The organism is Falsibacillus albus (genome assembly GCF_003668575.1).
Classification (GTDB): Bacteria; Bacillota; Bacilli; order Bacillales; family DSM-25281; genus Falsibacillus; species Falsibacillus albus.
Genome location: NZ_RCVZ01000003.1, coordinates 64,411 through 122,081, shown reverse-complemented (window position 1 = coordinate 122,081; position 57,671 = coordinate 64,411). Strand labels below are relative to the sequence as shown.

General features: G+C 42.3%; 58 protein-coding genes and 2 riboswitches (2 of these 60 only partly in view). Of the genes, 39 read left to right on the top strand and 19 right to left on the bottom strand.

The window, feature by feature from the left end; all coding sequences use genetic code 11:
- From D9X91_RS05695 to D9X91_RS05685, 3 genes are all read left to right on the top strand, one after another.
- Positions 1–1,080, top strand: the 3' portion of a protein-coding gene (locus D9X91_RS05695) for a SpoIIE family protein phosphatase (RefSeq protein ID WP_121679620.1). 807 nt of this gene lie to the left of the window's left edge; only the last 1,080 of its 1,887 coding nucleotides appear in the window; its start codon lies off the left edge, out of view; its stop codon occupies positions 1,078–1,080.
- Positions 1,081–1,100: 20 nt separating this feature from the next.
- Positions 1,101–2,399 (top strand): sensor histidine kinase, encoded by a 1,299-nt coding sequence (locus D9X91_RS05690; protein WP_121679619.1) that lies wholly within the window; start codon positions 1,101–1,103, stop codon positions 2,397–2,399.
- Between the two features lie 405 nt (positions 2,400–2,804).
- Positions 2,805–4,400, top strand: a complete 1,596-nt coding sequence (locus D9X91_RS05685) for an MDR family MFS transporter (protein ID WP_121679618.1) — start codon at positions 2,805–2,807, stop codon at positions 4,398–4,400.
- Between the two features lie 159 nt (positions 4,401–4,559).
- On the opposite strand, the gene D9X91_RS05680 is transcribed toward D9X91_RS05685, so the two are convergent.
- From D9X91_RS05680 to D9X91_RS05650, 7 genes are all read right to left on the bottom strand, one after another.
- Positions 4,560–5,318 carry a (S)-benzoin forming benzil reductase gene (locus D9X91_RS05680; protein ID WP_121679617.1) on the bottom strand — a complete coding sequence of 253 codons (759 nt, stop codon included), beginning with the start codon at positions 5,316–5,318 and terminating at the stop codon, positions 4,560–4,562.
- A gap of 101 nt (positions 5,319–5,419) precedes the next feature.
- Positions 5,420–6,175 (bottom strand): glucosamine-6-phosphate deaminase, encoded by a 756-nt coding sequence (nagB, locus tag D9X91_RS05675; protein WP_121679616.1) that lies wholly within the window; start codon positions 6,173–6,175, stop codon positions 5,420–5,422.
- Between the two features lie 2 nt (positions 6,176–6,177).
- On the bottom strand, positions 6,178–7,365 hold the full coding sequence (nagA, locus tag D9X91_RS05670) for an N-acetylglucosamine-6-phosphate deacetylase (protein WP_121679615.1): 1,188 nt from the start codon (positions 7,363–7,365) through the stop codon (positions 6,178–6,180).
- Between the two features lie 72 nt (positions 7,366–7,437).
- On the bottom strand, positions 7,438–7,725 hold the full coding sequence (locus D9X91_RS05665) for a hypothetical protein (protein WP_148709049.1): 288 nt from the start codon (positions 7,723–7,725) through the stop codon (positions 7,438–7,440).
- 84 nt (positions 7,726–7,809) lie between these two features.
- Positions 7,810–9,081, bottom strand: coding sequence for a PTS sugar transporter subunit IIC (locus D9X91_RS05660; RefSeq protein ID WP_121679613.1), 1,272 nt, complete (start codon positions 9,079–9,081; stop codon positions 7,810–7,812).
- Positions 9,082–9,111: 30 nt separating this feature from the next.
- Positions 9,112–9,417: a PTS sugar transporter subunit IIB gene (locus D9X91_RS05655; RefSeq protein WP_121679612.1), complete on the bottom strand. Its 306-nt coding sequence runs from the start codon at positions 9,415–9,417 to the stop codon at positions 9,112–9,114.
- 16 nt (positions 9,418–9,433) lie between these two features.
- Entirely contained in the window at positions 9,434–10,294 is an 861-nt protein-coding gene (locus D9X91_RS05650; protein WP_121679611.1) for a MurR/RpiR family transcriptional regulator, read from the bottom strand.
- 182 nt (positions 10,295–10,476) lie between these two features.
- Here D9X91_RS05650 and D9X91_RS05645 point away from each other — a divergent pair, with 182 nt between their 5' ends.
- From D9X91_RS05645 to D9X91_RS05620, 6 genes are all read left to right on the top strand, one after another.
- The gene (locus D9X91_RS05645) at positions 10,477–10,806 is read left to right on the top strand and encodes a PTS lactose/cellobiose transporter subunit IIA (protein WP_121679610.1); all 330 of its coding nucleotides are present in this window, start codon (positions 10,477–10,479) and stop codon (positions 10,804–10,806) included.
- A 63-nt stretch (positions 10,807–10,869) separates the two neighbouring features.
- Entirely contained in the window at positions 10,870–11,955 is a 1,086-nt protein-coding gene (locus D9X91_RS05640) for a DUF871 domain-containing protein (RefSeq protein ID WP_121679609.1), read from the top strand.
- A 15-nt stretch (positions 11,956–11,970) separates the two neighbouring features.
- The gene (locus D9X91_RS05635; RefSeq protein ID WP_121679608.1) at positions 11,971–12,900 is read left to right on the top strand and encodes an ROK family protein; all 930 of its coding nucleotides are present in this window, start codon (positions 11,971–11,973) and stop codon (positions 12,898–12,900) included.
- Positions 12,849–14,060, top strand: a complete 1,212-nt coding sequence (gene anmK / locus D9X91_RS05630; protein WP_233569708.1) for an anhydro-N-acetylmuramic acid kinase AnmK — start codon at positions 12,849–12,851, stop codon at positions 14,058–14,060. The genes D9X91_RS05635 and anmK overlap by 52 nt, the downstream gene beginning before the upstream one ends.
- On the top strand, positions 14,061–14,966 hold the full coding sequence (gene murQ, locus D9X91_RS05625) for an N-acetylmuramic acid 6-phosphate etherase (RefSeq protein ID WP_121679606.1): 906 nt from the start codon (positions 14,061–14,063) through the stop codon (positions 14,964–14,966).
- A 115-nt stretch (positions 14,967–15,081) separates the two neighbouring features.
- Entirely contained in the window at positions 15,082–15,843 is a 762-nt protein-coding gene (locus D9X91_RS05620; protein ID WP_233569707.1) for a class I SAM-dependent methyltransferase, read from the top strand.
- 20 nt (positions 15,844–15,863) lie between these two features.
- Here the strand turns inward: D9X91_RS05620 and D9X91_RS05615 are convergent, their stop codons facing one another.
- The 3 genes from D9X91_RS05615 to D9X91_RS05605 all read right to left on the bottom strand — a co-directional run bounded on the left by D9X91_RS05615 (position 15,864) and on the right by D9X91_RS05605 (position 17,426).
- The gene (locus D9X91_RS05615) at positions 15,864–16,520 is read right to left on the bottom strand and encodes an SdpI family protein (protein WP_158598246.1); all 657 of its coding nucleotides are present in this window, start codon (positions 16,518–16,520) and stop codon (positions 15,864–15,866) included.
- Complete coding sequence (locus D9X91_RS05610; RefSeq protein ID WP_121679604.1) at positions 16,504–16,791, bottom strand: autorepressor SdpR family transcription factor; 288 nt, start codon at positions 16,789–16,791, stop codon at positions 16,504–16,506. Before D9X91_RS05610 ends, D9X91_RS05615 begins: the two co-directional genes overlap by 17 nt.
- A gap of 320 nt (positions 16,792–17,111) precedes the next feature.
- Positions 17,112–17,426 (bottom strand): thioredoxin family protein, encoded by a 315-nt coding sequence (locus D9X91_RS05605; RefSeq protein WP_121679603.1) that lies wholly within the window; start codon positions 17,424–17,426, stop codon positions 17,112–17,114.
- Positions 17,427–17,566: 140 nt separating this feature from the next.
- Between D9X91_RS05605 and D9X91_RS05600 the strand changes: the two genes are divergently transcribed.
- From D9X91_RS05600 to rodA, 3 genes are all read left to right on the top strand, one after another.
- Complete coding sequence (locus tag D9X91_RS05600) at positions 17,567–18,616, top strand: oxidoreductase (RefSeq protein ID WP_121679602.1); 1,050 nt, start codon at positions 17,567–17,569, stop codon at positions 18,614–18,616.
- A 10-nt stretch (positions 18,617–18,626) separates the two neighbouring features.
- On the top strand, positions 18,627–19,181 hold the full coding sequence (locus D9X91_RS05595; protein WP_121679601.1) for a DUF5673 domain-containing protein: 555 nt from the start codon (positions 18,627–18,629) through the stop codon (positions 19,179–19,181).
- 152 nt (positions 19,182–19,333) lie between these two features.
- Positions 19,334–20,506, top strand: coding sequence for a rod shape-determining protein RodA (gene rodA / locus D9X91_RS05590; protein WP_121679600.1), 1,173 nt, complete (start codon positions 19,334–19,336; stop codon positions 20,504–20,506).
- Positions 20,507–20,699: 193 nt separating this feature from the next.
- Here rodA and D9X91_RS05585 read toward each other — a convergent pair whose 3' ends face one another.
- Genes D9X91_RS05585 through D9X91_RS05575 form a run of 3 tightly spaced genes read right to left on the bottom strand, consistent with a single transcriptional unit; the run spans position 20,700 to position 24,383 of the window.
- Entirely contained in the window at positions 20,700–21,767 is a 1,068-nt protein-coding gene (locus tag D9X91_RS05585; RefSeq protein WP_121679599.1) for a Ger(x)C family spore germination protein, read from the bottom strand.
- Positions 21,764–22,852, bottom strand: a complete 1,089-nt coding sequence (locus tag D9X91_RS05580; RefSeq protein ID WP_121679598.1) for a GerAB/ArcD/ProY family transporter — start codon at positions 22,850–22,852, stop codon at positions 21,764–21,766. The genes D9X91_RS05585 and D9X91_RS05580 overlap by 4 nt, the downstream gene beginning before the upstream one ends.
- Before the next feature lie 16 nt (positions 22,853–22,868).
- Positions 22,869–24,383 (bottom strand): spore germination protein, encoded by a 1,515-nt coding sequence (locus D9X91_RS05575; RefSeq protein WP_121679597.1) that lies wholly within the window; start codon positions 24,381–24,383, stop codon positions 22,869–22,871.
- A gap of 340 nt (positions 24,384–24,723) precedes the next feature.
- Between D9X91_RS05575 and D9X91_RS05570 the strand changes: the two genes are divergently transcribed.
- On the top strand, positions 24,724–24,978 hold the full coding sequence (locus D9X91_RS05570; protein WP_121679596.1) for a DUF2573 family protein: 255 nt from the start codon (positions 24,724–24,726) through the stop codon (positions 24,976–24,978).
- 89 nt (positions 24,979–25,067) lie between these two features.
- Here the strand turns inward: D9X91_RS05570 and D9X91_RS05565 are convergent, their stop codons facing one another.
- The 5 genes from D9X91_RS05565 to D9X91_RS05545 all read right to left on the bottom strand — a co-directional run bounded on the left by D9X91_RS05565 (position 25,068) and on the right by D9X91_RS05545 (position 29,961).
- Positions 25,068–26,399: a (Fe-S)-binding protein gene (locus tag D9X91_RS05565; RefSeq protein ID WP_121679595.1), complete on the bottom strand. Its 1,332-nt coding sequence runs from the start codon at positions 26,397–26,399 to the stop codon at positions 25,068–25,070.
- Positions 26,396–27,808, bottom strand: a complete 1,413-nt coding sequence (gene glcD, locus D9X91_RS05560) for a glycolate oxidase subunit GlcD (RefSeq protein WP_121679594.1) — start codon at positions 27,806–27,808, stop codon at positions 26,396–26,398. Before glcD ends, D9X91_RS05565 begins: the two co-directional genes overlap by 4 nt.
- A 328-nt stretch (positions 27,809–28,136) precedes the next feature.
- Positions 28,137–29,252, bottom strand: coding sequence for a CdaR family transcriptional regulator (locus D9X91_RS05555; protein ID WP_158598245.1), 1,116 nt, complete (start codon positions 29,250–29,252; stop codon positions 28,137–28,139).
- A gap of 103 nt (positions 29,253–29,355) precedes the next feature.
- The gene (locus D9X91_RS05550; protein WP_121679592.1) at positions 29,356–29,694 is read right to left on the bottom strand and encodes a spore coat protein; all 339 of its coding nucleotides are present in this window, start codon (positions 29,692–29,694) and stop codon (positions 29,356–29,358) included.
- A 12-nt stretch (positions 29,695–29,706) separates the two neighbouring features.
- A complete protein-coding gene (locus D9X91_RS05545; protein WP_121679591.1) occupies positions 29,707–29,961 on the bottom strand; it encodes a hypothetical protein in 255 nt (84 codons plus the stop codon).
- A gap of 281 nt (positions 29,962–30,242) precedes the next feature.
- Here D9X91_RS05545 and D9X91_RS05540 point away from each other — a divergent pair, with 281 nt between their 5' ends.
- Positions 30,243–31,160 (top strand): proline dehydrogenase family protein, encoded by a 918-nt coding sequence (locus tag D9X91_RS05540; protein ID WP_121679590.1) that lies wholly within the window; start codon positions 30,243–30,245, stop codon positions 31,158–31,160.
- 255 nt (positions 31,161–31,415) lie between these two features.
- Here D9X91_RS05540 and D9X91_RS05535 read toward each other — a convergent pair whose 3' ends face one another.
- Positions 31,416–31,550 carry a YuzL family protein gene (locus D9X91_RS05535; protein WP_121679589.1) on the bottom strand — a complete coding sequence of 45 codons (135 nt, stop codon included), beginning with the start codon at positions 31,548–31,550 and terminating at the stop codon, positions 31,416–31,418.
- A 220-nt stretch (positions 31,551–31,770) separates the two neighbouring features.
- On the opposite strand from D9X91_RS05535, the gene D9X91_RS05530 reads away from it, so the two are divergent.
- The 25 genes from D9X91_RS05530 (at position 31,771) to D9X91_RS05405 (ending at position 57,325) form a co-directional block, all read left to right on the top strand.
- On the top strand, positions 31,771–34,155 hold the full coding sequence (locus tag D9X91_RS05530; protein ID WP_267900800.1) for a 3-hydroxyacyl-CoA dehydrogenase/enoyl-CoA hydratase family protein: 2,385 nt from the start codon (positions 31,771–31,773) through the stop codon (positions 34,153–34,155).
- Positions 34,156–34,195: 40 nt separating this feature from the next.
- On the top strand, positions 34,196–35,374 hold the full coding sequence (locus tag D9X91_RS05525; RefSeq protein WP_121679587.1) for an acetyl-CoA C-acetyltransferase: 1,179 nt from the start codon (positions 34,196–34,198) through the stop codon (positions 35,372–35,374).
- A gap of 49 nt (positions 35,375–35,423) precedes the next feature.
- On the top strand, positions 35,424–37,208 hold the full coding sequence (locus D9X91_RS05520) for an acyl-CoA dehydrogenase family protein (protein ID WP_121679586.1): 1,785 nt from the start codon (positions 35,424–35,426) through the stop codon (positions 37,206–37,208).
- A gap of 489 nt (positions 37,209–37,697) precedes the next feature.
- The gene (locus tag D9X91_RS05515) at positions 37,698–38,477 is read left to right on the top strand and encodes an SDR family NAD(P)-dependent oxidoreductase (protein ID WP_121679585.1); all 780 of its coding nucleotides are present in this window, start codon (positions 37,698–37,700) and stop codon (positions 38,475–38,477) included.
- Between the two features lie 22 nt (positions 38,478–38,499).
- Positions 38,500–38,802 (top strand): ArsR/SmtB family transcription factor, encoded by a 303-nt coding sequence (locus tag D9X91_RS05510; RefSeq protein ID WP_121679584.1) that lies wholly within the window; start codon positions 38,500–38,502, stop codon positions 38,800–38,802.
- A gap of 423 nt (positions 38,803–39,225) precedes the next feature.
- The gene (locus tag D9X91_RS05500; RefSeq protein WP_121679582.1) at positions 39,226–39,582 is read left to right on the top strand and encodes an arsenate reductase family protein; all 357 of its coding nucleotides are present in this window, start codon (positions 39,226–39,228) and stop codon (positions 39,580–39,582) included.
- 76 nt (positions 39,583–39,658) lie between these two features.
- Positions 39,659–40,042 carry a glycine cleavage system protein GcvH gene (gene gcvH / locus D9X91_RS05495; RefSeq protein ID WP_121679581.1) on the top strand — a complete coding sequence of 128 codons (384 nt, stop codon included), beginning with the start codon at positions 39,659–39,661 and terminating at the stop codon, positions 40,040–40,042.
- A gap of 130 nt (positions 40,043–40,172) precedes the next feature.
- Complete coding sequence (locus D9X91_RS05490) at positions 40,173–40,418, top strand: YusG family protein (protein WP_121679580.1); 246 nt, start codon at positions 40,173–40,175, stop codon at positions 40,416–40,418.
- A 617-nt stretch (positions 40,419–41,035) separates the two neighbouring features.
- Positions 41,036–41,401 carry a toprim domain-containing protein gene (locus tag D9X91_RS05485; RefSeq protein ID WP_121679579.1) on the top strand — a complete coding sequence of 122 codons (366 nt, stop codon included), beginning with the start codon at positions 41,036–41,038 and terminating at the stop codon, positions 41,399–41,401.
- A gap of 6 nt (positions 41,402–41,407) precedes the next feature.
- Positions 41,408–41,719: a thioredoxin family protein gene (locus D9X91_RS05480; protein WP_121679578.1), complete on the top strand. Its 312-nt coding sequence runs from the start codon at positions 41,408–41,410 to the stop codon at positions 41,717–41,719.
- 203 nt (positions 41,720–41,922) lie between these two features.
- Positions 41,923–42,279, top strand: coding sequence for a hypothetical protein (locus D9X91_RS05475; RefSeq protein WP_121679577.1), 357 nt, complete (start codon positions 41,923–41,925; stop codon positions 42,277–42,279).
- Positions 42,280–42,410: 131 nt separating this feature from the next.
- Positions 42,411–42,525: riboswitch (SAM riboswitch) on the top strand.
- Positions 42,526–42,657: 132 nt separating this feature from the next.
- The gene (locus tag D9X91_RS05470; protein WP_121679576.1) at positions 42,658–43,686 is read left to right on the top strand and encodes a methionine ABC transporter ATP-binding protein; all 1,029 of its coding nucleotides are present in this window, start codon (positions 42,658–42,660) and stop codon (positions 43,684–43,686) included.
- Entirely contained in the window at positions 43,679–44,347 is a 669-nt protein-coding gene (locus D9X91_RS05465; RefSeq protein WP_121679575.1) for a methionine ABC transporter permease, read from the top strand. Before D9X91_RS05470 ends, D9X91_RS05465 begins: the two co-directional genes overlap by 8 nt.
- A gap of 35 nt (positions 44,348–44,382) precedes the next feature.
- On the top strand, positions 44,383–45,204 hold the full coding sequence (locus tag D9X91_RS05460) for a MetQ/NlpA family ABC transporter substrate-binding protein (RefSeq protein ID WP_121679574.1): 822 nt from the start codon (positions 44,383–44,385) through the stop codon (positions 45,202–45,204).
- Between the two features lie 307 nt (positions 45,205–45,511).
- Positions 45,512–45,877: a carboxymuconolactone decarboxylase family protein gene (locus tag D9X91_RS05455; protein WP_121679898.1), complete on the top strand. Its 366-nt coding sequence runs from the start codon at positions 45,512–45,514 to the stop codon at positions 45,875–45,877.
- Between the two features lie 796 nt (positions 45,878–46,673).
- Complete coding sequence (sufC, locus tag D9X91_RS05450) at positions 46,674–47,459, top strand: Fe-S cluster assembly ATPase SufC (protein WP_121679573.1); 786 nt, start codon at positions 46,674–46,676, stop codon at positions 47,457–47,459.
- Between the two features lie 17 nt (positions 47,460–47,476).
- Entirely contained in the window at positions 47,477–48,787 is a 1,311-nt protein-coding gene (gene sufD / locus D9X91_RS05445) for a Fe-S cluster assembly protein SufD (protein ID WP_121679572.1), read from the top strand.
- Positions 48,787–50,016 carry a cysteine desulfurase gene (locus tag D9X91_RS05440; protein WP_121679571.1) on the top strand — a complete coding sequence of 410 codons (1,230 nt, stop codon included), beginning with the start codon at positions 48,787–48,789 and terminating at the stop codon, positions 50,014–50,016. The genes sufD and D9X91_RS05440 overlap by 1 nt, the downstream gene beginning before the upstream one ends.
- A complete protein-coding gene (gene sufU / locus D9X91_RS05435) occupies positions 50,006–50,440 on the top strand; it encodes a Fe-S cluster assembly sulfur transfer protein SufU (protein WP_121679570.1) in 435 nt (144 codons plus the stop codon). The genes D9X91_RS05440 and sufU overlap by 11 nt, the downstream gene beginning before the upstream one ends.
- Before the next feature lie 50 nt (positions 50,441–50,490).
- Positions 50,491–51,888, top strand: coding sequence for a Fe-S cluster assembly protein SufB (gene sufB / locus D9X91_RS05430; protein ID WP_121679569.1), 1,398 nt, complete (start codon positions 50,491–50,493; stop codon positions 51,886–51,888).
- A gap of 592 nt (positions 51,889–52,480) precedes the next feature.
- On the top strand, positions 52,481–53,326 hold the full coding sequence (locus tag D9X91_RS05425; RefSeq protein WP_121679568.1) for a DUF72 domain-containing protein: 846 nt from the start codon (positions 52,481–52,483) through the stop codon (positions 53,324–53,326).
- Positions 53,327–53,345: 19 nt separating this feature from the next.
- Entirely contained in the window at positions 53,346–54,170 is an 825-nt protein-coding gene (locus tag D9X91_RS05420; protein ID WP_121679567.1) for a sulfite exporter TauE/SafE family protein, read from the top strand.
- Positions 54,171–54,193: 23 nt separating this feature from the next.
- The gene (locus D9X91_RS05415) at positions 54,194–55,552 is read left to right on the top strand and encodes a bifunctional metallophosphatase/5'-nucleotidase (RefSeq protein WP_121679566.1); all 1,359 of its coding nucleotides are present in this window, start codon (positions 54,194–54,196) and stop codon (positions 55,550–55,552) included.
- A gap of 55 nt (positions 55,553–55,607) precedes the next feature.
- On the top strand, positions 55,608–55,910 hold the full coding sequence (locus D9X91_RS05410) for a YunC family protein (RefSeq protein ID WP_121679897.1): 303 nt from the start codon (positions 55,608–55,610) through the stop codon (positions 55,908–55,910).
- 308 nt (positions 55,911–56,218) lie between these two features.
- Positions 56,219–57,325 (top strand): HD-GYP domain-containing protein, encoded by a 1,107-nt coding sequence (locus D9X91_RS05405; RefSeq protein ID WP_121679565.1) that lies wholly within the window; start codon positions 56,219–56,221, stop codon positions 57,323–57,325.
- A 322-nt stretch (positions 57,326–57,647) separates the two neighbouring features.
- Positions 57,648–57,671: riboswitch (Lysine riboswitch) on the top strand (it continues 180 nt past the right edge of the window).

Below are 57,671 nucleotides of genomic sequence, written 5' to 3'. Positions count from 1 at the left end.
TATAGTCGATTATTGAATTCAGTAGTCGAGGGCATCTTTGGCTTGGATAGCGACGGCAAGGTTATGTTCATCAATGAATCTGCATGCAGGATGCTGGGATTCAGGGAGGATGAACTGATCGGCAGGCAGATTTATCTTTATATTCATCATCAATCGACTAGTGGCATGAGTAGGTTCGGGACTTCAAGCAGGGATGGGGAAAATCGCTTTTTCATCGATGAACTATTTTGGAGAAAAGATGGAACTTGCTTCCCGGTAGAATTTTTCACAAGGCCTTTGTACGAAAAGGAAGAGATCATTGGAACGGTTGTGACATTCTTGGATGTAACGGAAAAGAGGAATTTTGAAGAGCTTTTGACGGAGCAGGTTCAGCTTGAATATGAATTGGAAATTGCCGCAACTGTCCAGGAAAATTTCCTTTCAGCGGTTAAACCTCTTTCAAAAAAATATAGTCTTGGCGTGCTGAGCACGCCATTCAAAAAACTTAGCGGGGATTTTTATAATTATATTGAAAAACAGGATGGATTGATGATTTCAATCGCGGATGTTTGTGGAAAGGGGGTACCGGCCGCCATTCAAATGACGATGATGAAATTTGCGATGGAGATGCATACAGAGCCTAATACCATTTTAGAAAAAATCAATCACTTTTTTGCTAAATATAATTCAGACTTAACCTTTATTACGATGTTCATCGGGTATTATGATGAAAAAACCTCCTTGTTCACTTATTCTTCTGCCGGCCATGAGCCTGGGTTGCTGTATAGAGCGAGGAGCCGAACATTTATGGAATTAACCACGAAAAACCCCTTGCTTGGGATTGATTCCGAAATCATCTATAAATGTAATTCTGTTCAATTGGAAGATGGGGATATTTTAATTTTATATACAGATGGAATCATTGAAAAACGGAAGAATGTAATAGATAGCAATGAAATATTGAGAGAATGCTTGATGGAGATCGACCTCTCCATGTCAGCACAGAATATCACTCATCAACTGTATCAATACATTGAAAAGTATCATAATGGTGATGCTGAGGATGATCAGACATTATTGGTTCTTAAAATAGAGGACTGAATGAACAGGAGGAATTATTTTTGCTGAAAGAAATGCTGTTGAACTTTTTTCTGATTTTGATTCCGCTATATTTCTACCCTTTTATCTTAAAAAGTGATAGCCTTCGAAAACGGCAAGTATTCCTGGGTATTATTTGCGGGTTGATATCCATTGTGTGCATGAAGTTCCCCATTGTAGCAGGTGAAGGATTCATTTGGGATTTCCGCTGGATTGCATTCTTGATATCAATATTATTTGGCGGGGCGATTGGCGGGGGATTTACAGGCATCATACTCGTATTGTTCAGGTTCAGCCTGGGGAGTTTGCTCAGCTCACTCAATGTTTTAATAGTGGCGATTGCTTTATTCGTATTTTTTCTACCCAAATATAAAAAATTTCAGTTTGAAATGTCCTCCAGGAAGCTTTTTTTAAGCATGATTTATTCAGCAGTGACTTTTGTATTTGTCATTTTAGCCATTGCCTTTCAATTTTGGTATGAAGGGAATCTGATCGTTTTTTCACAGGTCGGAGCTTTTGTTCTAACTTTGATGGGGTTGTCATATCTGGTTGCGATGTCGGCATTTTGCTTAATCACTGAAAATATGAATAGCTTTTACAAGCTAAGAGAAGCTTTTCATCAAGCGGAAAAATCAAACGTCCTTCACGAATTATCGGCATTAATGTCGTATGATATAAAAAATTCTTTGTCGAATATGAAAGAGAAGCTTTATGCTGGCCAAAAGGAAACGAACCCGAACGGAATACTTGATGATTTAGCTCATATTGAAGATGTTATTGACAAGTACAGTGAATATAGGCGGAGTCAATTGAATATGGAAGAAGAGCTGAATATTCATACAGAGATTAATGAAGTAATGAAATTGCTGCTGCCTTACTCCAAGACCAAAAGGGTGCAATTAAACTTTACGATTACGCCTGGCCTGATGATATATGGAGATCGATTAAAGTTTAAGCAAGCAATTTTGAATATTATCAAAAATGCAATAGACGTTACTCCCAGGGGAGGAGAAGTACTAATAAAGGCAGAAGATGCGAAAAAAGATGTGGTCATCCGGATAAAAGATAAAGGTCTCGGCTTATCTCAGGAGCAATTGAGAGAAATAAAATATTTTCTCAACCATTTGCATGGTAATACGGTTGGACGGGGGTTGCTGGTAACGCTGAAATTACTCGAAGCCATGGAGGGAAACATCCAATTCGACAGCGAAATCGGGAAAGGAACGGAAGTGACGGTGAAGCTTCGTAAACACGATAAAAACTCAGTCACGGAAAATGTAAAGTGGAAATTCAGGAAGGATGCCGCAGCCGGCTCAAAATAATGGCGAGTTAAGAAAAGGGATCTTGACGGATTCCTTTTTTTTATGCTTTTTACCCTTTAATCTTAGTAGATTTTCATAAGGATAATTTTTTATATGAGGTTGATGGGAGCGGAAGTAAGACTCCTGATTAATAACTAAAGTATCGTGAGCGGAAATCAACCTAACTCAAGTATTAATTATCAGCAACTAACTATACGAAAAGACGAGCCTTTTTTATAGAAAATATTAAATATAATCAAACTGAAAAATTCAAGTAAGCGAAATTAAAAAAACATATTGACCGATCAGTCATTGAGTAATATACTTACTCTTGTGGTTATTAAAGAAGGGTTTTTTGCGAGTTTTTGACCGTGTAATAATATGTACTGACTAGTCATTCAATATAAAGGGATTGGAGATAATAAAGTGGAAAATACACAACAAGGAATCAATAAGCGTCTCGTTATAGCCGGTTTGATCATCGGGATGTTCTTCAGCGCAATGGAGCAAACTATCGTTGGAACGGCAATGCCCACGATCATCGCAGATCTAAATGGATTCTCTATATTCGCCTGGGTAACAACTGCTTACTTAATTACTTCAACAACGGTTGTGCCGATTGTAGGGAAGCTATCGGATATATATGGAAGAAGAAAACTATATTTGATCGGGACTTTAATCTTCATTACAGGTTCTGTCCTCTGTGGATTTGCTCATTCAATGGAGCAATTGATCATATTCAGGGGGCTGCAAGGGATAGGCGGGGGAATGATTATGCCTTTATCCCAAACGATTATCGGAGATATCTTCACAGCAGAGCAGCGTGCCAAGTGGCAAGGCGTCTTCGGCGGGATATTTGGTCTTAGTTCAGTTATCGGGCCTTTCATCGGAGGAGTTTTGGTGGATAACATCAGCTGGCATTCAATTTTCTGGATCAATTTCCCGTTCGGCTTGCTGTCTGCCGTATTGATTGTTCTAGGATTGAGAAATGAATTGGTCGGCAATAGCGAAAAAGCGAATATTGATATTTGGGGCATCATTACTTTTATACCTGCATTGGTCCTTTTATTGTTGGGATTGACATTTGGCGGGGATAAGTTTGAATGGGCTTCAAGCACGAGTCTATTCATTTTTGGTGGTTCTGTGTTATTCGTCATTTTGTTCGGGTACGTGGAGTCGAAAGCGAAAGATCCAATTCTTGATTTGAGTTTATTTAAGAATCGTGTATTCGCGACTACAAATATATTAGGATTTTTGTTGGGATTGGGAATGTTCGGAGCCATCATGTTTGTTCCGATGTTCATGCAAGGTATTTTAGGTGTGACACCTACACAAGCAGGATCGACAATGACCCCGATGATGATTGCGTTGATTGCAGCAAGCATTATCGGAGGAAGACTGTTATTGAAATTCAGGTTCCGTACGGTCTTGACTGCAGGGATGATCATTGCTGCACTTGGGTTTTACTTGATGAGTACGATGGATGTTCATTCTCATGCTTCAACTGCTTATTTATATATGGTTGTCCTTGGACTGGGAATGGGGCTGGTCATGCCGACATTAATGATTGCGGTTCAAAATGAATTCCCTAAAACAAGGTTAGGGCAAGTGACTTCAGCATCCACTTTCTTTAGATCAATTGGTGGTACGATCGGAATTACAATCTTAAATGCAGTCATGAATCATTCATTGGATCTGAAGATGAATGACGCGATCAAAGCGGAAACCAATCCGATCATCCTTAAGACGCTCGAAGGCATCTCAAACAAACTTGACAGTATGTTCGGCATTTTGTTGAAGCCGGAGGTCCTGCCATTGCCTGATGCAATCAGAGGGAAGGTTATCGATGTCCTTGCCCTGGTATGGTCAGATTCATTCTCTCACGTGTTTATATGGGGTTTGAGCTTCATTGCCATTGGAATTGTCGTTGCTTTATCAGTTGGGGATGGCAAGATTCAGCGTGACCGTCAAAAACAGGCGCAAGATATTAATGCAAAACCTCTACAAGTGGAAACAAATTAATAGGTAAAAAGAGCTGTCCAAGTAGACAGCTCACAGTTTGCCAATAAAGAAGGAATCCAGAGAATTTTCTCAGGTTTCCTTTTTTTGTTGAATTGTAATCCATAGGTTGAGGGAGGGTGATTTCCGCGGAAGGATGCTCGCTTTCCGCCCACTATACGTTTATGAAAGAAGGTCGTTCACGTGATAGATTTCGCCGTTGGCCGCATGGCCATTCAGCAGCAGTTTAACAATCGCTTCAGCTACGACTTGCGGATCACGCAAGTTGCCTTCTTCTTTCAATTTTTGGAATCGTTCAATGTCCTGGAAAGCATCCTTCGAGGAAGAGCGGATTGTTTCCTGCATATTGGTATCCATAACGCCCGGGCTGTATCCAACGATCCGATTGTTAGTCCCGGCCGGATCCTGCTCAGATGCTGCTGTTTTGGTGAACATGTTCAAGCCGGCTTTTGTACTTCCGTATACGCTCCAGCCCTGATAGACTTTTTCTGCGGCACCAGATGTAATATTGACGATATCGAAAGGGATATTTGCTTGATTGGCTTTTTCCAGCATTAAATTTGTGATTAGTATTGGAGCAAGCAGGTTGACTTTCACACTCGCCGCAGCAGCGGACGCTTTCAGCTTGCCAACCGTTTCAATCGGCTCTACCAGACCGGCATTGTTGAATAAGAAAACTTTATCAACTTCGCTGGAGAAAACGATACTGCTGATTTTCCCAAAAACATGAATGATTTCATCCTCTGATGATAAATCGCAGGGGAAATGTTCATAAATTAATTTATTCTCCAATGCTCTCTCTTTTATATCCGTGCTTTCAGATCTGGCAACGGAGATGATTCCGATATCCTCTTTGAGCAATTCCTCGGCGATCTTTTTCCCCAATCCTCTTGAAGCACCTGTGATGATGGCAATGTTCATGATTGCAACCTCCTTGAATAAATGCTATTTTCATCTTAAACGACGAAGATTGGAATTGCTATTCTGATGCCCTCGGCACAAAAAAATAGGCCAATTCAGACCTATTTGCAGGAGAAATTCGAGTCATTGATGTTTAGGATGCTCATGGCATCCTCGTCAGCGATAATGGTTACATTGGGATGCTGTTGAAGGATAGAGGCTGGGAATGCTTCAGTTACGAATCCATTCACAAGCCGTTCAAGTGTTTTTGCTTTTGACTTGCCGGAAACAAGGAGCAATATTTGTTTGCTGTTCATGATGGTCTGTATCCCCATCGTGATGGCTTGGGAAGGTACATCTTCAATCGAAGAAAAAAACCTCGAATTGGCTTCACGTGTACTTTGAGCCAATTGAACAACATGCGTCTGGCTTGAAAATGAAGTATGGGGCTCATTGAATCCGATATGCCCATTATGGCCAATCCCGAGGAGCTGGAGGTCGATGCCGCTCAGCTTATGTATGAGCTGATCATATTCCAGGCACTCTTTATCAAGGTTATCCGTTTTCCCATTTGGGATGTGGGTATGGTTTGGGTGGATATCGATATATTGAAATAAATTCTTCCTCATAAATGAATGATAGCTATTCGGATGATCCGCCGAAATGCCGACATATTCATCCAAATTGACGGTGCGGATATGTTGATAGGTCGTTTGATTTTGTTTATGATCCAAAACGAGCTGTTCATAAACGCCTTTTGGTGTGCTTCCAGTCGCAAGCCCGAGGACAGCATTGGGTTTTTGCTTGATTAAATGGATGATTTTTTCTGCAGCAACCCTGCTTAAATGGCTGTAGTCCTTTGTTTGAATGATCTTCATGTTTACCAATCCCCCCGTCTATAAGCCAATTTGCCTTTGCAAATGGTCAACATTACATCCAACCCTTCGTTAAGCACAACGATATCTGCATCCTTACCGGGTGTAAGGCTGCCTTTTCGATCGAATACGTGTAATTGCTTTGCTGGGTTCACTGTCGCCATCTGGAGGATTTCCCTCAATGAAATATCCAGATATGCTGACATGTTTCTGATGGCATCTTTCATCTTTAAGATGCTACCTGCCAAAGTTCCGTCTTCAAGCAAGGCTTTTCCATGCTGGACGGTAACTTCTTGTCCCCCTAGATCATAGCGTCCATTCTTAAGGCATTTCGCCCGCATAGAATCCGTGATGAGCAGCATCTTTTCAGCTGTCTTCATCCGATAAACAAGCTCCATCATTTCTGGGTGGAGGTGTATCCCATCTGCAATCAGTTCAACCATCAATTCATTCAGCTTGAGAGCAGCTCCCGCAACGCCAAGTTCGCGATGGTGCAGCCCCTTCATGCCATTGAACAAATGGGTGACATGGGTCGCTCCCGCATCTGCGGCAAGCTTGACTTCTTCAAAGGTGGCATCAGAGTGGCCTACCGACGCGATGATGCCTTTTGAAGCTAAATGATCTACAAATTCAAGTCCGCCTTTAAGCTCAGGAGCGAGCGTAACGAGCTTGATTAATCGGTTTGCATGATTATTCCATTCCTCGAATAACTCAATATCGGGTTGTTGGATGTATTCTTTTGGTTGAGCACCAGCCCTGCATGAGTTGATGAAAGGGCCTTCCAGATGGATGCCGAGAATTTCAGCTTGTCCTGATGATTGTGTTTCCGTATATCCGGCAACATTCAAAAGAGCCTGCTTGATATTCTCATGGCTTTGTGTGATGGTCGTGGCTAAATAACTTGTTGTTCCTTCTTGTGGAAGGGAAGAGGAAATGGTTTGAAGGGCATCCGCGGTCCCATCCATTGTGTCTGCTCCCCCAGCTCCATGAATATGGACATCGATAAAGCCCGGGGTGATTTTAAACGAAGAGGGGAGGGTGATGATGGTATTGCCTGAATGGGTTGGACAACTGGCGATATCCCCCGCTTCAACAATCTTTTCACCTTGAATCATCACATAGCCATTTTGCAAAGTTTCATTTTCTAGAAAAATCGTGCATCCTTTTAGGATCGTTTTTGTGCTTGTATTCATGTTCTATCTCCTCTTCAATTGGTCTGGGATGTTTGGCTGCAGATTTATATGCTTATAGTGCTTTTACGTGAATCAGGCCATGAAAATGAGAAAGTAGCTGACGCCGCAGCTGACAAGAATGGAAAGAATCAACCTTTTGAATGCAGATTGGCGGCTTTTTGCCTTATCGTCAATGAACAAAAGAACCAGGCTCATTCCGACAGCAGCAGAAAACGAAGTCGCCCAATAGACGCTCCAATTTTTTTCGAGACCCAACATAAGCAGAGGTTTAACTAAAAATAAATTGCCTAATACGACGATTAACATAAAAATAAATACACCTTTAAAACTGATTCGAGGGAGTTTCATGGAATCATTCATTTTTTCACCCTTTTCTTTGAAAAGAAAGGGACTGTCCCGATACATCCATGACAGCCCCGATTCTTATTTTATTTGGAGCATTGTTTATGCAGCTTGGTCTTGACTGTGCTCTTCTTCCATCATTTTCCGATCATACATTTTGAAGAATGGGAAGTAGATAAAGAAGGAAATGGCTACGTTAACGACCACAAGTATCACGGCATTCCAATCTCCGCCGGTTGAAAGATAGGCACCGATCGGCGCTGGCAGCGTCCAAGGAGGCTGAACAAATGTTGGTGTAACGAACCCAACCGCTGTAGCGATATAAGCCAATGTACCGGTAATAAGCGGTGTGATGACAAACGGGATGATCAGGATCGGATTCAACACGATCGGAGCACCGAAGATAACCGGTTCATTGATATTGAACAAACCTGGAAGGAATGAAGCGCGTCCCAGCGTTTTCAAATATTTTGAACGAGAGAAGAAGATCATGCAAAGAACAAGCCCGAGTGTTGCGCCTGCTCCGCCGATCCAAATGAACCATTGATAGAACGTTTCAGGAGCAATGTGTGGAGCTACATGTCCTGCTGCAACTGCTTCTGCGTTGTCACCGATGTATCTTTCCCAAAGCGGTCTTGCGACAGTGCCGACGACAGAAACCCCATGAATACCAAATGCCCAGAAGAAAGTAATTAAGAAAACAGGCAGAAGGACACCGAAAATGCTGTCTCCAGCTTTAACAAATGGAGCTACAGCTTTATCCACAACAACATGAAGGTCGATTCCGAGTAAAACGGTAAAAGCAGAAACTAATAAAATAACAATTGCAACCGGAATTAACGCCTCAAATGAACGGGCAACCGATGGTGGAACCTGCTCTGGCATTTTGATGGTGATATTTTTGACCTTGCAGAAACGCATAATTTCTACTGCAACAATCGATATGATCATGGCAACGAACAATCCGTGGCCGCCCATATTGGCCATCGGAATAACCATCCCCAAGTCTTTTGTAGCCTGAGGCATAATTGTCAGCAAGAAAGCGGCTGCTGAAATTTGCGCACCGGACAATGGGTCCAGCTTATAGCTTTTCGCCAGATTGTATCCGACCCCAAAGGCTATATAGAGCGACATGATATACATTGTCATCCGGTATGGAATCAAGATTTCCCCGATATGCTTCGCGGCCCATTCTGATATTGCCCAATCTTTCGGCAGCGGCGGGAAAGCGACGATCAAGAAAAATGAACCAACAATAATGAACGGCAACGCTGAAATAACCCCGTCGCGAATGGCTTGCAAATGTCGCTGTTCAGACAAGCGCGCCATTGGACCGGAAAGATTTTTTTCTAACCATGCAACAAACTTCTGCATAATTTCTCCATCCCCTTTTTAAAAAATCGATTAGCCTTTAATTTCCTTGATCTTTTTCAGCAAGGCCGGACCACCAAGAGGTGTATAGGCTTGAGGAGGTATGGCATCACAAGGCACCCCAGCCTCGTCTGCCGCTTTTTTTACAGTATCAAAGCGATGGCGGATCTGCGGAGCGACCATACAAATGTCCCATCCATTTCCCATCTCCTCGGATACTTCCCCTGTCCCGATGGCGTGAACATCCATCTCCATGCCTTCCTTTTCAGCTTCTTTCTTTAATGCGTTTACTACGATGGCACTAGACATGCCGCCTGAACATACAAACAAGACTTTCATTCTATTCCCTCCAATATTACTGTTTCTGCATTCTCTGTACAGCTTGATGGGTATCGATGATTTTTTTGTAAACACGGCTGCCTCTTCTCGTACAGAGGGCGATGAATAGAATATCAATCACCGCTAGTTGAGCAATGCGTGCTGTCATTGTGCCAATGCGAATATTTTGCTCTTCATTGGAAATGGAAAGGAGGATATCGGCCATCCTTTTTGCAGGTGATTTTCCATGCTGTGTCAATAGAATGGTCGAAGTTCCTTTTTCCTTCGCGATGGAAAGCAGTTGTAAAATCTCCCTGGTCTTACCTGAAGTTGAAACCACAAACAAAATGTCCCTTTCAGTCATGTTCGCAGCCATCATCATCTGAACATGGATATCGTTGGATTGAAAGACGGAAAAGTCGATTCGAAGCAGCTTTTGAGTCAAATCGTTGGCGACCAATGAAGATCCTCCAGCCCCAAATACATAAATTCTCTCTGCCTCATGCATGGCACAGACGGCTTGATCCAACTGTTCAATGGATACGAGATTTTTCGTATTATTCAAGGCTTGTATGGTTTTGGCGGTCACTTTCGAAACCACTGTCACCAGGTCATCCTCAAATTGAAGGGGAGAGGCGGTTTCATCGTGTTGATTGCCTTCCAAACTGACTTCCTTTGCAATTTCGATTTTCAATCCTTTAAAACTATTGATTCCTATTCGTTTGCAAAAACGGATGATGGTTGCTTCACTGCTTTGGCACGCAGCAGCCAATTGTTTCGTTGTCATGGAGAGTACTTCTTCTGGATGCTCCAGGACGAAATTTGCCACGGATTGTTCTGCTGGGCTGTAATGATTCATTTGATTTTCAATGAGTTGCAGCATATAAAAACGTTCCATAATCACCTCCAAAATAATGATTGAATTGAAAGGGTTTTCGTTTTAATATGATTATATGATAGTCTGAAATAAAATTTCAATGTAAATTTGTATTTTCAAAAATTAAATTTCAGTTTAAGAGAATATATTGGTACAAAGCCGAATATAATTTAGTTTTGTCCCGAATCAGGAGGATGTCTTACATGGAAAATTCAATCAATGTCGAAACGGATATTTTTACGATCATCTCTCATGGTGGAAATGCCAAAAGCATTGCGTATGAAGCGTTGGAAGCGGGGCATCGAAACGAATTTGAAGAAGCTGATAAGCTGATGGAGGACGCCCATAAAGAACTAAATGAAGCGCATAAGACGCAAACAAAGCTTATCCAGGCTGAAATCAATGGCACACACTTTGAAAAGTCCCTGCTCATGATCCACGCACAGGACCACCTCATGACATCCATAAGCGAAATCAACTTGATCGAACAAATGATCAAACTGCTCAAAAAAATCGACACACTTCAAAAATAAAAAATGGCCCCCCCTTACAGGTGACAGGCACCAGAAAGGGGGGGCTGGGGAGGTTTTTGGTTTATGAAACGGCTGGGTATATCGATTTATCCGAATCATTCAACACCTGAAAGGGATATGGAGTACATTTCGCTTGCAAATCAGTATGGTTTTAAGCGAGTATTCACGTGTTTATTATCGGTGGATGGGGAAAAGGAAAAAGTCATTTCGAACTTTAAAAAAACGATTGCACATGCGAACGAACTTGGCATGGAAGTGATTGCCGATATCAGTCCGCGGGTATTCAAAGAACTGGAAATTTCCTATGATGATCTATCTTTTTTTGCAGATCTTGGTGCTGCGGGGATACGCCTTGATCTGGGATTCACCGGAAGCGAGGAGTCGATCATGACATACAATCCCCATCAATTGAAAATTGAACTGAATATGAGCAATGCAACGAAATATATTGATAATATCATGGCCTTTCAACCGAATAAATCTATGTTATTGGGCTGCCACAATTTTTACCCGCACCGATACGCCGGGCTATCATACCCGTTTTTCATCCAATGCAGTCAAAAATTCAAAGATCTGGGGATCAGGACTGCAGCCTTCGTTTCCTCCCATGACGCCTCGTTTGGTCCATGGCCAGTGGTCGAAGGGCTCCCGACATTGGAAATGCATCGTGAATTGCCGATAGATGTCCAAGCCAAGCATTTGTTTGCGACAGGTTTGGTCGATGATGTATTGATCGGGAATGCCTATGCGTCGGAAAGGGAGTTGGCCGCTTTAAGCAGCATCAATAAAGATAAAATTACGCTGTCGGTCGAATTGTACGAAAATACGACCAAGCTTGAGGAAACAATCATTTTTGAAGAGTTCCATTTTTACAGGGGGGATGTTTCGGACTATATGATCCGGTCAACCCAAAGCAGGGTCAAATATCGCGGAAGTGAATTCAAACCGTCCCATACACCGGATATTCGCCGGGGAGACATATTGATTGAAAATGATTTATATGGACAGTATGCAGGGGAGCTGCAAATCGCTTTGAAGGATATGAAGAACTCTGGAAAAACAAATGTCGTTGGCAGGATACGCGAAGAAGAGATTTTCTTGATCGATTATCTTGAGCCATGGGGCAAATTTGCTTTCCAGAAAGTTTGAACAGGGGGAGAAAAGATGGAGTTGGTCATCGGAGTTGATGCGGGAGGAACGAAAACCACTGCTCTCATTTTAAATCAGGACGAAGACATTTTATTCGAAGCCAAATCAGGAATCGGGAATCCAGCGGTTGATTTTCCCCAAGCCCTCCAAAATATCAAAAAGGTGTTAATAGATTGTCTCCAAAGCCGTTTCGGAGCGGAGTGCAAAGCTGTTGCAGCAGGCATAGCAGGAATTGAAGCAGGTAATTATAAAGATTTGATGTATACAGAATTAAGAAAAGAGTTCTCAATCCCAATCCTATTAATGAATGATGCCGAGCTGGCCCATTTCTCCTTATTAAAAGGGAGCGACGGTGTGGTCACCATTGCGGGAACGGGTTCGGTTTCATTTGGGAGAAATGGAAAAAAAGAAGGATACACAGGAGGATGGGGACATCTTCTTGGCGACGAGGGAAGCTCCTATCATATTGCGATGGAGGCGTGCAGACAAATTGCGATATGTGCAGACAAAGGAATCCCATTTACAGACTTGAGCGAATCCATCATGCGCGTGCTTCAGCTGAAGGAAGCCAATGATTTAAAAGGATTTGTCTACCAATCTACCAAAGATCAGATTGCGGCATTATCCACCCATATATATGAAATGGCGCTAAAAGGGAATGAACATGCCAACTCCCTTTTTCAACAAGCAGGAATACAATTAGCGCAGCAAACCTATTTCCTGCTGAAAAAACTGGATTTTCAGAGGGAAAAGGTGCTTGTCAGCATTAAAGGAAGTTTGCTTGAAAAAAATGAATTCGTTCAAGGAGAGTTTAAGAAGCAGCTTGAAATGCTTTACGAAGGGAGCAAATGGGCTCCATCAGAAAGCTCACCGGCTGCAGGGGCGATCTATGCATGGCAGATGGCAAAGGGGACGGACCGATGGAAAAGATCGTCGTTGGATTGATGTCAGGAACATCGGTCGATGGGATCGATGCCGCGATCGTCAAAATAAAAGGATACGGCATGGATTCCAAGGTGGACCTTCTTCACTTTTCTACGATGCCGTTTGAAGAAACATTGAAAAGAGAAATCCTGGATAGCATGGATATCGATCTATCAAATGCTGCCTCCATTTGCAGCTTGAATTTTAAATTAGGAAAGAAATTTGCCGATGCTGTTAGGCATGTATGCACAGAAGCAGGGGTGCCGCTTGATGTCATTGATTTGATCGGTTCGCATGGCCAGACAATCTATCACATTCCCAATGGAAGCGACCTGTATACTAAATCCACACTTCAGATTGGAGAGGCAGCAGTGATCGCTCATGAGACAAACACGATGGTGGTATCCGGCTTCAGGGCAATGGATATGGCAGCAGGCGGGGAGGGTGCTCCCTTAGTGCCATATACAGAATGCATCTTGTATAACGACCCCAAAAAGAATCGGGCCCTGCAGAACATTGGCGGTATTGGAAATGTCACCGTCCTGCCAAAAGGGATGAACCTGGGAAACGTGTTTGCTTTTGATACGGGACCCGGAAACATGGTCATGGATGAATTAAGTCTCCGTTTAAAAGGAAGCCCTTATGATCCAAATGGACAATGGGCAGCAGCTGGCATCGTTGATGAAGAAATGGTAGCGGAATGGCTCAGAATGGACTTTTTCTCAAAGGCTCCTCCCAAATCCACAGGAAGGGAGCTGTTTGGAAAAGGCTTCACCGATGCTTTTTTACGTGATCATGGCCACAAACCGGCTGAAGATCTAATCGCCACTGCCACCTATTTTACAGCCGCTTCCATCGCCAAGTCCTATCAATCGTTTATTTTTCCCAAGCTGAAGATCGATCAAGTCATCATCGGCGGCGGAGGGAGCTATAATTCAACATTGATGACGATGCTGAGGAAGCTGATGCCTGATGTCGATATTGGAACACAGGAAGATATCGGCTTTTCTTCTGAGGCAAAGGAAGCGATCGCCTTTGCCGTGTTGGCCAATGAGACCATCCATCAACAAGCTGTGAATGTCCCCCGGGTGACGGGGGCATCCTCATCGGTCATACTCGGGAATATCACACTGCCTCCAGGAGGGGACCATAAAAAAATACTACAGAAGGCAGGGAAATAAATGAACCTTCAAAATATATTAACGGAAAAACGAAATGATCATACATTCGATATCGATCAAGTATCTACCTTGGAAATGGTGAAGAAAATCAATGATGAAGATAAAACGGTGGCTTCAGCCATTGAATCCATTCTTCCTCAGGTTGCCAAGGTAATCGATTGGATCGTGGCAGGTATGAAGAAGGGGGGAAGACTGATATATATAGGGGCTGGAACAAGCGGGAGACTTGGGATCCTGGATGCTTCCGAATGTCCACCGACTTACGGGACATCACCAGATCAGGTAATTGCCATCATTGCCGGCGGCGATCAAGCGATCCAATATGCCCTCGAGGGGGCGGAAGATGACGAGGAAAAAGGCAGGGAAGACATCACCGCTAAAAAGGTGGGACCAAACGATGTAGTCATCGGCATCGCTGCCAGCGGCAGGACTCCCTATACGATTGCTGCGATGAAACAAGCGAAAGAACTCGGGGCTAAGGTCGCGGCCCTTGTGTGCACCCCACAGTCCGAGATGGAAGCCGTCGCTGATGAGGCCCTCGTTGCCGAAGTAGGTCCTGAGGTAGTGACCGGATCTACCCGAATGAAAGCTGGTACAGCACAAAAGCTTATCCTTAATATGCTTTCGACAGGTACGATGATTCAAATGGGCAAGGTTTACAGCAATTTAATGGTCGACGTCATGGCATCCAATGAAAAGCTGAAAGAGAGGGCAAAGCTGATTGTTGCTGAGGCAGCAGGTGTGACGTTAGAAGAAGCGGACGCCGCGATGAAGGAATTCAAATCGGCAAAGCCGGCGATCCTTTCTTTGGTAACTGGATTGAAAGGTCCTGAAGTTGCCGAAATGCTCCAAAAGCATAACGGACATTTACGGGCGGCCATTGAAGATACTTTGAAGCTTTCGTGACAACACATAAATCAATAGGTATGGATTAGCAGGATGCCATGGGCCATTCTGCTATTTTATTTTCATTCATTATGTTACAATTCAAAAAAAAATTGGATAAGGAAGGAGAAAGCCATTGAGTGTAGAGGAATTATTTGAATACTATGTGAAACAAGCCGAGAGCCCTTTCAGCGGCTGGGATTTTTCATTTCTCGCCGAAACGAACCGCATGGATACAGAACCACTTCCATGGAGCTACGGATCGATAGTGATGAAACAGAAACAGCTTGTTGACACCATGTTGGATATGGGAACGGGTGGAGGAGAATTTCTTTCCATGATCATGCCCCTGCCTGAAAATACATATGCAACGGAAGGATACCAACCGAATATTTCCATCGCGAAAGACCGATTGGAACCGATCGGTGTCGAAGTGAAGGAGGTAGGCGAAGATGATCTCTTGCCCTTTCAGGATGACCAATTTGAACTGGTCATTAACCGGCACGAATCATTTGACGCATCAGAGGTTAAACGAGTCCTTAAGGATGGAGGGACATTCGTTACTCAGCAGGTGGGCGGACTCGATTTACAGCGATTGAATATCGAGCTTGACGCACTTGATCAATTCGATTACTCCGATTGGAATTTGAAAACAGCCATTGACAAGCTTATCGAAGCGGGCTTTTCCATCACCACGTCAGATGAGGCTTACCCGGTCACGCGCCTCTATGATATAGGAGCCGTCATTTATTACTTGAAGGCGATCCCTTGGCAAATCAATGATTTCTCGATCGAAAAATATAGGGATTTTTTATTTAAACTTCATCAAGAGATTGAAAGTAAAGGCTTCTTTGATGTAAAAGCCCACCGTTTTTACATCATTGCCCAAAAAAAATGAGCAGTGGGATTTCCCGCTGCTCATATTCCTTTTTTAAAGAGGTAATACGAATAGCCATAAGTAAACAAGGCAAGAAGAAAAATAATCCCGAGCATCACTTTAAAGGCAATTTCGCCCGGCAAAAACCCGCAGATCATGAAAAGGACTCCGCATAACATGAATAATGGACCTGCCAATCGGTGGGTCTTTCGCCAATTCTCTTCGCTGGACAGTGTCCAAGGAGTCCGGATGCCGATGAAGAAATTGGACCGCAGCTGTCCCATGTAGTTTCCAAGACCGATAAAAACGGCTCCGACTCCGATGAGGACAATCAGCTTAATATCGATTGCATACCCAAGATTGAAATAGATGGTTGCCGTACCTATGCCTCCAAGAAGAACCGCTATGATGTATCTTGTCTTCAAAAAAGCTCGCATAAATTTACTGTAATTCTGTTTGCGTGGATCGATAAATCGGCTGAATTTCACAAGCAGCGAGACGCCGAGATTTGTAAGCACCAGGATCACAAGGAACATACTCTTTGATTGGTAGTTATCTGCCTCCCCACTTGGACCAAAGTGGATAGCCATTGAATCGGGAAGATCTTTATAGTAGATCAAAGCGATGAAAATCGGAATCAAGCAAATGAAGAAAATTATAGCATCATGCAAATCCCAGAATTTATTTTTTTTGTTCATGTCGAGTATCCCCCTTATCATCTAAAAAATCCATAAACCAGGACATGATTTCTTGTACGACAGTGGAATTCAGCGAATAGACGATGTGCTGTCCCTGCCTTTCGTCCAAGATCAATTCTGCTTGTTTCAAAGCGCTTAAGTGGTGAGATATGCTTGGCTTAGAGATGTTGAAATGCTCTGCAATCTCCCCTGCCGTTAAATCGCCCTTCTTCAAGAGCTGCAGGATTTTCCTTCTGGTCGGATCTGACAATGCTTTAAAAGAAGAATTCATATCCCTTTTCCTTTCTTTTAGACATTTAGATAAACATCTAAATATATTATATGTTTTTTTCCTTTAAATGGGAAGGGGGTGGAGGGGTTTTTTAAAAAAGTTTATGAAAAGACGTGGTTGATTTTTGCTGCAGGATGCTCGTTTTCTGAGGGGGGAGGTGATCCTTCAATCTCCATTTTAAGTAAAAAGAAGCGGAGAATGTCGGATTCACTCGAATAATCGATATATTGAAATTTTCGCAGATAAAAGGTCCGATTTCGCAGATAAAACCAACCCTTTAAGAAAACACCAAATAAAAAAGCTTCCTCAATGGGAAGCTTTTACACAGACTCCAAAAATTCTTTCACTTGCTCAGGGGATTTTGCATTTGCGCTGTGCAAATGAGCGATCTTCTTGCCATCTTGGAATATCAATAGGCTGGGAATCCCCATGACATCATATTTATCAGCCAGCTCAGGCATTTCATCCTTGTTTAATTCATACCATTTATAATTGTTATACTCATCGATGATTTCATCGATGAACATATCCATTCTTCTACAGTCAGGGCACCAGTCAGCGAAAAATTTCACGACGATCGGCTCCTGGTTTTCAATGAGCTCTTCGAATGTTTCGATATTTTTGATTCCTTGCATGTCTTATTTCCTCCTTTATCTATCCATCCTTATTTTATATGGTAGCCGGCAAATGAGCAATTTTTCAATTGTGAGTATCCATCCACACATAATATTATGATAGTATAGTCTTAGATAAAATTGAAGGCTTGGAGGAAACTATGAGTGCAATTAATACCGGGCTGATTGGATATGGATTCTCTGGATCGACTTTCCACGCCCCTTTTCTCAAAAATATGCCGCAGTTTCACTTGAAAAAGGTAATGTCCGCTAATGAGGAAAAAGTGAAATCGGATATTCCGGATACAACCGTAGTGGGGAAGCTGGAGGAGGTTTTGGATGATCATGATGTTGAATTGGTCATCATTACGACCCCCAATCATCTCCATTTTGATATGATAAAAAAATGTCTTGTGGCTGGGAAGCATGTAGTGGTTGAAAAGCCATTCGTCGTAACTTCCGCTGAGGGAATAGAGCTTTGCAACCTGGCAAAAGAAAAAGGAAGAATGCTTAGCATCTTCCATAATCGCAGATGGGATGCAGATTTTCTGACGATTCAATCCCTACTTGAGCATGAGGAGCTGGGGAACCTTTATTCTTATGAAGCACACTTCGATCGATTCCGCCCGCAAGTAAAGGATCGCTGGAAGGAAAACGCCATTGCCGGATCAGGTGTTTTATACGATTTGGGCTCGCATCTGATCGATCAAACCTTACAGCTTTTTGGCTTTCCTGACTGGGTGTCGGCTGATGTAGATGCACAAAGGGATCCGGAAAAAGCAGAGGACTATTTCCATATTGTCCTGGGATATGGGCAGATGAAGGTCATCCTTCATTCCTCTTCTATCGTTCCTGATCAAGGCCCAAGATTTCAACTGCACGGGGACAGAGGTTCCTTTGTCAAATTCGGTATGGATGGACAGGAGGATGCACTGAAGGCAGGCGGAAACCCGATTGCAGCTGATTGGGGAAAAGAGGACCCGGATTTGTACGGGAGGCTTTCCAAGATGAACAGCTCGGGCAAACTTGAAACGAGAACGCTCCCTTCGGAACAAGGAGATTATAAGCAATATTATCTTGGGGTTCATCGTTCGATCCGGGAAGGCGTGCGACCACCTGTGACAGCGGAAGAGGCATTGAACGTCATTCGACTGATCGAAGCGTGTAAAGCAAGTTCTGATAATAAACAGACAATCATATTTGAGGGATAGGCTTAAAGGGATGGATATAGGGAACTTCATACATATATCTTTTATCACTCTAGTCTGTGGAATCGTCATATTTGTTTATTTTGAACTGATCATCAATTTTCATCAAAGAGGTCGACTTGGGAAGGTTGAATATCCAAAAAATCAGCAATTCGATGAATACAGCCTTTTCATTCGATGGAAAACATCGGAGGATCGGCTTTATCGAACTGGAATCTATTTAGCATATGCTTGGATCATTTTTGTTTTATTTGCATGGAGCTACAATGTATTTGTAGAACCATTCTATGGTTTGACTGCCTTTTCGGCGCTCCCATATATCTTGTTTTTCAGCAATATCATTGAAATCAGGGAACGCGGCTTATTAATAAACGGATTACTCGTACCTTGGGAAGATATTGAACGGTATAAATGGGATCAAAGAAAAGAAAACGCATCTCTTGTGCTCATTTATAAGCAGCGAAAAATGGGCTTCAAGAGATTTCGTTCTGCACCGATGCCATATTTGCTCTCGACTAAATTAGAGAAAATCATGAATGAACAGGCTGGTTTGAAAAAAGATGCTTGATCCAGGAGGGGATCTGCTCAGCATTCCCTCTGATCAACCCGGCCGTGCTTTTCTGTGTGAAATTTTTCCCAAATCGATTTGTTCATTTGTTTCAATGCATTGTTTCAGTATAATAATATCATGTACTTTATTGATAAAGAGGAGACGAAGTGATGACTTCTCAGCAAAATTCAACAAGCAAAATTGATTATGGGCTTGTTCTTAGTTTGATGCTCATGTTCATTGTCAGCTGTATTTCCATTTATAGTGCTCAGCAAACAGGGCAGTACAGCGGGAATTTCTTACTAAAACAGGTCATGTGGTATGGTGTTGGGGTCGGTATCATCTCCATCGTCATTCAATTCGATTCAGATCAATTAAAAAAATTGTCCTGGTACTTCTATGGTGTGGGGCTATTTTTACTTCTTTTGCTGATTGTTGCACCAGAGAGCATCGCGCCAAGAATCAATGGGGCGAAAAGCTGGTTTCAATTACCGGGTGTAGGGTCGCTGCAGCCTTCGGAAATCGTGAAGGTGTTCTTGATACTGGCACTCTCCCGAGTGGTGGTCGACCATCATCAGAAGAATTTGATCAAAACATTGAAAAGTGATTTCTGGCTGCTGATTAAGCTTGGGATCGTGACGTTCATTCCATTGCTTCTTGTCATGAAACAGCCGGATTTAGGAACGTCCCTCGTCTTTATCGCCATTTTATTGGGGATTATCTTTGTTTCCGGGATCACTTGGAAGCTTCTCATACCCATTTTTGGCGGTTTTTCTATGATTGCTGCAGCAGTTCTTTCGTTGGTTATTTGGTATCCCGATATTTTGGAAAAGTATTTGCATGTACATAAGTATCAGCTCAGCAGGATTTATTCTTGGCTTGATCCTTATAACAACCAAAGCGGGACAGGATACCAATTGACCAGATCGCTGCTTGCGATCGGATCTGGTGAGACTGGGGGCAAAGGATTTGGCCATAGCGATGTGTATCTTCCGGAAAATCATACGGATTTTATTTTCAGCATCGTAGGGGAAGAGTTCGGATTTGTCGGTGGCAGTGTTTTGGTCAGCCTATTTTTTATGCTGATTTATCATATTACAAAGGCAGGTCTGGAGACAAAGAATGATTTTTATTCCTATATTTGCTCCGGCGTCATTGCGATGATCACCTTCCACGTATTCCAGAATATCGGCATGACCATCGGACTTCTCCCCATTACCGGGATTCCCCTGCCGTTCATCAGCTATGGAGGGAGCTCGATCATGGGAAATATGTTTGCAATAGGCTTGATTTTCTCGATCCGCTACCATTATAAAAAATATATGTTTTCTTCTGAAGCATGATAAGAAAAGGCTGTCCAGGAATGATGGAACAGCCTTTTTTTATATTTTTAATAGTCTCTTTTCATTATGTTTGATGCTATTATTCAAAGTTTGTGCAAAGTTGATTTCCGCTGCAGAATGCTCGCTTTCCGTCCAATCAATCCCATATGATGAATTTCTTTATGGAAAGGTGTTACAACATCAGCCTTTTCTATTATTCCACCGTACCGGATTCCGTGATGATGATTTCCGGCTTGACGGTGATTTTGATATTTGGATATTGCTGCCGCCATTTTTTAATGTCGAACGAACGGTCTGAATTAGACACTCTGAAACCGATTCCGATCGGATCGACTCCAAGTTCCTGAAATCTTTTGACCATGGCATCGCAATGTTGTTGGACATCGTGCTTAAATGCTTTTTCTATTTGTTTTATTTTTATTGGGTTCAAGCCTTGCCCTGTATATTCACGAATGATTCCCTTCACTTTTATGCTGATGACTGCCGACACCTCTCCATCGTGTCGGATGATTTTTATTTTATTTTTGGAGTCGATGCTCCTGATGGCTGCACGTTCCTTTTTTAACTGCACGACTCGTGTGCCTTCGCTGTATTTATCTACGAGCAGTTTAAAGAAGAACATATGGTCTGCATTGATTTTTTCGACATATTTATCTTGATCGAATACTGCAATCCCTGAAATCTCCATTTGGTTTGGTCCGATTTGCCTTAACAAAGGCAAAAAAGGTGATTTTCCATGCTGATAATAGTCAAACAAGAAATCGTGAAGATTGGTCGTCGGGACATCCCTCGATTTAATATTGTGATTGAGCAGGTTATAGATATACATTCCGTTTCCGCGATTTCCATAGTTGCCCTGAAGCAGTGATTGCGCTGTCCCGTCTTCAGTCACAGCCAGGAAGATCCTTGCACCGATGCTTGCATCGCGGTGAAGGGCATCCCCAAGCGGGACCAAGCCTTGACGTGCGAGGGTGTCCCCGAATAGTACGACTTGTAAACTCCCGGTGACAAGTGGTTCTGTAGATTGTTTTTCCAGATTGGCCAAAATGTCCCGGCTGGATTTCCCGATTGCTGACATGGTGACATTCTCAATCGTTTTATCCTTTTGATATGCCGGAAAAAGGGCTGTTCCTAAAATATTTTTGCCTTGTGCCTTATCGTAGCCTGCAGCCGTCTCAATATTTAAATCGTCGATAATTTCTTGTTCCACACATCCGGTTAAGATCATTAAACAAAGAGGTAGAATAATCCATTTTTTCATGACTTCTTTTTCACCTTCCTAACAAACAGCAATAATAGAAAAAGAAGGGGTACATATACAAAATTGAGGTAAAAGCCTACCTTTCCAAGGATATCGTTCAATGAATTGATTTGAAGCCTCGTTTCAAAGAGAGAAACCGCCACCAAGCAGACAACGGCCAAAATTAAGACGGAGGCACGTTGGGTGATAGGAAAGGTCCTTTTCATGATCCTGCTTGCACACCAAAGTGCAATGCATATGTTAGGCAGGATGATCAAACACCAATTGGCGATGCCGATGTATTCAAATCTTTCCACAAATGGGAGCTCAACAATTTTCCATAAGGATAGGGTAGCCCATATCGTTTTTTGCAGCTGCCCTTGACTAAAATAGCCAAATGTTATGATGGCTATATATGAGTAGGTCATCGTAGTCGCAAGAAGTCCAAGGTGTGCCCATTTTTTGGATTTTTGCGGTTCTTTGATGAAAGGGAAGTAAACCAAAAGGGTCTCATAGCCTAGATACGTAAGAGACATGCTATATGTACCGTTAAGGATGTCCATTATGGAACTATTGAAAACAGGCAATAAATTTCGGTAATCCGAGTGGGGAATGGCCATAAGGAATGGCAGCAACAAATAGCTGGGGAGAATCGTCCCGAAGAAAGATACCCCTGCGACGACCCTGAATCCCCCATTGACGATATAAAGTACAAGCAGTAAAAACAATAGACTGAACCAGAAATTAGATAGCGTAGGAAACATCCATACTTGGATGACTTCTAAGTAAGTCCTTAATACAGTGATGGATTGTAGACAAAAATAAATTGCAAAGAAAAGATTGAACACATTTCCAATCCACTTTCCAAAAACCATCTTTTGTGCGTTTAATAAATCCCCATCGCCTTTTTCGCAAATTTGATAAATAATAAACATAGCGATATGTGTGGCAATTCCGGCGATCAAAATACTCATCCATGCATCATAGCCCGCAATTTTGGCGATGATGCGCTGAAACCCTAAAACACCGACCCCAACCTGCATGGATGTCACCGTGAAGAAAACGATGTATTGAGAGATCTTTCTTGATTCAGGGATGGACTGCATGTGATAACCTCCGTTGCTACTCGTCTATATCAATCTTGCGGGTGGCGTCTTTCTTTTTGAATCTTACAGGTTTTTCAGTCCTTAAATATTCCGGACGAATTGCTTGTTTATTATAGGGGAGCCGTATCAGAGCGTCTTTTAAATCATTCCATCTTGGAGGATAAAGTGGTTCCAAAAATGGCCTTCCCAAAGATGTGAGCTGAAGCAGGTGCGTCATCAAAATCGAAAAACAAAACACAATGCCAAGCAGTCCCCAAAGCTGTGCAAATAACAAGAATGGGAAGCGCAGAATCCGGATGGTGTTGCCCATTTTGTAGACAGGCGTTGTGAAAGAAGCAAGTGCCGCCAGCGCTACGATAATAAGAAGGACATTACTTGTCAGTCCTGCTTCCACCGATGCGGTCCCAATCACGATACCGCCTACGATACCGATCGTCTGTCCGACCTTTGTAGGCAGCCTTGCCCCTGCTTCCCGGAGCAGTTCAATGGTTAATTCCAAAAACAGCGCTTCCAGAATGGGTGGAAGCGGGATTTGCTGTCTTGAGGTGATCAATGTTGCCATCAGATCCTTTGGAATCAGCTCATAGTGATAGGTGAGGCCGGCAACGTATATCGGTGTGATCAGGACAGAAAATGATACCGAAAAGACGCGAAGCAGGCGAAGGAATGAGGCAATATACCAATTTAAAAAATAATCCTCAAACGCATTGAAAAATTCGACTAGCGTTGTCGGTCCGATCAAAGCAAGCGGAGATCCATCGACTATGATGACAATTTTCCCTTCCGACAAGACCGCTGCTGTGCGATCCGGACGCTCCGTGTCGACAAGCTGCGGGAAGATCGAATGGGAATTGTCTGCTATTAATTGTTCAACGTAGGAACTGTCATTGATTTGATCAAAGTCGATAGCTTGAATTCTTTGTTTGACGGTATTGATATTTTCTTTATTGGTAATGCCGTCAATATAGAGGACCCCCACCTGTGTCCTGGACAGACTGCCGATGACAAACCGCTCTACAACGAGTTCTTTTATCGGGAGCCGCTTTCGGACAAGGTTGATATTTTGATCGATGGACTCGACGAATGCTTCCTTCGGGCCAATGACGCTGAATTCCACTTCAGGCTGTGTCACACTTCTTACAATTTCCTTTTGGGCGGCAATGAAGGCGAATTTCTTTTTTTCATTTTCCAGCTTCAAAAGGACATACCCGTTAAAGAGCTTTTGTTCAATTTGGGTGACATCATCGCTGATGGTCATATCTGCGATGGGAAGGATATCCTGAATTTGTTCGATATGAGTGAATGGCCGTTTTAATAAGTATGGAAGCACATCTTTTTGCAGGATGTCTTCATCGACAAGAGTGGATATGAATTCAAAGCAAAACTTCAAATTGGATTCTTTGTTCAAATAGTAAATCTTTTTGAAATCCTCGGATTTTGCAGCCTCATCCTGAAAGCTCTGGTAAGTTTGTTTAGGGCTTTGTTTCTGTTCGCTGCTGGATTTCTTTTTTTTATGGGAAAAAGGCCACATTCATCTCACCCCAATGTCGTCGGTTCTATACATAAGGTTATTGTTACCGTAATATGGAGATTTATGAATTTCTGTTTGCGAAATGATGTAGAGTATTGTTGATTTCCGCTTCAGGATGCTCGCTTTACGAGTGGCGGGCGGTGAGCTTCCTCTTCTTGTCCGCTCATCCCTTCGGAGTCTCTCACCTTCCGTTCCAATCACAACAAATAGTGAGTTTTTAAATAAAATCGTAAAAAAACGGCAATCTCTAAGAACGCAACCTTTATAAAGATAAAAAGGTAGACGGTACATAACCTGTCCGTTATGCTGATGTTAATCCAAAATGAAAGGCGGACTTACGATGAATGAAGAATTTGTCGAACAGTTTGAAGCGTTGATCGATAAATATACAGAACTTCTGACAGGTGATGCGACACCTGAATTGAATGAAAAAGTGAAAATATGGGCCTTGTACACGTATATTTCCAAAACAATGCCGGCATTGGCCAAGCATTGGAATGGGCTGTATCCGGAAGGCAAAGAAGAAATGAAAAATATTATTTTGGAAATTAAGAAGTTAAATGAAGAGCATCGGGCAAAGGAATCGAAGGAATAATGAAAACTCCTGTATGTCTCCAAGACATACAGGAGTTTTTTTGATCCAGCCGTTCCCTTTCGAATATTCAGAGGTTTGAATATTCAGAGTCATTCTTTGCCATCAACTGCCTGCAGCAGAAAATCAGCGATATGGACAGCTTGCATCTTGTGACTGAGTCCTTCACGTTCGATTCCGAGTTTCATTTGCAGCAGACATCCAGGGTTGGCTGTTACGATTGTTGCGGCGTTCGTTTGCTTGGCTGTTTTCATTTTATGATCCAAAATCTGCATCGACATCTCTGCTTCTACGATATTGTAAATTCCTGCTGATCCACAGCAGCGGTCGGCATCCTTCATTTCGATATAACGAATGCCGTTGATGGACTGAAGAAGGGTCCTTGGCTCATGTTTCGTATTCATGACATTTCGCAAATGGCATGAATCCTGGTATGTCACACTTTGAGGGGGAAGGCTGAGGTTTTGATCCTCATGAAAGTTCAATTCGACCAGTATGTTGGATAAATCCTTTAGCTTTGACTTAAAATGAACGGCCCGCTCACAGTAGTTGGGATCGTCCTTTAATAGATGGTCATAGTCGATCAAGAATGCACCGCAGCCCCCTGCATTCGTGATGATATAATCTGCATTGATGCCCTCAAAGGCTTCAATGTTGCGCTTGGCCATTTCCTTGGCTTGATTCTTTTCTCCGCTGTGGCCATGGAGCGCACCGCAGCACGCTTGTTTCTCAGGGATATGGATTTCACACCCGGCAATCTGCAGAAGCTTCAATGTAGCATTATTTGTCGTCATGAACATTGTATCCATTAAACATCCGCTGAAAAATGCCACTTTCGCTTTTCTCTGCCCCATTGCCTTGAGGTGGACAGGGCGATTTCCCATTTCTTTCATTTTAGGCACTGAAGGAAGGACCTTCTCCATGGAAGAGAGGTGGTCTGGTAGAAAGTTCATCAAACCGATTTTTCTAACGGCACTCTGCAGGCCGGATCGCTGATAAAGACCGAGAAGGTTCGTGACTGCCCTCATTCGATTCTGATAAGGGAACAATCCTTCAAAAGCCACCTTTCTCGTGATTCTTGCAGGCAAGGAATGTTTTTTGTTCTGATGTATAATATCCCTGGCATCCTCTAATAAATGGCCGTATTTTACACCTGAAGGACAGACTGGCTCACATGCACGGCAGCCAAGGCACAAATTCAAGGAATGCTCGACATCCTCATCCGGTTCGATGATTCCGTCCACGACAGCCTTCATGAGGGCGATTCTCCCCCTGGGTGAATGAGCTTCATTGTATCCTGACTCGATGTAGGTTGGGCAGGAAGGAAGGCAAAATCCACACCTCATACAATTAAGGAGTTCATCCTCGTTCATCCTTGTTTTGAATTGTTCTTGGATGTTTTTTTGTTCTTTCATGGTCGTCATTTAGAAATCACCACGCGTTTTCTCGAGTCCTTGGCAAATATCTTTCCTGGATTTAGAATGTTAAGCGGATCGAGGGCAGATTTAATTGCTTTCATTGCAGCAATCCCTTCTTTCCCAAGTTTCCATTCTAAGTAGGGGGCTTTCATCATTCCTACTCCATGTTCCCCCGTTATCGTTCCGCCAAGGTCGATGGCATGAGCGAAAATTTCTGCAAAAGCCAGCTCAACTCGTTCCATTTCTTCTGAATTGCGGGCATCCGTAGGAACTGTCGGATGGAGGTTTCCGTCACCGGCGTGTCCGAATGTACAAATATTTAATTGATGTTTGATTGCAATTTCATTGATGGCTTTGACCATATTGGCGATTTGAGAACGGGGAACGGTTGCATCCTCTAAAATAGTAGTGGGCTTCAAACGGGCAAGGGCGGATAAAGCAGACCTCCTTGCAGTACGCAATGCTTCTGCTTCCTCCTCAGACTTGGCTGCCTGCACCGAAACAGCGCGTTCTGCTAAACAAATTTTGGTTATATTTTCAATATCCCTTGCGACAATATCCGGGTGCCCATCCTGTTCAATCAGTAGGACAGCTTTCACGTCGGTAGGAAGTCCAATCTTAACGAAATCTTCGACGACCTTGAGGGTTGGCTGATCGAGAAACTCCAAAGTGGTTGGGATGATTTTATCAGCGATGATGCTGGAGACGGTTTTGGCTGCAGCATCCATGTCTTCATAAAGTGCGAGCAAGGTTTTCTTTGATTCCGGCATTGGGATCAATTTAAGCGTCACTTCCGTTATGATTGCAAGTGTGCCTTCCGAACCGACTAATAATCTAGTCAGGTCATACCCGGCAACATCCTTGGCCAGCTTTCCCCCGGTCCTGATAATATCTCCATTGGCAAGGACGGCTTCCAATCCGAGTACATAATCGCGCGTCACTCCGTATTTAAGCCCTCTCAGACCGCCGGAGTTTTCATTGACGTTCCCTCCGATCGTTGATATTTTCATCGAACTAGGGTCTGGGGGATAGAAAAGACCATGTTTTTCTACCTCATTAATCAGGTCAAGCGTAATGATTCCAGGCTGGACGGTCACCGTTAAATTCTCGTGGTCGAGCTCCAAAAGCCTGTTCATATGTTTGAACAGGAGAACGATCCCCCCTTCCGAAGGGCATGTTCCTGCACAAAGGTTTGTTCCCGATCCCCTTGGAACAATGGGAATCTGGTGTGCATTGCACACCTTCAGCAATTCCGCTACTTCCTTTGTGGTTCTTGGGGCTACGATGGCATCAGGCATGGATTGAAATTGAGGTGTTGCATCATAGGAATATACTAATCTGCCAGCTTTTGAATCATCGACATTTTCAACACCGACGATTGATTGAAATTCCTGTAATACTTTTGTAGAAATCATCTTGCTACCTCCGATCTGTTCTATTTAGATTCTTTTCTATAGGAATCCATTGATTCATAGTTAAATCAACAAACATGACAAAAGGCGAATTTATAAAAGATTGTTGTTTTTAAAAGGATATCTTGTAAATCATTCGCCCTTAGATGTTGATTGGAGCGGAAGGTGCGAGACTCCTGAGGGCTCACCGCCCGCCCCTCGGAAAGCGAGCATCCTTCCGCGGAAATCAACCTCATACGATCTTAGATTTATTATGAAAAGACCTGTTATTTATAAGTATAGAAAAGGAAGGATAGAAACTCTATGTATAATCAACTGAAAAAATGGCAATCTATTCGAATAATTTTGTTGAATCCTCCAAAAAGGAAAGCGCAATATAAAGAGCAACTAATCCTTTTGCCGTTTTAAGGCTATGACCGGTCATCTCTTCGATCCTTCGCAGGCGATAATGCAAGGTATTGATATGAATGTGAAGATAACTTGCTGTTTCATTAAAGGCCATGTTGCAGTGAAAAAATGCCTGAAGGGTGCTCAATAAATTATCATTGTCCAACAGGGGGGAAATCGTTCTTGCTAAGTATTGTTTTTGGATATCTTTATTTATTTCCTGTGTGATCATTTCAATTGTCAGGTCAGATTCAAATATGATCTCTTCCGTTGCAGCAGCAGATTTCAATGCCCGCTCGGCCTGCTGATAGGATATCCTGATTTTAACAGCATCTATAGACGAGCCCACTCCTATGGCAACGGAACATTGAAGCTCAGATTCCAACATTGATTTCAATGAGAGAAGATCATCCCTGACATCATGAAGGAGCCTCATTGCCGAAGCATCCATGATGTATAAGAGTCGATCGTTTCCCCATCTAATCAAATGACGGGATGGATGGAGGTGGTTCCAATTCGAAATGAAGGAGGAAGGAAACCTTGTGCCAAATGAGGCTATGGTGTGAATTAAGGCGATCCGAAAAGGAAGGGTAAGGTCGAAACCAAGTGCAGCCGCCCTTGACTTGAAGGATTCATCGATGGGCTCTTTTTCAAGCCAGTCGAAAACCAAAGCTTCCAGCGACCTGGCTGCGAGGTTCATTTCTTCAATATAATAGTTCTCCTGTATCAAAAGCTCGGTCATCTTTTTCACAATTTCCCCAAATGGTGAAACTGTCCTTGGGTCTCCAGTTATCCCGATTACGCCTATAACCTCTTCATGAAAGAAGACGGGCAGATTGATTCCGGGCTTCACTCCCGTCCATCTTTTGGTATCATTTGAAGCAATGATAGTAAGTGTTTTTTTGGTGCAAGTATGAAGTGCCCCTTCGTGAAAATCGCCGATCCTTTCTTGATCCGTACTAGCGATAATGATTCCGGTGGGATTAGCAACGATGATTTCTTCATTGAGCAGATTTCTCATTTCCATTACGATTTTATTTGCTAAATTCCTTGTCAGCACGTTTTTACCCCCATAACAAACATATGTATATAAATATTTTATAGGAATAAATAAGAAAAGCATACCTGTTGAAAAACGGTATGCTTAGTGTTTTCTTTCAATACTATTGAAGGTGCTGACCATATGGGAATTGAGTTGAATATCCCTGATGTTGCTGACTGGATTGCTTAAGCTTTTGCAGATCTGCACTTTCAAGCTTATACCACCCTTTTTGGAACATGGTGTTGAATAAGTCACGCTGAGCATTCTGCGTTTCCGTGAAGATGGCAAGCAAATCTTGATAAAATGCCTGATGACTCGCTTCATTCATTGCTGTGCAATACGAAGCGGTCATGTATTTTTCCATTGAAAGAACATCATTGATAAAATCCCTGTCATTCATTTGCGGTGTTTGCGGAACAGGGGTGGAAGTGTTTTGAATATTGGACGATTGCTGCTGCATTTTATCCCCTCCTTACATGGATTGATTGTTATTTTGAACATGCTGATTGAGGTGAGCAAGTATTTGATCGTAATGCCTCTGGTGCATCTGACCACATTGATCGATTTTCGCCTTTACATCCTGATCCTGACACTGGCTTGCTGCAAAATGGGCTTTTTTCATGGCCAAAAGATTCCAAGCAAGCATATCGTTAATATATAGGGTGTCTTTTGTGGTTAAAACCGCAGGAGGCTCCTGCATTTGGTTCCCTTGCTGCTGTTGATACATTGAACGACCTCCTTCATTTTTTGTTTCTTCATTATGATTCCAAGAATAAAAAAGAGTATTCGACAAAAACAGAGAAAAAGTTGTGCAATCGTTGACAAAAACTATATCCAAAGTTTTTCAAAGATGATAAAATAATGTTATTGAGTAAGATGAAATGGTTATTGTAATATAATTTTTTTATCTCAAAAGTAAGCGTTTTCATCGTTGCTTAAGGCTTTTATTATTTCTTATTTGTTTGGTGTGTCATTAATTAAGATTGATAGTTTAGGAGGAATCACATCATGGAACAACTCATGAGAAACTTTTTCTTGTTTTTATCTAAAAATAAGTTTTTAACTAAATTGGCAAAGCGTTATGGTTTGCGATTCGGTGCAGCAAGGTTTGTTGCAGGTGAAGCAATTAAGCAAGCAGTCGATGTGATAAAAGATTTGAATAATAAAGGCCTTGTCGTTACGATCGATTACTTGGGAGAATTTGTCGACAATGAACGGGAAGCGAATGAAATGGCTGATAATTGCATTGTTGCCATCAATGCAATTGGAAAAGAACATTTGAATTCACAGCTTTCTTTAAAGATGACTTCCATGGGCATGGATATCTCCGACGAAATCGTATTGAATAATATGAGAAGGATTTTGGAAGCGGCTACACAAAATAATGTCTTTGTCACGATTGACATGGAAGACTATTCCCGCTGCCAAAAAACACTTGAAATCTTTAAACAGCTGAAGTCCGAATTCGATAATATCGGTACGGTCATTCAAGCATATTTATACAGGACAGTGAAGGATATGGAGGAGCTTAATGCATACTCACCAAACCTCCGCCTTGTAAAAGGAGCTTACAAAGAGTCTCCGGAGGTAGCCTTCCCTGAGAAAAAAGACGTAGATGAAAATTATAAAAAAATCATTAAAATGCATCTTCTAAATGGGAATTATACCGCAGTGGCGACACATGATGATTCCATGATTGAATATACCAAACAGCTCGTAGAGGAGCATAACATCCCTAAAGATCAATTTGAATTCCAAATGCTTTATGGAATTCGTCCGGAGCGTCAGTTGGAGCTTGTGAACGAAGGCTATAAAATGCGCGTCTATGTTCCCTATGGCACGGATTGGTACGGTTATTTCATGCGCCGTCTGGCTGAACGTCCTGCTAATGTCGCGTTTGTTTTGAAAGGCGTCATCGCAAAGTAAAAACTGCAAGAAGGCTGAAAATGATTCAGCCTTCTTTTTTTTATTGAATTTTGACATGCCAGTTGTGGAGTTTAAATGGCAGAATAAATGGAGTTCAAGACTAAAATTATAGAAAAATTGCGGGAATCGTGTGATTGGAGCGGAAGGTACGAGCCCCCGCAGCGAAGCGAAGAGGCTCACCACCCGCGCCTCGGAAAGCGAGTGTCCTTCCACGGAAATCAACCTTCCACAACCCTTTGTACTAAGAACATTGAATTAAGGTTTTTTGAATTGGTTATTTTGGCTGTTCCGTTTTCCTCCGCCATCATCTTCGACTGTAGGTCCAGCGTTACCTTTTACACTTGCTGCACTGACAGCAGCTTTTGATGGATCTTTTTTATGCTTGGCCATTCCGGAATCACCTCCGGACATAGTTTGCCCTTAAAAAGATTTAAGTATGTTTGAAACGGCCAAAAAATATTTAGAAAATTTACCTTATTTTAAAGTTTAAATTATTGCGAGATTTCAGAAAATCTTATATAGTATAAGTATTATAACTCATTCGCGGGAAATTTTTTTGAGCATAAAATGAATGAGTGTTCATTCAAAATACACAAAGGGGGAAGTTGCCTTGACTCATCACATTAAAAAAGCGGCTGTTCTTGGATCTGGAGTAATGGGATCAGGAATTGCAGCACATTTAGCTAATATCGGGGTTCCTGCATTGCTTCTGGACATCGTCCCGACTGAATTGACAGAAGATGAAAAAGCGAAGGGATTGACCTTGGAGGATCCGCAAGTGAGAAACCGGTTCAGCCAAAGTGCGCTAAAAAAATTATTAAAACAAAAGCCGGCACCGCTGACTGTGAAAGATAATTTACAATTAATCACAGCTGGAAATATGGAAGATGATTTAGCTGCCCTATCCGATTGCGATTGGATCATTGAAGTGGTGGTTGAAAATTTGGATGTCAAGAAAAAAGTATTTGAAAAAGTCGAGAAATACCGTAAGCCTGGGAGCATTATCAGCTCCAATACGTCTGGTATTTCAGTGGAAGCGATGGCTGAAGGAAGATCTGAAGATTTTCAAAAGAACTTCTTGGGAACGCATTTCTTTAATCCACCTCGCTACTTAAAGCTTTTGGAAGTGATCCCAACTAAACATACTGATGATAAAGTTGTGAAGTTTATGAAGGAATATGGGGAGGATGTCCTCGGTAAAGGAGTCGTCCTTGCAAAGGACACACCGAATTTTATCGCGAATAGAATCGGTACTTACGGTCTCCTCGTAACTGTTCAGGAAATGCTTAAAGGCGGCTATAGTGTCGGTGAAGTGGATTCTGTCACAGGACCGTTGATCGGACGTCCGAAAAGTGCAACCTTCCGCACGCTGGATGTCGTTGGTCTGGATACATTTGTCCATGTTGCAAACAACGTATATGAACAAGTAGACGGAAAAGAAAAGGAAGTCTTTGATGTTCCTGCATTCATGAAGAAAATGCTGGACAAAGGCTGGCTTGGAAGCAAGTCAGGCCAAGGGTTCTATTTAAAACAAGGGAAAGAAATCCTGCAATTGAATCCAGAAACGCTTGAATATGAGGAAAGAAAAAAATTAAGAACGCCTGCACTGGAAATGAGCAAGCAGGAAAAAGGCGTAAAGGGAAAATTGAAAACGCTTGTATATTCACAGGATAAAGCGGGGCAATTGCTCTGGGATATTATCGCACCAGTTCTTACTTACTCTGCTGAATTGCTTGGAACCATCGCAGATGACATCGTTTCGATTGACCGTGCCATGAAATGGGGATTCGGTTGGGAGCTTGGGCCATTCGAAACATGGGATGCCATTGGTTTGGAAAAGTCGATCGGTAAAATGAAAGAACAGGGACTTGCAGTACCGAAATGGGTAGCGGAGATGGTGGAAAAAGGCATCACTTCTTTCTATAAGGATGAAGATGGTGTAGAATCCTTCTACCAAAATGGCGACTATCAAAATGTAGAAGTAAATCCAAAAGTGATCAATTTAAAACAATTGAAGAAACAAGGGAAATTAATCAAGAAAAACTCAGGTGCCAGTCTGGTGGATATCGGTGATGGGGTAGCGGTTCTTGAATTCCATTCGCCTAACAATGCAATCGGATTGGACATCATCCAAATGATTAATTTTGCTGTGGATGAAGTGGAGAAAAATTATAAAGGGCTTGTGATTGGGAATCAAGGCAAGAACTTCTGTGTCGGGGCAAATCTTGCAATGATCCTGATGGAAGCACAGGACGATAATGATTTTGAAATCGATATGGTTGTCCGCCATTTTCAACAGGCTATGCTGAAAGTGAAATACAGTTCCAAGCCGGTTGTAGCAGCGCCATTTGGCATGACGCTTGGCGGCGGTGCGGAAGTCTGCCTCCCTGCAGCACATGTTCAAGCATCCATGGAAACGTATATGGGGTTGGTTGAAGTCGGCGTTGGATTGATTCCAGGCGGTGGCGGCAATAAAGAACTCTACATCAAACATTTGAACAGCCTTCCAAATGGCATCGAATTCGACTTGCAAAAAGTAGCGAATAAAGTGTTTGAAACGATTGCCATGGCAAAGGTTTCAACTTCAGGAGACGAGGCGCGCAGCAATAACTTCCTAAACCATGCAGATGGAGTAAGCGTCAATGGCGATCATTTGATATACGATGCCAAGCAAGCGGTGCTTTCCTTGCATGAAAGGGGATATAAAGCGCCAATCCGCAAAAAAGTACCAGTCGTCGGTGAAAGCGGTTATGCAACATTGCTTCTTGGAGCTCAATCCATGCATTTATCCGGCTTCATCTCTGAACATGACTTGAAAATCGCGAAGAAATTGGCAAATGTGATCGCGGGCGGCAAAGTCCCGTATGGCACAGAAGTGGATGAACAATATTTATTGGATTTAGAAAGGGAAGCCTTCCTGAGCCTTGTTAGGGAACAAAAATCACAGCAAAGGATGCAGCACATGCTTGTAAAAGGAAAACCGCTTCGCAACTGACATATAGACGTTGAAAACAAATGGAAAGTGGGGGAACGACATGCGTGAAGCAGTAATTGTATCAGGAGCGAGAACACCAGTTGGAAAATCGAGAAAAGGAACACTTGCCGCTGTCCGGCCAGATGACCTGGGGGCATTGGTAGTAAAAGAAACGTTAAAACGTGCAGGAAACTATGATGGAAATATTGATGATTTAATTATCGGCTGTGCTATGCCAGAGGCAGAGCAAGGCTTGAATATGGCGAGGAATATAGGTGCATTGGCAGGACTGCCAGCCAATGTTCCGGCTATTACAATCAATCGCTATTGTTCTTCGGGGCTTCAATCGATTGCTTATGCAGCGGAACGCGTCATGCTGGGCCATTCAGATACGGTCATTGCAGGTGGAGCAGAATCCATGAGCCTCGTCCCGATGATGGGGCATGTTGTCAGGCCGAATGCTTCATTGGCAGAAACCGCTCCTGAATACTATATGAGCATGGGGCATACTGCAGAACAAGTAGCGGTTAAATATGGAGTCAGCCGCGAGGATCAAGATGCGTTCGCCGTTAGGAGCCATCAAAAGGCAGCCAAAGCAATTGCAGAAGGAAAGTTTGATGATGAAATCGTCCCGGTGGATGTAAATGTCCGCTCGATTGATTCATCAAATAAATTAAGAGAAAAGCAAATCAGATTCTCCAGAGATGAAGGAGTCAGGGAAAATACGACAAGTGAAATCCTTGCAAAACTTCGACCGGCATTTTCGGTGAAAGGATCGGTCACTGCCGGGAATTCTTCGCAGACAAGTGACGGAGCTGCTGCAGTAATGGTCATGGATAAAGAGAAAGCACTCTCCCTCGGCTTGGCTCCGATGGTGAAATTTAGATCCTTTGCGGTTGCAGGGGTAAGACCTGAAGTAATGGGGATCGGCCCGGTTGAAGCCATACCGAGAGCACTGAAGATTGCAGGATTAGAGCTTTCTGATATCGGCCTATTTGAACTAAACGAAGCATTTGCCTCCCAATCGATCCAGGTCATCCGAGAGCTGGGATTGAATGAGGAAATCGTGAATGTCAATGGTGGTGCCATTGCGCTTGGCCATCCGCTCGGATGCACGGGTGCAAAGCTGACATTGTCCTTGATCCACGAAATGAAGCGCCGTAATACTCAATTTGGAGTCGTCACGATGTGCATCGGCGGCGGTATGGGAGCAGCGGGAGTATTCGAATTGATTTCATGAAATTGATTTCAACTTTAAAATCTAATTTAAGAAAATAGGAGGCATTTATATGTCAAATCAAACGGATAAATTAGTTAAAGGCGGAAGTTTTTTAATTGAAGATGTTTCATATGAGCAAGTATTTACTCCTGAGGACTACACTGATGAACAAAAAATGATTGCCAAAACGACGGAAGATTTTGTGTTGAACGAGGTAGTTCCTGAAGTGGAACATCTTGAAAACCATGAATTCGACCGATCCGTTAAACTACTTAAGCAAGCGGGGGAACTTGGGTTATTGGGTGCCGATGTGCCTGAAGAATACGGCGGGTTGGCGCTCGATAAAGTAAGCTCTGCCTTAATTTCTGAAAAAATGTCCCGTGCAGGCGGTTTTTCAATCTCGCACGGCGCCCATGTTGGAATCGGCTCATTACCGATTGTTCTGTTCGGAAATGAATCACAGAAGCAAAAATACTTGCCTGAATTGGCAACAGGGGAAAAACTGGCAGCCTATGCATTGACAGAGCCAGGTTCAGGCTCTGATGCGCTCGGTGCAAAAACTACTGCAAAGCTGAATGCAGAAGGCACGCATTATATTTTGAACGGTGAAAAACAATGGATCACAAACTCTGCATTCGCTGATGTGTTTGTTGTCTATGCCAAAATCGATGGTGAACATTTCTCTGCATTTATCGTTGAGAGAGAGTATCCGGGCGTATCGACTGGTCCTGAAGAAAAGAAAATGGGGATAAAGAGCTCGTCGACTAGAACGCTGATTCTTGAGGATGCCGAGGTTCCGGTTGAAAATCTATTGGGAGAAGCCGGTAAAGGGCATGTCATTGCCTTTAATATCTTGAATATCGGACGCTATAAATTAGGCGTAGGTGCTGTTGGTGCCAGTAAGAGGGCATTTGAAGTAACGGTTCAATACACAAATCAACGTCAGCAATTCAAAACGGCAATCTCTTCATTTAATTTAACGAAAGAGAAATTGTCAACAATGGCATCAAAATTGTATGCTGCGGAAAGCTCTGTATACCGTACTGTTGGGCTATTCGAGGATCGCATGAGCCGATTAACGGATGAAGAAGTGAAAAATGGGGCTGAAGTAGCAAAATCCATTGCGGAGTATGCGATTGAGTGTTCATTGAATAAATTCTTCACTTCCGAAGTATTGGATTATATCGTGGATGAAGGTGTTCAGCTGCACGGTGGATATGGGTTCATGCAAGAATATGAGATTGAAAGAATGTACCGTGATTCACGCATCAATCGTATATTCGAAGGAACTAACGAAATTAACCGACTATTGGTGCCGGGAACTTATTTGCGAAAAGCGATGAAGGGTGAACTTCCTCTCTTGCAGAAAGCCCAGGCCCTTCAAGAGGAATTAATGATGATGATGCCAGAAGAAGTAGGCGATGAAGCGCTGGATCAAGAAAAATATTTAGTGAAAAATGCAAAGAAAATAGGGCTGATGATCGCCGGACTTGCTGCACAGAAATTTGGCAAAGCACTGGACAAAGAGCAGGAAGTACTTGTGAACATTGCAGATATCGTCTCAAATGCATACGCAATGGAATCAGTGGTGCTTCGAACTGAAAAAGCAATCGAGAAGAACGGGCTGGATAAGTCGAAGCAAAAATTGCTTTATACGCAAATCTTCTGCCAAGAAGCATTCAATGAGATTGAACAGCATGCTAAAGAAACACTCGTTGCTGTTGAGCATGGCGACAGTCTTCGCATGATGCTCTCTGCACTTCGCAAATTTACACGTCACACACCAATCAACATAATCGCTAAGAAGCGGGAAGCGTCCGAAAAATTAATTGATGTAGAAAAATATACTGTTTAAATAAAAGGCTGTTTTCTAAAAGATTATTGTTTTTAATGGTTTTATAAAAAAAATTCATCAGTTGGTGTTGATTGGAGCAGAATGTGTGAGACTCCGGAGAGATTAGCGGGTCAGATGAGACCCCTCCGGCGAAGCCGAGGAGGTATTTGGCGGATGTCGGCACATTCCTCGAAAATGCCAGGCATTCTTCTTGGTGCGATGTGCCGCCGCCGAAGTGTTCCTTGCCCTGTGCCAATATCGAAGGACCTCACTTCTTGTGAGGTCCTTCGGAAAGCGAGCATCCTGCAGCTGAAATCAACCTTGCACAAACTTTGATGAATAGCAACAAACTTTACAAAAAGAGTCGAGTAAAAAGAAGAAATGCCAGGTCCTTCCCAATGGAGAAGCCTGGTATTTTTTTATGTTGGCAGTAAGTTTGACTTATTAAAAAAACTGTAATATTATATGTTTAAACACTTAAACGTTTAAACTAATAAAGAGGTGATCAACGTGCAAAAAGAAACAGTGTTAATAACAGGAGCTTCAAATGGAATCGGTCTCGAGATGGCTGAGATCTTCTCACAAAAAGGTCATACAGTCGTATTGGCAGCAAGAAGCAAAGAAAAGATGGAAGAGATTAAGCACGACCTTGAAAAGAAATACAATAACACAATACTGGTTAAAGGTATGGACTTATCTGTACAAGGTGCGCCGCAGGATTTGTATGAGGAGCTAAAAAGGGAGAACATACAAATCGATATTTTAATCAACAATGCTGGATTTGGATTATTCGGTGATTTTACTGATACCGACCTTGATAAAGAATTGAACATGATACAATTAAATGTGTCAGCCCTTACAGCTATGTCAAAGCTATTTTCAAAAGACATGGTTCAGAGGGGCAAAGGGAAAATATTAAATGTGGCTTCCACAGCTGCATTTCAGCCAGGACCACTGATGGCGGTTTATTATGCAACAAAAGCATACGTTTTATCTTTTTCTGAAGCACTTGAAAATGAACTGAGCGGGACTGGCGTCCATGTATCAACGCTTTGTCCGGGACCAACCGAAACCGGCTTCAGTGATAAGGCAGAACTGGGCCAGTCAAAGTTATTCACAAGCGGGGTTATGGATGCAAAGAAAGTAGCTGCCCAAGCGGTAGATGGATTAATGAATAGTAAGTCCATCATTATTCCGGGCATAAAAAACAAGCTTCTCGCTGCAGGGATTCGCTTCCTGCCGCGGAAAACCGTAACAGCCACTGTAAGAAAAGTTCAAGAACGAAAATAAATCAACGGAAAGGAGAATGTGTATGGGCAAGGAAGCAATCGACACATTTAGAGCCTGTATCCCCCTATTTCAAACGTTAAGTGATCCTTATCGACAGGATATCATTTTATTATTGGCAGAAAAAGAGCCGTTGACCGTCAATGAAATTACAGAGCATCTCACCCTTTCACGTCCAGCTGTCTCTCATCATTTGAAAATCATGAGGGATCAAAAAATTGTAAGCATCGAGCAAAAGGGCACCCAGCGCCATTATTCATTGGAGCTGGAAGACGCCCTGGCACTGTTGAAGCAATTAGTCAGCACAGTTGAGGAAAATTGCTATTGATGATTGGATATGGTTTATGAAAGGCTGTTTTCTCAAAGATTGTTGTTTTTAACTGTTTTTCTTTAAGATAACTCATCATATGAAGTTGATTGGAGCGGAAGGTGCGAGACTCCTCGAAAATGCACACGCATTCTCTTCGTGCGGTGTTATTTCGTGGAAGTATATTCAATGTCCTGAGGGATCAGCGGGCCAGGTGAGACCCCGCAGCGAAGCGAGGAGGCTCACGGCACGCCCCTCGGAAAGCGAGCAACCTTTCGCGGAAATCAACCTTACACAACTTTTGAAAAATAGCAACAAACTTTACGAAAAGAGCGTTATGAAAAACATATTAAAAAGGGAATCGATCAATAGTTGTCGAAATAATTCATGTGGATTGTTTATTGTGAAAAAGTTTGGTAAACCTATGTTAAGGTGGTGATGATAATGGCTTTGACATTTTACTGGTATCCAAAATGCGGAACATGCCGAAAAGCAAAAAAATGGATGGAAGAGCATGGGCTTCAATTTGAGGAAGTACATATTGTTGAAAATCCTCCATCCAAGGACGAGCTGAAGAAAATATATGAAAATAGCGGGCTGGACATCAAGAAGTTCTTTAATACAAGCGGGCAGCGCTACCGCGAACTTGGTCTTAAAGATAAAATCGGCGGCACTTCAGAGGATGAACTGCTGGAATTGCTGTCTTCTGACGGTATGCTGATCAAACGTCCCATCGTGACGGATGGAAAAAATGTAACTGTAGGATTTAAAGAAGATGATTTTGAAAAAAAATGGTCTTAAAAAAGGGCATGTTTTGTTGCAAATGTAATCGCATTTATGCGAATATAAAATGGAGAAAAGCTATGGAGGGATACATATGAGCACACCGAAAGAATTGCGTTATTCTGAAGAACATGAATGGGTAAAAGATGAAGGCGGAAATTTGCGCGTCGGCATTACTCACTTCGCTCAATCTGAATTAGGCGACATCGTTTTCGTTGAGCTTCCTGAAGTCGGCGATGAAGTGAAAGCGGACGAGCCATTCGGAAGCGTGGAATCTGTAAAGACGGTTTCAGAGTTATATGCACCAGTCAGCGGAAAAGTTCTGGAAGTAAACGAAGAGTTGAGCGACAGCCCAGAATTTGTTAATGAGTCCCCTTATGAAAAAGCTTGGATGATTGTGATTGAGCCTGCTGATTCAAGCGAATTGGATAGCTTGATGTCTGCAGAGCAATATGAAGAAATGATTAACGAAGCGTAAATGAAACATAGCTGACGACCGTTCATTAGCCGTTTTTATTGGTGAAAAATGGGTCAGCTTTTTTGTTTTTCTTTTATTTTTTCGGGCAACCTAAACATATTCTCGCAATAGAAAGGCAGGAGAGCCCGAAATGGCATTAAATCCAAAGAAAATGGATGTAACGGAAAGAGTAGTAGGAAAACTTAAACATAACCAAATCGAGTTATACCTCGATGGACAGTCTATAGGAACGATGTCATTGCCGGAGGGAATTGAACTGAATTTGGCAATGGAACCGAATTTTGAAGCGATTGAAAATAAGATTTACCAACATTATACGGCAACAGAAGGAGATCAAGCCAGATACACAGACTGTGATGAAGGCGGATGGTGTTAGGCGGCCGGAGTTTCTGCCTAAATTTCATATAACGTGAAAGACGGTGATATCCTTCACTGTCTTTTTTTTGTTTTTGTTATTATCTTTTGGCTCTTTTCTCAAAATAGGGAGAAAGGAGCTGGAGTCTATAATTCGACGAACAAAATAGCCATTTTTACGCTATGCTCTATTCGTAAAGTTTGTTGCTATTCATTAAAGGTTATATCCGCCTTGCCTCTCCTCGCTTCGCTGCTAGGGCTCACCTGTCTAGATCCAGGACTTAGGAGGGCTCGCGAGGTCCATAAGCCAATTTTGTCAAGAAGGCAAAGGACGCCTTTGTGTCAGAATCGTCTTTTGCTTGTCGCCCCTGTGCAAAGCCCTGCAGCTTTTCCAACTGGCCCGTTGTTCTCTCCGGAGTCTCGCACTTGCCGTTCAAAATCATATGATGAGTTATTTTAAAGAAAAACTGTTAAAAATAACAATCTTTAAGAAAAGAGCCTTACGTTAAAATTCGTATAAGGATTATAACAACAATTTTTACGAAAGCAGCCTTTCTTTTTGACAATCCTTGCCGAAAAAGGGGAAAATAACATCAAGGAATATCTCTTTTATTACATCTCCCATAGAAAGAAAAGGTGATGAATATGGCGTCCAAATTAGAAAAAGTCATTATTGTCGAGGGCAAAACCGACAAAAGCAAAGTGAAGTCTATTTTAAACGAAGATATTCGAATCATTTGTACAAACGGGACGATCAGTTTGTCAAAATTGGATGATCTTGTAGATGATTTATTGGAAAAGGATGTTTATATTCTTGTTGACGCAGATGATTCTGGCGAAAAGATGAGAAAACAATTTAAAAGGGAATTCCCTGAAGCGGAGCATATTTATATCGACCGTATGTATAAGGAAGTGGCATCTGCGCCAGAGCACCATCTTGCGTCCGTTTTATTAGGGGCAAATATCGACGTTAAAACGGAATTTATTGAGAAAAGGATGAGTTGAAGAAGCATGGAGCAATGGGATGATCATAAGATCAATGAATATATAGAAACATCAGAAGACTTTTTTTTATATTTTTATACACCTATGTGCGGCACATGCCAAGTTGCCGGAAAAATGCTGGATGTTGTTGAAACGATCCTGCACGACCAAAAGATTGGAAAAGCAGATTTGAATTACATGCCGCAGTTTGCTGAAGCATTCTCCATTGAAAGCGTCCCTTGTTTGGTGATTTTAAAAAATGGGGAAGTGAAAAAGAAAATATATGCGTTTCATTCTGTGCCTTATATTTACGATGAATTAAAAAAGTGGCAAAGGTGAAAGGCAAAAAAAGCCATAGCTCAGCATTAAATGCTCTGCAGCGACATATTTCTCAGGAAATATTGTTTTTTTTGAATGAAGTATTCAATTTAATTGTCTAAAAATGGATAATGCATTAAGTAATTGTCGTAGGAAATATAAAGGGATTTAGTGAAAGTTGATGGAAGTGTTTGTATGACTAATGAGAAAGAGGGGAGTTATGTATGCAAACACTATTCGATTCCATCTCCAAAAATTTCCAGGAAAGAAGGCATATCCAAACATTAATGCCAAAGGATGGTTTGACGGTCGTATTTCATGTAGAAAATCATAAATATTTACTGACGATCGGCAATAGTAAGCTATATTTTGAAGAAGTGCTGGATTCTGAATTTCCTTTTTCTATTTGGCTGACAAAGCGGGCATTTATGGAACTTTTATGTGGAGAGCTTCAATTAATGAAGCTGTTGAAAAGAGATGGCTGGCTTGTGAAAGGATCTTTTCGAAATCTCCTTTTGCTTGAGTCAGTACTATGGCTTTGCAGGGACTATTCTTCTGGAGAAATTGATAAAACAGGATGAGAAAGTATTACTAGAATTCTGTCAATGCAATTATTTTAAAATAATTGCATTGACACGAATATTACCGCATGTTAAAATCACAAACATGAATTAACATTCGAAATACTTTTAATAATTTAATAGATTTCATGCTCTTATCAAGAGAGGTGGAGGGATGTGCCCTATGAAACCCGGCAACCATCAATGGTGTTTATCTGTTGAAGTGGTGCCAATTCACACAAAGTGCTGAGCTTTGGCAGATGAGAGAAAGGATTATACATAGTTAATGCCTTTCTGCTTGTGTGCAGAAAGGCATTTTTTATTTTCCTGGAATAATGATTGTTTTTCTATTAAATCCCTATTATAACGATAAGTTTAGTAAGGAAGCGGGTGGTTCATGTGATTAATATTCAAAATGTTAAAAAGATTTTTCATACACAATCAGGTAATGTTACGGCACTGGACAATATCAATATCAAAATAGAAAAAGGTGAGATATTCGGTGTCATTGGGTATAGCGGTGCAGGTAAAAGTACACTCATTCGATTGCTCAATGGGCTGGAGAGGCCGACAAAAGGTAAGGTGGAGGTTGCCGGACAGGAAGTATCGAGCATCAAGGGCAACCAATTGAGGAAAGTCAGACAGGATATCAGTATGATATTCCAGCATTTCAACTTGCTTTGGTCAAGGACGGTCCGTGAAAATATTGCCTTTCCGCTGGAGATAGCCGGTGTGCCAAAATCCAAAAGACTGCAAAGGGTAGATGAACTCATTAAATTGGTCGGTCTGGAGGGGAAGGAACAGGCTTATCCTTCCCAATTGAGCGGAGGCCAGAAGCAAAGGGTGGGGATTGCAAGGGCGCTTGCCAATGATCCTGAAGTATTGCTCTGTGATGAAGCGACTTCAGCCCTTGATCCGCAAACCACCGATTCCATTCTTGATCTATTGGTCGATATCAATAATAGGCTGGGGCTGACAATAGTGCTGATTACGCATGAAATGCATGTCATCCGGAAAATCTGCCAACGGGTTGCAGTGATGGAGAATGGTACTGTCGTGGAATCAGGGAAGGTACTGGATGTATTTCGATATCCACAACAAGAAATTACGAAGCGATTTGTCCAGCAAGTAACCGACCAGAGCGACATGAAAGAAACAATCGACATACTGATGGAGCAGCAAAGGGGAGGGAAAATCGTCAAATTGACCTTTGTCGGCGAAAGCACCGAGCAGCCGATCATAACGTCACTCATCCGTGACCACGATGTTTCCATCAACATCCTGCAAGGGAAGATATCGCCGACACAAAACGGATCGTATGGCACATTGTTTGTTGGAATACAAGGGAATGACAATACTGTCGAGAAGGCGATTTCTTATTTAAGCAAACAAAAAGTCGATGTGGAGGTGTTATCCAAAGATGATTGAAAAATTACTGCCGAATGTAGAATGGGATCGTATGTGGGAAGCAACGGGACAGACTCTCTATATGACCGGATACTCCGTACTATTTACTTTCTTCCTTGGAATCGCATTAGGGTTGCTATTATTTCTTACATCCAAGGGAGGGTTATGGGAAAACCGAATGGTAAACAGTATTACAGCAGCGATCGTGAACGTTTTTCGTTCCATTCCTTTCATTATATTGATTGTCTTACTGATTCCTTTTACAAAGGCATTGATCGGGACAATCATCGGCGAAGATGCTGCATTACCTGCTCTGATTGTAGGTGCAGCCCCATTTTATGCAAGAATGGTCGAGCTCTCACTCAGGGAAATAGATAAAGGAGTAATCGAGGCTGCTAAATCGATGGGGGCAAAAACGAGCACCATCATCTTCAAGGTGTTGCTTGCCGAGTCGAAGCCTGCCTTAGTTTCAGGAATCACAGTTACTTCAATCGCATTGGTTGGATACACTGCGATGGCCGGGGTGATCGGGGCAGGTGGTTTAGGAAACCTTGCCTACCTTGATGGATTTCAAAGGAGCCGGGAAGATGTCACGGTTATGGCAACGATCATTATTTTATTAATTGTTTTTGTCATCCAATTCTTTGGGGATTACATCGCATCCAAATTAGATAAAAGATAAGTCATAAAAGTTCGAAATAATAAGGAGGAAACATAATGAAGAAAGTCACACTATTGATCATTTCGACAGTCATCGCATTAGCGTTGGCGGCCTGCGGAAATAAAGAAGGAAAAGGGGATGGGAACGAGCTCGTTGTCGGAGCGTCGAATGTGCCCCACGCCCAGATTTTAGAAAAAGCAAAGCCGATTTTAAAGAAAAAAGGCATCAATCTAAAAATCGTGAAATATCAAGATTACATTTTGCCGAATAAGGCATTGGATTCCGGCGACCTGGATGCCAATTATTTTCAGCATATTCCATACTTAAAGGACCAAATGAAAGAGAATGGATATAAATTTGCTAATGCGGGCGGCATTCACATTGAGCCGATTGGTGTATACTCCAAGAAATATAAGTCACTTGATGACCTTCCGGATGGTGCAAAGATCCTGATGAGCAACTCTGTCGCAGATCATGGCCGCATTCTGGCTATGCTGGAGAAGAAGGGCCTCATCAAATTAAAGCCTGGTGTGGATAAGGTAAAAGCAACCGTAAAGGATATTGCAGAAAATCCGAAGCATTTGAAGTTTGACTCACAATACGAAGCGTCCTTCCTGCCGCAGGCATATAAAAATGGAGAGGGGGATGCGGTTCTCATCAATTCCAATTATGCGATCGATGTAGGATTGGATCCAACGAAGGATGCAATTGCACTAGAAGATAAAGACTCTCCTTATGTAAATGTCATTGCGGTCCGTAAAGGTGATGAAAACAAAAAAGACATCAAGACACTGGTAAACGTCCTGCACTCCAAGGAAATCCAAGATTACATCTTAAAAGAATGGCATGGTGCAGTTGTGCCTGTATCTGGACAATAAAAAGAAGTTTTACTCTAAGGTTGTTTGTCGTTTAAAAGTTTTTCCTGCAAGTAATTCATTACTTGATGTTGATTAGAGCGGAAGGTTCCAGACTCTGGACGGATTAACGGACAAGGTGAGGCCCTTGGAAAGCGAGCATCCTGCCGCGCGAATCAACCTTGCACAACCAAATGAATAGAAACCAAACACAATAAAGCAGAAAGCGCATCGAGGCATACCGATGCGCTTTTTCACGCTCCATAATGAATACTCTTCATGCAAAAGCTTCATACTATCGTTGAATACTTTCGAAATGGAGCTGACAGATATGGATATGCAATCCCGTAATTCCACTGAAACCGCACTTCATAACTATAAAGCAGGATTGGGTGTATTCACCGAGAAAATGCCTGACTTGGCGCAGACGTATAATGCTTTTACACAGGAATGCTTCAAGGAAGGGACGCTGACGAAAAAAGATAAACAGTTGATTGCATTGGGAATCAGCCTTTACTCCCAAGATGAATATTGCATTATTTATCACACAAAAGGCTGCTTGGATGAAGGGTGCTCAGAGCAGGAAATATTGGAAGCAATCGGTGTGACTGCGGCATTCGGCGGAGGAGCGGCAATGAGCCAAGCTGTTACGCTTGTCCAGGAAGCCATGACGGAATTGAATCAGCTTAAACAATAAACATAAGGGGCAGTTAATATATGTTTGGTCATATATGGACTGCCTTTTTCTTGTTTTTGGGCAGTCATCTCCGGAAGGTCACCGCCTGACCTCGGAAAGAGAGGACCTGCCGCGGAAATCAATCTTACACAACCTTTAATGAATAGCAACCTTTACGAAAATAGCGTTGCGAAAAGAGCTTTATGAAAAATGTACATGTCAGGAATATGGAGGAATTTCTTTCGATTTTGAGTAAACAGCATATGTAATTATTGGAATCATGTTTTGTTCCTGCTGAAACGGTTATATAGAGTAATGAAGGTTTTGTCGTAATCACAATTCATTGCTACAATGAAAAAGTAAAAAAATTGAAAGGATTGATTCCAGATTAACTCTCTTAATATGGAGTACACAAACGAAATGGAAAAGGCTATGCAAAGTTCTCATGGAGTAGGATATGAAGTGTACAAACGAAAGCATGATGTAAGGATGCAAGTAGAGAAAAGAAGAGAGAATGATTACCGTGAAAGCAGAAGAATGATTGCAGACATTGATCGTAAAGTTCATGCTAATATATAATAAGGAAGTAATAAGTAAAAACCAGTGAAATTTCACTGGTTTTTTTCTGTTGAATACATCACATCAATTGATTAAATATAGAGAAAACTAATGAGCATTGAAACAGGTGATTATTCCCTTTTGGGGATATGGTGAAAGAGTTGCTATCACTTTTCATTTGTTATAAGATTGTAATGAGAATAAATTGAGAATAAGCACTCAAAAATCATTATTTTTTTACGATAACGGAGGTATAAACATGGCAGCTTCAACTTTAACGATTAAAGACCTTCATGTAGAAATTGAAGGAAAAGAAATATTGAAAGGTGTAAACCTTGAGATAAAGGGTGGAGAAATCCATGCGATCATGGGTCCAAATGGTACAGGTAAATCTACATTATCTTCTGCTATCATGGGTCATCCAAAGTATGAAGTAACAAAAGGCAGCATTACACTTGATGGAAAAGACGTCCTTGAGATGGAAGTCGATGAGCGTGCACGTGCCGGGCTATTCTTGGCGATGCAATACCCAAGCGAAATCAGCGGTGTAACGAATGCCGATTTCATGCGCTCTGCAATGAACAGCCGCAGAGAAGAAGGAGACGAAGTTTCATTGATGAAATTCATCCGTAAAATGGATGAAAAAATGGATTTCCTTGAAATGGATCAAGATATGGCACAGCGCTACTTGAATGAGGGCTTCTCCGGCGGGGAGAAAAAGCGTAATGAAATCCTTCAATTGATGATGCTTGAGCCAAGCATTGCCATCTTGGATGAAATTGATTCAGGTCTTGATATTGATGCGCTTAAAGTAGTTTCTAAAGGAATCAATGAGATGCGCAGCTCAGATTTTGGCTGCTTGATCATCACTCACTATCAGCGCCTTCTTAACTACATTACACCTGACCGTGTACACGTAATGATGCAAGGACGCGTCGTGAAATCCGGTGGACCAGAATTGGCACAGCGTCTAGAAGCAGAGGGTTACGACTGGATTAAACACGAGTTGGGTATTGAAGACGAAACTGTTGGTCAAGAAGCGTAAGCGTTAGGGGGATAAAAATGACTGTAGAAACGAAACTACCAGTAGATCAGGAGTACGTAAGCTCCTTTTCAAAGGAGCAAGGTGAACCTGCTTGGTTTACCACCCTGCGTACAGATGCATTGGAAAAAGCAAATGAACTGCCAATGCCAAAACCAGATAAAACGAAAATCGGCAAGTGGAATTTCACTCAATTTTCAAAGCACTCTGTGAATAGTGCTGCATATGCTTCATTGAATGACTTGCCTGAAGCAGCTAAATCATTGATTGATCTTGAGAGTGAAAGCAAAAACCTATATGTACAAAGAAATAATACACCATCCTATCTCTCACTGTCCGATGAGCTGAAAGGGCAAGGGGTCATTTTCACCGATATTATCACTGCACTGAAAGAAAACGGAGACCTTGTTCAAAAGTATTTCATGAAGGATGGCGTCAAGGTTGATGAACATAAATTGACTGCTCTACATGCTGCATTGGTTAATGGCGGTGCCTTCCTATACATCCCTAAGAATGTGGAAGTGAAAGAACCGATCCAAGCGGTATATGTTCATGATGATGCCGATGCTGCATTATTCAATCATGTTCTTGTAGTCGCAGATGATAACAGCAGCGTCACATACGTGGAAAACTATATTTCGACTGTCGAGGTGGAAGAAGGCATTGCCAACATCGTGACAGAAGTGATCGCGAACACAAATGCTAAAGTTGCATATGGAGCTGTCGATAATCTTTCCAAGGGGGTCACCACGTATGTAAACCGCCGTGGTATTGCAGGACGGGATGCCCGAATTGACTGGGCGCTTGGCTTGATGAACGACGGAAATACGGTATCCGAAAATACAACTAATCTAATCGGCGATGGTTCTTACGGCGATACGAAGACAGTTGTAGTGGGAAGAGGAAGCCAGACACAAAACTTCACTACCAAGGTTGTCCACTTTGGAAAACATTCAGAAGGTTATATCCTTAAACATGGTGTATCCAAGGACTCAGCAACGTCCATTTTCAATGGAATCGGAAAAATCGAACATGGTGCATCAAAAGCTAACGCAGAGCAGGAATCACGTGTCTTGATGCTGAGCGAAAAAGCTCGCGGGGATGCGAATCCAATTCTATTGATTGACGAAGATGATGTTACAGCTGGGCATGCCGCTTCTGTAGGAAGAGTAGACCCTGTTCAATTGTACTATCTAATGAGCCGCGGAATATCCCGAGCGGAAGCTGAACGTCTTGTCATCCATGGCTTCTTGGCTCCGGTTGTCAATCAATTGCCGATTGAGGGAGTCAAGAAACAGCTTGTTGAGGTCATTGAAAGGAAAGTAAACTGATGAATGCCAAAGAGATTCGTAAATTATTTCCGATTCTCGATCAGGAAGTCAATGGGCATCCGCTTGTTTATTTAGATAGTGCAGCGACTTCTCAAAAACCGCTTCCGGTAATTGAGGCTATCGACAAATATTACAGAGGCTATAACTCAAACGTGCATAGAGGGGTTCACACATTGGGCACCAGAGCAACAGATGGATATGAAGGAGCACGTGAAAAGGTCCGGAAATTCATCAACGCTTCTTCTACTGAAGAAGTGGTTTTCACAAGAGGGACGACAACATCAATCAATACGATCGCTGCCAGCTATGGGCGTGGAAATGTTTGTGAAGGTGATGAAATCGTCATCTCCTACATGGAGCATCACAGCAATATCATTCCATGGCAGCAGCTTGCCAAGCAAACAGGTGCAACGTTGAAATACGTACCGCTTCAGGAAGATGGAACGATTTCGTCGGAGGATGTAAAAGAAACAGTAACAGCAAATACGAAAATTGTTTCGATCATGCAGGTTTCAAATGTCCTTGGAACGATGAATCCGATTAAAGAAATCGCGGCAATTGCCCATCAAAATGGTGCAGTGATGGTCGTCGACGGTGCCCAAAGTGCTCCACATATGAAAGTGGATGTACAGGATTTGGGCTGTGACTTCTTTGCGTTTTCAGGTCATAAGATGGGTGGACCGACTGGGATCGGAGTCATGTACGGTAAGAAGCACCACCTTGAAAAAATGGAGCCGATAGAATTTGGTGGAGAGATGATCGATTTCGTCGGCCTGCAAGAGTCCACTTGGAAGGAGCTTCCTTGGAAGTTCGAAGGCGGAACGCCGATTATCGCAGGTGCGATTGGTCTTGGAGCTGCCATCGATTTTCTGGAAGATATCGGACTGGATGAAATAGAAAAGCATGAACATAAGCTCGCGGCATATGCTCTTGATCAAATGTCCCAAATCGAGGGAATGACGATTTACGGTCCGAAAGATCCTCAAAATCGTGCAGGATTGATTACGTTCAATTTGGATGATGTCCATCCACATGATGTAGCGACCGTACTGGATGCAGAAGGAATTGCCGTCCGGGCGGGCCACCACTGCGCACAGCCGTTGATGAAATGGCTTAACGTTTCTGCTACAGCACGTGCGAGCTTCTATCTATATAACACGGAAGAAGATATTGACAGTCTTGTAAAAGGACTGGTCAAAACAAAGGAGTACTTCAGCGATGTCTTTTAATAACTTAGATACTCTCTATCGACAAGTCATAATGGATCATTATAAAAATCCTAGAAATAAAGGCAATCTTGAAGAAGGAAGCCTTACTGTGGATATGAACAATCCTACTTGCGGCGACAGAATCCATTTAACCATGAAAGTGGAGGATGGCAAGGTGGTCGATGCCAAGTTTGATGGTGAAGGATGTTCAATTTCCATGGCATCTGCATCCATGATGACGCAAGCAATTAAAGGGAAAGATGTAGAAACCGCCTTTAAAATGGCAAATATCTTCTCTGACATCATGCAGGGCAAGGATTATGATGAGGATATCGATTTAGGGGATATTGAGGCTCTTCAAGGTGTTTCGAAGTTTCCGGCGCGCATCAAATGCGCGACGCTTGCTTGGAAAGCAATGGAGAAAGGTCTGAAGGAGAACGAATAAAGGAACATCTAGGAAAAAGATAAATATACTCTTGAATGGAGGAATGATTCATGGCTAAGAAAGCGCCAGAAATCGGGGATTACAAGTATGGATTTCACGACAAAGACGTATCTGTTTTCCGTTCAAAACGCGGATTGACCCGTGAAATTGTCGAGGAAATCTCCCGAATGAAAGATGAGCCAAAATGGATGCTCGATTTCCGTTTGAAATCATTGGAGCATTTCTATAATATGTCCATGCCGCAATGGGGCGGGGACCTTTCTGCTTTAAAATTTGATGAAATCACTTATTATGTGAAGCCTTCCGAACGTTCAGAACGTTCTTGGGATGAAGTGCCGGAAGAAATTAAACAAACGTTTGATAAGTTGGGCATTCCTGAGGCTGAACAAAAATATCTTGCCGGTGTTTCTGCACAATATGAATCCGAGGTTGTCTACCACAACATGAAGGAAGATCTTGAATCGCTGGGGATCGTATTCAAAGACACGGATACGGCATTAAAGGAAAATGAAGATATTTTCCGTGAGCATTGGGCGAAAGTAATACCACCGACAGATAACAAATTTGCTGCCCTAAATTCCGCAGTATGGTCAGGTGGATCTTTCATCTATGTTCCGCCTGGTGTTAAAGTGGATACTCCGCTGCAGGCATATTTCCGCATCAACTCTGAGAATATGGGACAATTCGAACGTACGCTCATCATCGTGGATGAAGGCGCACACGTTCACTATGTAGAGGGCTGTACAGCTCCTGTTTATACGACAAATTCCCTTCACTCAGCAGTTGTTGAAATCATCATTAAGAAGGATGCTTACTGCCGTTATACGACTATTCAAAACTGGGCGAACAACGTGTTCAACCTGGTGACAAAGCGTGCAGTATGTGAAGCGAATGCAACAATGGAATGGATCGATGGAAACATCGGCTCGAAACTGACAATGAAATACCCAGCCGTCATCCTTAAAGGTGAAGGAGCACGCGGTATGACATTATCCATTGCATTGGCTGGAAAAGGCCAGCATCAAGACGCTGGTGCGAAAATGATCCATTTAGCGCCGAATACTTCCTCAACGATCGTTTCGAAATCCATTTCGAAGCAGGGCGGGAAGGTAACATATCGTGGAATCGTACACTTTGGCCGCAAAGCTGAAGGAGCACGTTCCAATATCGAGTGTGATACACTCATCATGGATAATCAGTCGACTTCAGATACAATTCCATATAATGAAATCTTGAATGACAATATTTCATTGGAACACGAAGCGAAAGTTTCCAAAGTTTCAGAAGAGCAGCTTTTCTATCTAATGAGCCGTGGGGTTTCGGAAGAAGAAGCAACTGAAATGATCGTAATGGGCTTCATTGAACCATTCACGAAGGAACTGCCAATGGAATATGCCGTTGAAATGAACCGTTTGATCAAGTTCGAAATGGAAGGTTCCATCGGTTAATCATATTTATTTAGAACATGCACCGCTGATATCGCGGTGCATGTTTTTATTTTTGACCTCCAATGACAGCGGTTAAGATGCAGGGGTAATTGAGAATATTGTGATAAAATATAATAAGCTTTAAAGAAAGCTTTTTTCTCAAACAACGTTCTTATCATCTTTTATTAAGGCTGTCTTCTCAAAGGTTGTCGTTTTAACTGTTTTTAGAATAACTCATCATATGATGTTGATTGGAGCGGAAGGTGCGAGACTCCGGAGGGATCGGCGGACCGGGTGAGACCCCGCAGCGAAGCTAGGAGAGGTAAGGCGGATGTTCGATTAAGTTCGGGACGTCCTCGAAGAATGTCAAGCATTTTTCTTCGTGCGAAGTGTCGCTGCACAAGTGTTCCTTGTCCTGTGCCAACATCGAACGACCTCGTGCGAGGCCCCTCGGAAAGCGAGCGTCCTGCAGTGGAAATCAACCATCCTCAACATTAAATTAATAGAAATAATCTTTACGATAAGAGCCTTAAGAAAAAACTTCACCATTTTTGAAAAGAAAGTCATGATAAGTCCGTGAAAACATTCCATATAAGTTGCGAGGTGGCTGTCATTGATTTATGTTGGTGTAACAGGATGGGGGGATCATGACTCCCTTTACACGCATTTAAGCTCAAAAAAAGATAAATTAAAGGAGTATGGAGGCCATTTTCCGATCGTGGAAGTGGATGCAAGCTTCTATGCTGTCCAGCCATTGGCCAATGTGAAGAAATGGGTGAGGGACACGCCTTCAGCGTTTCAATTTATAGTGAAGGCCTATCAAGGAATGACAGGGCATCAGAGAGGGGAAATCCCTTTTACAACCAGGGAAGAAATGTTCTCCGCTTTTCGGGACTCCATTCTACCATTTAAGGAACATGGCAAATTAGCCATGATTTTGTTCCAGTTCCCGCCTTGGTTCGACTGCAATAAGGAAAATGTCGATTATATAAGATATTGCCGTGCAGAGATGGGAGACCTGCCGCTAGCGCTTGAATTCAGGAATCAATCCTGGTTTCGTCCTGAATACTTAGATAAAACGATTTCCTTCATGCAGAAGGAAGGGTGGATCCATAGTGTGTGCGATGAACCGCAGGCAGGGGAGGGATCTGTTCCAGCCATTCTTCAAGCGACCGATCGGGATAAAACCCTCTTAAGGCTTCACGGAAGGAATATACATGGATGGAATAAACCAAACGGTGGTGACTGGCGGGAAGTAAGATACTTATATCGATACAACGAAGAAGAGTTGAGGCAAATAAAATCATATGTCGAAAAGCTCTCGGGGCAGTCCAGTGACATCTATGTCCTCTTTAATAATAACTCAGGCGGGGATGCAGCGGATAACGCGAAACAATTCATTGATATGATGGGATTGGACTATGAAGGACTAGCCCCGAGACAGCTGGATTTATTTTAATGCAATAGGGGAGTCTACTATGGAATGGATAGTATTATTGGTAATAGGCTTGTGTGCAGGTACATTGGGGTCATTGGTTGGACTTGGCGGGGGAATCATCATTGTTCCCGGTCTGTTATATATTGGAGCGTTTACATCCCAGGGACAAGAGATGACACCGCAGCTCGCTGTCGGCACCTCACTCATTGTGATGATCTTTACAGGGCTGTCTTCGACCCTCTCATATATGAAGCACAAAACGATTGATTACAAGAGTGGTTTGCTATTTTTCCTGGGAAGCGGACCTGGCGGGATAGCTGGTGCTTGGATGAACAAGGGTTTGAAGATGGAAGAGTTCAATATTTATTTTGGGATATTCATGATTATTGTTGCGATCATCCTAATGGTGAAAAAATATTTAAAGCCGATTTCACATTCCCCAAAGTATAGCAGTAAACGGACGTTCATTGACCCTCAGGGGATTGAATATACATATGGCTACCACCCTGCTCTGGGGATTCTCATCAGTTTTGTCGTAGGATTTTGTTCAGGGTTATTTGGGATCGGCGGTGGCTCTCTGATGGTACCTGCCATGATTTTGCTATTTCTGTTTCCAGCCCATGTTGCGACAGCCACCTCCATGTTCATCATTTTTTTATCATCCATTGTGAGCTCGAGCGTTCATGCTGCCTTAGGAAATGTGGATTGGCTCTATGCAGGGGTATTAATCCCTGGGGCATGGTTTGGGGCGAAGGCAGGCGTTTATTTAAATACAAAGCTTCCTTCCAAAACATTGGTGAATATTTTGCGGGTCGTCATCATCATCGTCGGTGTCAAATTAATATATGAGGGCATAAGCGGATAATTGGAATTCAATGAGGTGCTGCTATGAAGGAGAAAATACATATTTATCACACCAATGACATTCATAGTCATCTGGAAAATTGGAGTGGGATAAAGGAATTTTTAAGTAAGAAAAGATGCAAGCATGAATATGAAAATGAAGCTTTTTTATTGTTTGATATCGGTGATTTTGCGGACAGATGGCATCCTTTGACGGAAGCGACGATGGGCAAGGGCAATATCGATCTGCTCAATGAGGCAAAATATACTGCAGCGACGATCGGCAATAATGAAGGCATCACGCTGCCTTTCGACGAATTGGATCAATTATATGAGGAAGCGGCGTTTGACGTAATCCTTGCCAATCTGTTCTATCGAAATGGAACAAGGCCAGATTGGGCTGTACCGCACAAAGTATATGAAACGGCAGCTGGCACAAAAATCGGAGTAACCGGGGTCACCGCCTATTTTCATAAGATTTATGAGATACTTGGCTGGGATTTGCAAGAACCTTTTGAGGTTTTGCGAGATCAAATTAAAGAATTGAAAAAGCATTCAGATATAATCATTGTCCTTTCGCATTTGGGTATCCATCATGATGAGAAAATGGCGGAGGAGTTCAAGGAGATTGATATCATCCTTGGGGCGCACACCCATCATGTGCTTCAAGATGGAAAAATGGTCAACCAATCATTATTGGGTGCAGCAGGAAAATACGGTCAATATATTGGGTATGTGAACATAGAAGTGAATCTACGTTCTAAAGAAATTTCCAATAAAAAAGCGCGATTATTTGAAGAAAAAGAATGGAACCAATTACAAGACCAAAACCCATTTTGGGAGAGGGGCAAACATTTGCTCCAAGAACCAGTCACGGTATTGGATAGTGTCATTGGTGCTGACTGGTTTCAATTTTCACCATTACCGCAGCTCCTTTGTAATGCCCTGCATGAATGGTGTAAAGCAGATTGCGCATTCCTCAATGCTGGCCTCGTTTTGAAAGGCTTAGAGGAAGGAATCGTGACCAAGTACAATTTGCTGGAAACTCTGCCGCATCCTATTAATCCATGCATCATAACTTTGACAGGCAGTGATTTGAAAGAGGTCATTCAACAGTCCTTTTCTACAGAACTTGCTGAAACAACCGTAAAGGGCCTTGGCTTTAGGGGGAAACAGATGGGGATTTTCCACTATTCCGGGATAACCTTCGATGAAAGTCGGGAAATCACCCATATAAACGGACAAATATTCAATGAAGGGGAGACATATCATTTGGCTACAGTTGATATGTTTACGTTTGGACGGTTCTTTCCGAAGATTTATGATGCTGCAGAAAAACAGTATTTACTTCCCGAATTTCTAAGGGATATACTTGAGTATGAACTAAAGAAACAGAAGAGGTAAGGCACATTCTCCCTGCTCCATTCATACTAATGATTATGAAAGGAGCAGATGAATGATGGTATCCTTAACTCCTGTAGAAATTGAGGGCTTCACATTTTTAGCCATAGCGGTCGAACTGCCTAAGACAACCTTGCTTGTCGTATCAAGTGAGCGAGGATACATCATGTGCGGAGCACTTGATGTAGGATTGCTGAATGAAAAATTGAAAGACCGGAGGATCATTGCTGGAAGAGCAGTAGGCGTCAAGACGATCGATCAGCTCCTGGAAGCCCCTCTGGAATCCGTCACGATCGAAGCTGAAGCGATGGGGATTACCAAAGGAACGATCGGAAGAGATGCTTTGCTCATGATGTTATAAAAGGTATTTTCTAAACAATTCATTATATGATTTGAATGGAGCGGAAGATGCGTGGTACCGAAGGGAGCAGCCGGTCAGATGAGCCCCCGCAACGCAGCGATGAGGTTCACCTGACCGCAGTTTGGAAAGCGGGCATCCTGCAGCTCAAAACCGCAAAGGTTGCTGGAAAAGAAAAGTGCTCCTAGAAGTTTTAGAAAATTTAGTCCATTTACATCTTGCAAAAAACGAGATATTTTTTATAATGGTAGTACTAGAAAAAAATGTCGAAATAAGAAACATTTACATATTATGTGGATTAGGAGAATCTTATGAGACTCATTTCAACGAGGTCACTAAATCCTGGGATGATATTGGCGAGTGCCGTTTATAATCAAAAGGGACAAGTACTGCTGCATGAAAATGTCGAATTAAAAGCAGGATTGATTAATCGACTAATGGAATTGGACGTAAAATATGTATACATAGAAGATCCGCTGTCAAATGGAATCGAAGTGAAAGATTCTGTTTCATTAGAGTTGCGTCAAAAAGCGATTCAAACAGTAGAATCGACGTTTTATGGACTTAAAAGCCAGAGTCTTTCCGAAAAGAGTTTCCTGCTTGATAAAAACTCCAGGCTGTTTAAAGACATAATTTCAAATTTATTGGAAGAAATCAAAAACAATAAAGATCTATTGACCATTTTAACCGATGTATTTACATATGATTCTTATATCTTTCATCACTCCTTTAATGTGACACTCTATACACTGGCAGTTGGAATGGAACTTGGCCTTACACAGCAGAAGCTTGAAACGCTTGGACTAGGTGCGATCCTTCATGATGTTGGAAAGATGATGATACCGGAAGAAATATTATTGAAGCCAGGTAAACTGACGGAATTTGAGTTTGAAAAGGTCAAAAAACATGCGGACTTCGGATTTGATATATTAAGACAGCTCCATACGGTTCCGTTGATTGTGGCCCATTGTGCATTTCAGCATCATGAACGACTCGATGGATCTGGATACCCAAGGGGCATCAAGGGCAATGATATGCATGAATATGCTAAAATCATTGCTGTTGCAGACGTTTTCGACGCGGTAACATCAAATCGGGTGTATCGAGGTGCGATGCTCCCTCATGAAGGACTTGAGGTGCTTTATGCAGGGGCGGGCACACTTTATGATACAGCGGTGGTGGATGCATTCAGAAGATCTGTAGCTATCTATCCGACCGGAATGACAGTGGTCCTGAACGATGGCAGGAAAGGAATCGTTGCTTCCCAAAATGCCGGTCTTACTGAAAGGCCGATTGTCCGGATCATCGAGGAAGAAGGTTCTCAACTAACAAAGCCATATGAAGTTGATTTGAAGGTCAACCTTGACCTTGTAATCCAGGACTGTGAAGTCGATCTTAAAGATCCAGTCTATAAATAAGGCTCTTTTCTCAAATAATTTTGTTTTTAACAGTTTTTCTTTAAAATAACTTATCATATGAAGTTGAGTGGAGCGGAAAGTGCGAGATCCCTCGGAAAGCGAGCATCCTGCAGCGGAACAACAAACTTTACGAAAAGATCCATAAATAAACACCAAAAAATCCCCTTTTTCAATAAAAAAGGGGATTTTTTATTGAGCATGGCCTTTATGACCTATGCTTTTACAAAACCATTCCACAAAAAACCTTAAGAAAAATCCTTGTCAAACAATGAATATGCTGATATATTTATATGGACATTTTAATATTAACCTTATCAAAATCCGATGGGGTAGAGGTGCAGGGTTC

Excerpts from the sequence above, each read along its gene's own strand:
- D9X91_RS05535 (WP_121679589.1), bottom strand. The coding sequence starts at position 31,550 with ATGGCCAAGCATAAAAAAGATCCATCAAAAGCTGCTGTCAGTGCAGCA.
- gcvH (WP_121679581.1), top strand. The coding sequence starts at position 39,659 with ATGAGCACACCGAAAGAATTGCGTTATTCTGAAGAACATGAATGGGTA.
- D9X91_RS05510 (WP_121679584.1), top strand. The coding sequence starts at position 38,500 with ATGGGCAAGGAAGCAATCGACACATTTAGAGCCTGTATCCCCCTATTT.
- D9X91_RS05650 (WP_121679611.1), bottom strand. The coding sequence starts at position 10,294 with ATGGAACGTTTTTATATGCTGCAACTCATTGAAAATCAAATGAATCAT.
- D9X91_RS05405 (WP_121679565.1), top strand. The coding sequence starts at position 56,219 with ATGAGACTCATTTCAACGAGGTCACTAAATCCTGGGATGATATTGGCG.
- D9X91_RS05540 (WP_121679590.1), top strand. The coding sequence starts at position 30,243 with ATGGAACAACTCATGAGAAACTTTTTCTTGTTTTTATCTAAAAATAAG.
- D9X91_RS05475 (WP_121679577.1), top strand. The coding sequence starts at position 41,923 with ATGCAAACACTATTCGATTCCATCTCCAAAAATTTCCAGGAAAGAAGG.
- D9X91_RS05640 (WP_121679609.1), top strand. The coding sequence starts at position 10,870 with ATGAAACGGCTGGGTATATCGATTTATCCGAATCATTCAACACCTGAA.
- D9X91_RS05480 (WP_121679578.1), top strand. The coding sequence starts at position 41,408 with ATGGAGCAATGGGATGATCATAAGATCAATGAATATATAGAAACATCA.
- D9X91_RS05580 (WP_121679598.1), bottom strand. The coding sequence starts at position 22,852 with ATGCAGTCCATCCCTGAATCAAGAAAGATCTCTCAATACATCGTTTTC.
- D9X91_RS05575 (WP_121679597.1), bottom strand. The coding sequence starts at position 24,383 with ATGTGGCCTTTTTCCCATAAAAAAAAGAAATCCAGCAGCGAACAGAAA.
- D9X91_RS05600 (WP_121679602.1), top strand. The coding sequence starts at position 17,567 with ATGAGTGCAATTAATACCGGGCTGATTGGATATGGATTCTCTGGATCG.
- D9X91_RS05585 (WP_121679599.1), bottom strand. The coding sequence starts at position 21,767 with ATGAAAAAATGGATTATTCTACCTCTTTGTTTAATGATCTTAACCGGA.
- D9X91_RS05610 (WP_121679604.1), bottom strand. The coding sequence starts at position 16,791 with ATGAATTCTTCTTTTAAAGCATTGTCAGATCCGACCAGAAGGAAAATC.
- D9X91_RS05635 (WP_121679608.1), top strand. The coding sequence starts at position 11,971 with ATGGAGTTGGTCATCGGAGTTGATGCGGGAGGAACGAAAACCACTGCT.
- D9X91_RS05660 (WP_121679613.1), bottom strand. The coding sequence starts at position 9,081 with ATGCAGAAGTTTGTTGCATGGTTAGAAAAAAATCTTTCCGGTCCAATG.
- D9X91_RS05525 (WP_121679587.1), top strand. The coding sequence starts at position 34,196 with ATGCGTGAAGCAGTAATTGTATCAGGAGCGAGAACACCAGTTGGAAAA.
- D9X91_RS05440 (WP_121679571.1), top strand. The coding sequence starts at position 48,787 with ATGAATGCCAAAGAGATTCGTAAATTATTTCCGATTCTCGATCAGGAA.
- D9X91_RS05655 (WP_121679612.1), bottom strand. The coding sequence starts at position 9,417 with ATGAAAGTCTTGTTTGTATGTTCAGGCGGCATGTCTAGTGCCATCGTA.
- D9X91_RS05410 (WP_121679897.1), top strand. The coding sequence starts at position 55,608 with ATGGTATCCTTAACTCCTGTAGAAATTGAGGGCTTCACATTTTTAGCC.
- D9X91_RS05490 (WP_121679580.1), top strand. The coding sequence starts at position 40,173 with ATGGCATTAAATCCAAAGAAAATGGATGTAACGGAAAGAGTAGTAGGA.
- D9X91_RS05645 (WP_121679610.1), top strand. The coding sequence starts at position 10,477 with ATGGAAAATTCAATCAATGTCGAAACGGATATTTTTACGATCATCTCT.
- murQ (WP_121679606.1), top strand. The coding sequence starts at position 14,061 with ATGAACCTTCAAAATATATTAACGGAAAAACGAAATGATCATACATTC.
- D9X91_RS05465 (WP_121679575.1), top strand. The coding sequence starts at position 43,679 with ATGATTGAAAAATTACTGCCGAATGTAGAATGGGATCGTATGTGGGAA.
- D9X91_RS05545 (WP_121679591.1), bottom strand. The coding sequence starts at position 29,961 with ATGTATCAACAGCAGCAAGGGAACCAAATGCAGGAGCCTCCTGCGGTT.
- D9X91_RS05420 (WP_121679567.1), top strand. The coding sequence starts at position 53,346 with ATGGAATGGATAGTATTATTGGTAATAGGCTTGTGTGCAGGTACATTG.
- D9X91_RS05520 (WP_121679586.1), top strand. The coding sequence starts at position 35,424 with ATGTCAAATCAAACGGATAAATTAGTTAAAGGCGGAAGTTTTTTAATT.
- sufB (WP_121679569.1), top strand. The coding sequence starts at position 50,491 with ATGGCTAAGAAAGCGCCAGAAATCGGGGATTACAAGTATGGATTTCAC.
- D9X91_RS05570 (WP_121679596.1), top strand. The coding sequence starts at position 24,724 with ATGAATGAAGAATTTGTCGAACAGTTTGAAGCGTTGATCGATAAATAT.
- D9X91_RS05460 (WP_121679574.1), top strand. The coding sequence starts at position 44,383 with ATGAAGAAAGTCACACTATTGATCATTTCGACAGTCATCGCATTAGCG.
- D9X91_RS05605 (WP_121679603.1), bottom strand. The coding sequence starts at position 17,426 with ATGCAAGGAATCAAAAATATCGAAACATTCGAAGAGCTCATTGAAAAC.
- nagA (WP_121679615.1), bottom strand. The coding sequence starts at position 7,365 with ATGAATACAAGCACAAAAACGATCCTAAAAGGATGCACGATTTTTCTA.
- sufC (WP_121679573.1), top strand. The coding sequence starts at position 46,674 with ATGGCAGCTTCAACTTTAACGATTAAAGACCTTCATGTAGAAATTGAA.
- nagB (WP_121679616.1), bottom strand. The coding sequence starts at position 6,175 with ATGAAGATCATTCAAACAAAGGACTACAGCCATTTAAGCAGGGTTGCT.
- D9X91_RS05565 (WP_121679595.1), bottom strand. The coding sequence starts at position 26,399 with ATGACGACCATGAAAGAACAAAAAAACATCCAAGAACAATTCAAAACA.
- D9X91_RS05500 (WP_121679582.1), top strand. The coding sequence starts at position 39,226 with ATGGCTTTGACATTTTACTGGTATCCAAAATGCGGAACATGCCGAAAA.
- D9X91_RS05665 (WP_148709049.1), bottom strand. The coding sequence starts at position 7,725 with ATGAATGATTCCATGAAACTCCCTCGAATCAGTTTTAAAGGTGTATTT.
- sufU (WP_121679570.1), top strand. The coding sequence starts at position 50,006 with ATGTCTTTTAATAACTTAGATACTCTCTATCGACAAGTCATAATGGAT.
- sufD (WP_121679572.1), top strand. The coding sequence starts at position 47,477 with ATGACTGTAGAAACGAAACTACCAGTAGATCAGGAGTACGTAAGCTCC.
- anmK (WP_233569708.1), top strand. The coding sequence starts at position 12,849 with ATGGCAGATGGCAAAGGGGACGGACCGATGGAAAAGATCGTCGTTGGA.
- D9X91_RS05415 (WP_121679566.1), top strand. The coding sequence starts at position 54,194 with ATGAAGGAGAAAATACATATTTATCACACCAATGACATTCATAGTCAT.
- D9X91_RS05485 (WP_121679579.1), top strand. The coding sequence starts at position 41,036 with ATGAATATGGCGTCCAAATTAGAAAAAGTCATTATTGTCGAGGGCAAA.
- D9X91_RS05615 (WP_158598246.1), bottom strand. The coding sequence starts at position 16,520 with ATGAACAAAAAAAATAAATTCTGGGATTTGCATGATGCTATAATTTTC.
- D9X91_RS05550 (WP_121679592.1), bottom strand. The coding sequence starts at position 29,694 with ATGCAGCAGCAATCGTCCAATATTCAAAACACTTCCACCCCTGTTCCG.
- D9X91_RS05680 (WP_121679617.1), bottom strand. The coding sequence starts at position 5,318 with ATGAACATTGCCATCATCACAGGTGCTTCAAGAGGATTGGGGAAAAAG.
- rodA (WP_121679600.1), top strand. The coding sequence starts at position 19,334 with ATGACTTCTCAGCAAAATTCAACAAGCAAAATTGATTATGGGCTTGTT.
- glcD (WP_121679594.1), bottom strand. The coding sequence starts at position 27,808 with ATGATTTCTACAAAAGTATTACAGGAATTTCAATCAATCGTCGGTGTT.
- D9X91_RS05455 (WP_121679898.1), top strand. The coding sequence starts at position 45,512 with ATGGATATGCAATCCCGTAATTCCACTGAAACCGCACTTCATAACTAT.
- D9X91_RS05595 (WP_121679601.1), top strand. The coding sequence starts at position 18,627 with ATGGATATAGGGAACTTCATACATATATCTTTTATCACTCTAGTCTGT.